This is a genomic window from Nonomuraea thailandensis (assembly GCF_024172165.1).
Lineage (GTDB): Bacteria > Actinomycetota > Actinomycetes > Streptosporangiales > Streptosporangiaceae > Nonomuraea > Nonomuraea thailandensis.
Genome location: NZ_JAMZEB010000002.1, coordinates 10,335,844 through 10,391,276, shown reverse-complemented (window position 1 = coordinate 10,391,276; position 55,433 = coordinate 10,335,844). Strand labels below are relative to the sequence as shown.

The window sequence follows — 55,433 nt, the reverse complement described above, 5'->3', positions numbered from 1 at the left end:
AACGCGCGGCTGACCAGCCTGTTCACCGCCTACGGCAACGACAACAGCCGCCTGGACGACTGGACGGGGGCCGACGGCACCTACTCGCTGAGACTTCCCAGCGGCAAGGAGCTCTGGGTGTTCTCCGACACCTTCCTCGGCCAGGTCAACCCCGACGGGTCCAGGCCGCCGGTGGTCGAGGAGGGCGGGACGACCGTCTTCCTGAACAACTCCTTCGCCGTCGAGCGCAACGGGCGGCTGTCCACGATCCACGACGGCACCGCCGGGAGGCCGACGGCCGTGATGCCGCCGCGCGACGCCGAGCACTGGTACTGGGCGGGTGACGCGACGCTGGCCGGCGGGGTGGTCGAGGTCACCTACCAGGAGTACGAGCGCTTCGGCACGGGGGCGTGGGACTGGCGCTGGCATCGCAACGTGGTGGCCAGGTTCGCGCAGGGACGGCTCGAACGGCCGATCAGCGTGCACGACCTGCCGAGCGGGCACGGCGTGGCCTGGGCCTCGGGGATCCTGAAGGACGGGGGCTACACCTACGTCTACGGGGTCGAGGATCTCGGGTCGCCCAAGTACATGCACGTCGCCAGGGTCAAGGGGCAGAGCCTGCTGGGGCGGTGGGAGTACCTCAAGGCCGACGGCACCTGGTCGGCGGACGAGGCCGACTCCGCGCGGATGATGAGCGGGGTGGCGAACGAGTACAGCGTCAGCCGGGTCGGCGACGGCTACGTGCTGATCACCCATGACACGACCGAGGTGCTGAGCCCGAACATCGTGGCCTACTCCTCCTGCTCCCCCGCCGGCCCGTTCAGCGGCAAGCAGCACGTCCACACCACGCCCGAGACGAGCGGGAACATCTTCACCTACAACGCCCACGCCCACCCCGGCATCGACGGCCCGGGGCTCGTGGTGTCGTACAACGTCAACAGCTTCGTCAACACCGACCACTACCGCGACGTCACCATCTACCGCCCCCGGTTCCTGGACGTGACCTTCGGATGAGGCGCAACTGGGCGGCCCGGCTGCGGCACGGCACGATCGACGGGCTGCGGGCGGTGACGCTGGAGAACGAGCGGCTGCGGGTGACCGTGCTGCCCGGCAAGGGCGGGGACGTGGTGGAGCTGCTGCACAAGCCCACCGACACCGACTTCGTCTGGCTGGCGCCGCAGGGCCTGCGCGACCCGCGCGACCATCTCCAGGGCGCCGCCGACGACGTCGCCCAGTTCATCGACCACTACGAGGGCGGCTGGCAGGAGGTCTTCCCCAACGGGGGCGCGCCGAGCGAGTACCGGGGCGCGCGGCTGGCGCAGCACGGGGAGGTGGCGGCGCTGCCGTGGGAGTGCGAGGTCGTGGCCGACTCCCCCGAGGAGGTCGCGGTGCGGCTGAGCGTGCGGACGCGGCGGTTGCCGTACCGGATGGAGAGGATCATCCGGCTGCGGTCCGGCACGGCGGCGCTGGAGATCGAGGGGCGGGCCACGAACGAGTCAGGCCTGCGGCTGCACGCCATGTGGGGGCAGCACCTCGTGTACGGCCCGCCGTTCCTGCGCCCCGGGGCCCGGATCAGGCTGCCGGAGGGGATCACCGTGATCCCGCACGAGAGCGCGATCAATCCCCCGGAGCGCCGGGTGGGAGCGGGCGGAGCGTGGCCGGTGGTGCCCGCCCACGGAGGCGGCGAGACGGATCTGAGCGTCGTGCCGGAGCCGGGGGCGCCGAGCGACATCGTCTACCTGACCGGCTTCGGCGAGGAGGGTTGGTACGAAATTTCTGGGGATATCGGTATGCGGGTGGAATGGGATGCGACGGTGCTGCCCTACCTGTGGATGTGGCACGAGCTCGGCGCGTCCACCGGCTACCCGTGGTGGGGACGGGCGTACACGGTCGGGCTGGAGCCGTTCGCCGGCATGCCGACCGACGGGCTGGCCGCCGCCGTGGCCAACGGCACGGCCCTCGTCCTGGACCCGCACGAGACGAAGGTGGCGAGGTTGCGCGCGGAGGTGCTGGCATGACGGAGTTCGACGGCAAGGTGGCGCTGGTCACGGGCGGGTCGACGGGCATCGGACGCGCGGTGGTGGACCGGCTGGCCGCCGGCGGGGCCTCGGTCGTGTTCTGCGGCGTGGACAAGGAGGCCGAGCAGGACGGCGAGCGCGTCACGGGCAGGATCGCCGACGTGCGCAGGGCCGGCGAGCTGCGCGGCCTGGTGGACCTGGCCGTCACCCGGTACGGCGGCCTCGACGTCGTGGTCACCTGCGCGGGCGTGCAGCGTTACGGCACCGTCGAGGACACCCCCGAGGACGTCTGGGACGAGGTGATGGACATCAACCTCAAGGGCGTCTACCTCACCTGCCAGGCCGCCGTCCCCAGGCTGCGCGAGCGCGGCGGCGGCTCGATCGTGGTGGTCTCGTCGGTGCAGGCGTTCGCCTCGCAGGCGCGGGTGGCGGCCTACAGCACGAGCAAGGCGGCGCTGAACGGCCTGGTGCGGGCCATGGCGCTCGACCACGCGGCCGACGGCGTCAGGGTGAACGCGGTCTGCCCTGGCTCGGTGGACACCCCGATGCTGCGCTGGGCGGCGGACCTGTGGCGGGGCGAGCTGTCGCAGGACGAGCAGGTCGCGCAGTGGGGCCGGTCCCATCCGCTGGGCCGGGTGGGCAGGCCGGAGGAGGTGGCCGAGCTGGTGGCGTTCCTGGCGGGGCCGCGTTCCTCGTTCATCACCGGAGCGGAGCACCGCGTGGACGGCGGGCTGCTGGCGCAGAATCCCGCGGCCCTTCCCGAATGACGATTTCGACGTAACCGCCCCTCGGCTGGGTCACGGGTTCCTCCATGGGCCCACCCGAGGTGGCAACAGTTGCGTCAATGCGACGAACACCCAGGTCACCGCACGATACGAGTGGGTCTGGCGGGCCGGGCACGCGACCCTCACCCGGGCGCGAAGCCTTGACGGGATCGGCGAGTCACAACGACTCGTGTTCGATTCTGCACGCTAAGTTACGAGGTCGAAATGACTCACCGATCGAGGAGAGACCTGTGAGGCTATTCAAGAAGGCCGCCGGCTTCGTCGCCGCGGCCGCGATGTTCGCCGTGGTCGCCCCCGCTGCCACCGCGGCGGCGAGCCCCCGCTCGACCTGCTACGGAGGTCGTGTCTGCCTGTACGCCGGGTTCGACTACAACCGCGGCCAGGTCGACCACTGGCGCGACTTCACCAAGGACGACTCGAACTTCGCCGACAACAACTGGCTGAACTGGGACTTCAGCAATTCCTGGCACAGCATGAACAACGAGACCAGCTCGATCAGGAACCGCGTCGGCTGCAGCGCCACTCTCTGGCAGCACCCTGGTTACACCGGCGCCCACAGCACGTTCACGCACAACTCGAACGACGGTTTCCTGGCGAACAACGCCGTCGGCAACAACCGCGCCAGCGCGATCGACATCTGGTGCCACTGAGCATCAAGGGGAGTGCCGGTTTCCGGGCTTGGCCGCCGGAAACCGGCTGCCGCGGACTTATCGCGAGCACACTGCTGCTGATGACGACCGCCGCGGCCTGCGGGGCCGACCAGCCCGCGCCACCGGCGCCCGTACGGGGCGTCACCTCCGTCTCGGAGCTGGTGCTGCCGTTCGACGCCTACAAGACCACTCCCCAGCAGCGGGCCGTCCTGGGCAACGCCCACAACCGTCTCGTCGTGCGATGCATGCGCCGCCAGGGCATCGCCATCTCCCCTCCCGCCGAGGACCCGTCCATGCTGGCCGCGGTGGACCCCGGCAACTCCCGCCGCTACGGCGTCACCGACCCCGAGGCGGCCAGGCGCAGCGGCTACCACCTGGCCAGGCCGCCCTCTCCCGACACCACCGGCACCTGGGCGGGCAAGCTGCCCAAACGCACCCGCCACCGCCTGTACGGCACCGCCGCCGACCGCGGCTGCCTCGACCGCGCCACGCTCAACCTGGACAGGGGGGTGCGCAAGGCGGACTGGCCGTGGCTGGCCCTGCAGGACTCGCTCACGCTGGAGCAGGCCGCCAAGCACCCGTCGGTCACCGCCGCGGTCAAGCGCTGGTCGGCGTGCATGGGCAAGGCCGGGCACACGTACCCGGCGCCCGAGGCGGCCATCGCCGACAGCCGCTGGGACCTCGACGAGCCGGCCGTGAGCGAGGAGGAGAAGCAGGTCGCGACCGCCGACACCGCGTGCAAGTGGTCGTCCGGCCTGGTCGCCGCCTGGTACGCGGCGGACGCCGAGCTCCAGCGGGCCGTCGTCCGCGACAACCCCGAGCGTTTCACCGCCCTGCGCGTCAACCTCAGGCAGCGCTTCGAGCGGGCCTCACGCCTGCTCGCCGAGCACGAAGGCCGCAAGGTCGGCTGACTGCCGGAGCCTGCTGGGCTCGTGCACGTACATCATGTGGCCCGCCTCGTAGTACCTGAACTCGACGTTGCCGGCCAGTTCGGCCGGCACGGCCAGATGGGCGAAGGTGTGCTCGGCCGCGAAGTACGGGGTCGCGCCGTCGTGGTAGCCGCAGGCCACGTGCACCCGAAGGTGCGGGTTGGCGCGCATGGCGGCCGACAGGCGGGAGGCCACCTGCACGTGCGCGCCCTCGAACTCCTTGTACGACCACGGCCACACGCGCGAGGTGAGGATCTCGTACGGCAGGTCGTTGGCGTAACCCAGCTCGGCGCGCAGGTAGTGGTTGAGCGCCGCGCTGTAGGGCCCCATGATGGCGTCCATGCTGGGGTCGGCGGTGAAGCGCTCGCGGCCGGCGTCGGGGTCCCAGCCGGTGAAGCGGCCGTCGAGGCGGCCGACGACCTGGCGGCGCGGGCGCAGCACCTCGGTGAAGAAGCGGATGTGCTCGATGCGCAGGTTCACCCGGTCCACGTAGTCCTCGCTGAGCCCGGTCAGCGCCGCGACCTTCGCGACCGCGGCCGCGCGCTCCTGTGCCGGGAGCCGGTTGCCGCGGACCAGCGCCCACAGGTAGTCGCGGTCGGCGTACGCCTCGGCCTCGCGCAGCACGTCGGCCAGCGGCCGGTCGCCGTGCAGCCCGTGGTGGTGCGCGATGGCCGCGTACGTCGGCAGGTACAGGGCGTAGGCCAGGTCGTTGCCCTCGTTGAACTCGCCGGTGATGTAGTCGAGCACCGAGGAGATGAGCATCACCCCGTTGAGGTACATGCCGTAGCGCGACTGCAGGTGCTCGGCCAGCCCGGACGCCCTGACCGTCCCGTACGACTCGCCCGCCAGGAACTTCGGCGACATCCACCGCCCGTTCCTGCTGGTCCACAGTCTGATCACCTCGCCGATGGACTCCAGGTCGCCGGAGAAGCCGTGGTACGGCTCCGCCTTCTCCCCCTCCGCCACCCGCGAGTAGCCGGTGGAGATCGGGTCGATGAAGACCAGGTCGCTCACCCGCAGCAGGCTCTCCTCGTTGTCCACCAGCCCGTACGGCGGCGGCAGCAGCGCCCCCGCGTCACCCATCACCACCCGGCGCGGACCGAGCACCCCCAGGTGCAGCCACACGCTGGACGACCCGGGCCCGCCGTTGAACGCGAACGTGATGGGCCTGGTCAACGGGTCGGCCCCGTCCATCGTGTACGCGGTGACGAACACCTCGGCCTTCGGGCGCAACCCCTCGAACCTGCCGTCCGTGGTCACCTCTTCGCGCAGCACGACGGTGCCGGTGGTCGCGGTGTACGACTGCCCGGACGGCAAGGTGTGGGAGGTGGTGACCAGGTTGTCGGCAGGGGCGGCCGGCTTCGACTCTTCAGACATGGAGAGCAATTATGGCCTGGTTTAGCCAGACATATCCGGATCCGCGAAGCGCTCGTTGGGGACCGTGGCGTACCAGCCGGGCCGTCCGGGGTCACGATCGTAGGGATAGCCTCCCGTCTCCCGGTAGAACTCGGCGTAGCGGGCGACCCGCTCGGGGTCGAGCCGGACCCCCAGCCCCGGGCCCTCCGGCACGGCGATGGCGCCCTCCGAGTACGCCATCCTGCCGCCCTCGATCACGTCGTCCCTGAGCTGGTGGTAGTGCGCGTCGGCGGCGTAGGTCAGGTTCGGCAGCACCGCGCCCAGGTGCAGCATGGTCGCGAGCTGGACGCCCAGCTCGCCCGACGAGTGCACGGCCACCCCGACCTGGAACGTCTCGCACACCCCCGCCGCCTTCACGCACGGCCTGATCCCGCCCCAGAACGTCGTGTCCAGCAGCACCACGTCGGCGCCCCTGCGCAGCACGTTCGAGGCGAGCTGCTCGAAGTTGACCACGACCGTGTTGGTCGCCAGCGGCACCCTGACCTGCTCGCGCACGGCCCGCAGCCCTTCGAGGCCCCAGACCGGGTCCTCCAGGTAGTCGTTGTTCAGGTGCTCGATCGCGCGGCCGAAGCGCAGCCCCTCGGCCACCGACAGCACGGCGTTCGGGTCGTACCTGAGCCGGTCGCCGGGGAACGCCTCGGCCAGCGCCCGGTAGCACTCCAGCTCGTAGTCCGGCGGGAAGACCCCGCCCTTGAGCTTGTGCACGGTGAACCCGTGCTCCCGCTTGAGCCTCCTGGTGTGCTCGACGAGCTGCTCGGGGGTGCGGATCTCGCCGTGGCCGTCGGCGGCGTACCGGAAGAACAGGTACGAGGCGAACGGCACCGTGTCCCGCAGCCGCCCGCCGAGCAGGTCGCAGACGGGCACCCCGAGGTGCTGCCCGACGAGGTCGAGGCAGGCGAACTCGATGGCGGCCAGGAGCTGCGTGCGGTTGTTGTAGAGCGAGGCCGTCGGGTTCGCGATCTTGAAGCGCAGCGCCTCGAGCTGGAACGGGTCGTGGCCCTCCAGGTACGGCTTGAGCGCGCGGAAGGCCGACTCCGCGCTCTCGCCCCCGCCGCCCATCTCCCCCAGGCCGACCAGCCCGTTGTCGGCCTCGACCTCGACGAGGGTGCGGACGAACCGGCCCCAGTGGGCGCCGTTGCTGTGCCGCAGCGGCGCCTCCAGCGGGACCGCGACCGTGGTGGCCCGGATGTCGACGATCTTCACTGGCGCGTCCCCCTGACCACGGCCACCCCGCAGGCGGGCAGCGTCACCTCGGCTGTCCGGTGTCCCGGCCGCGACACCCTGACCTCGACCGGCTCGGCGGCCAGCGACTGCAGCCGCACGCCGTCCCAGCCCAGGGACGTGACCAGGACGTCAGGATGGTCGACCGAGACGTAGGTCTCCTGGCTCGCGGGGCTGTCGGTGATCAGCGCGCCGACGAACGGCTCGGTCAGCCCCGAGGCCACCGCGGCGCCCAGCCTGCGCCCCTGGGCCCCGCCCTCCGAGGCCACCGCGTACCGGAAGGTGGTCTCGCCCTGCTGCTGCGCGGGGAAGTTGGTGTCCCAGATGTTGTTGAGCGCCCAGGAGTAGACGGTGCCGTCCTCCTGGTCGAGCGTGGGCGGGAACGGCGCGTACGGCATGTGGATGGTGCCGAGCTGCACCAGCGGCGCCTCCAGCGTGGCCCAGGCGACGGTCAGCTCCGGGTCCTCGAAGGCGATCCAGTGCCTGATCGGCAACATGTACTCGGCCGAGCCCGGCACCCTGGGCACGCCGGGGCCGCCGACGCCGCCGGTCAGCTCCCAGGCCGTGGCCGGGCCCGCGGCGAACGGGAAGGCCAGGAAGACGGCCTCCTTGGCGGGCGTGCCCTGCTTGGCGAGCTGGTAGGTCAGGTCGAGGCGGGGCACGCCGTAGTGCAGCTCGATCGTGGCGCGGATCCAGTCGACGCCCTTGCCGCGCAGCTCCACGACCAGCTTCTCGCCGACGGCCGTGCGCCTGGCCTCCTTGATCGTGGCGTGGGTGCCGATGGCGCGGTCGCCGAGCAGGGTGCGGTCGTGCGCGCCCACGTGCCCCGACAGGTGGTTGAAGTGGGGGGCGGTGGCGTACCGGTCGTAGACGTACTGGCCGAAGCCGGCCGCCGCGTCGCCGTTGACCAGCTCCCGGCCCGCCCGCTTGTCGAAGATCGAGGAGACGTAGCCTTCGCGCACGTCGTACGCGACCCGGTAGAACTCGTTCTCGATCACTCCGCCCAGGTCGAGCTCGACCGGCTCCGGCGCCTGGCTCTCCCCCGGGACGACGTCCACCCGCACATAGCCGAATCCGGAGATGTCCGGCACGACGGCGTGGATGTGCCGGCCGATCGGCCGGGTCGGCCAGTCGTCGGGGTCCACGAACTCCTCGTGGTGCGGCAGCCTCTGCCCGGTCCTCGCGTCCACCAGCGCGATCGGCACCTCCACGCCGACCACGTCGCGGGGCAGGAAGGTCCGCACGACGTCGGTGCGCGCCCGGGTCGCGGGGTTGAAGACGGCGAACGAGGCCAGCGCGCCGCCCTCGACGCCCGACTCCGACAGGGCCGCGGCGAACCTGCGGATCCCGGCGTGCAGCAGGTCGGCGGCGTCGTCCTGGGCGTCGTACGCGCCGGACGACTTGCGCGTCCACTGCAGGCCGCCGGAGTCGCCCGCCTCCTCGGCGTCCTCCCACGGGTTGGCCGCTCCCCAGGTGTGCTCGTTGAACAGCGCGACCTTGTCGTAGGCGGCGTCCACCTGCTCGGTGGCGTCCACCCCGGCGATCGTGTGCAACGTCTCCGCCACGCGCAGCGCCGACTGTGCCCGTCGGACGTAGCCGAGCGGGCGCGCGCCGGAGCCGAGCCCGTCGGCCCACCAGTCGGTCCAGTCGCCCTCGTGCACGGCCAGCCGGTCGTGGTAACGCTCCTCGACGTGCTCGAAGAAGTCGCTGTTCACGGCCGAGCGCAGGCGCGGGTAGGCCCACTGCTCGTTCCACCGGCGGGCGATCGTCGCGGGCACGATCGACGGGCCCGCGTTGTCGGCGTGCGCCCCCTGCACGCGCAGGTGCAGCACGTCCAGCTCGTACGGCTCCTTCGGCGCGTCGGGCCCCTGCCACCCGAACGTGCCGGGACCGTACGGGTACCCCCGCGTCGCCAGCGCGGACAGGTAGCGCGGCAGCAGGTCGTCGGCCAGCTCGTAGCAGTCGGTGAGCCCGACCGTGTTGCCCTCCATGTACGCCATCCCGTGCGGCGTGTCGGTGAACCACACGAGGATCTCGTTCCCGCTCGGCGCCCGCCACCGGAACGGCCTGGTCAGCTTGTCGCCGCCGTGCAGGTAGGGCACCGACCGGCCGGCCCAGTTGTGCGCCGCCGCGAGATACCGCACGCCCGCCGCGCTGAGCGCGTCCACCAGCCCGACCACGGCCCCCGGCACGTCGGTGTGCATGGCCGACCGGGTGGCGAAGCCGTAGCGCTGTTCGAGCCGCGAGGTGAAGCGGAGCTGCCGGTGCAGCTCCTCCGTCGAGCACGCCTCGGTGTGGAGCTGGAACGGCAGCGCGGTCACCTCGATCGAGCCCGCCCTGGCCAGCGCGGCGAACGAGTCGACCATCTCCTTCGGCCGGTGGCCGAGCCACCTGAGCGCCGGCATCGACGACTCGACCGTCCACCGGAACTTCGCGTCGTCCGGCCAGGACGCGGTCTCCTCCGCCAGCCGCAGCGCCGCGTCCAGGTAGTCGAGGTGGTGGCGCAGCACCGTGCCCTGCGGATCGGTGTAGCCGATGTCGAGATGCGAGTGGTGCACCACGAACACGTGCCACTTGCGCTGCGGCGTCACCGTGATCCGCGCGCTGCCGACCACCCCGGCGTCGTCGCGGCACTCCAGGGTCAGCACGCGCGGCTCGTCCACCTCGGGCACCAGCAGCGTCACGTCGCTGCCCGACGCGCTGTCCACGCCGACCAGCACGTGCGTCAGCGGCTCGGTGCTGGAGACCCTGACCGCCTGGCGGCCGTCGTGGGTGAACAGCGGCAGCACCGCGACCCGCACCTCCAGCCCGCGCACGCTGATCACGGGCGTCGAGGTGTCGTCGCGCAGCGCCTGCCTGATCCCGTCGTAGTCGGGGCTTCCCAGGCTGCGCTGGAGCAACCGGCTGGTCATTGAACACTCCCTAGAGAAAGGCCCCTGGCGAACAGGCGCTGGGTGGCGAGGAACAGCACGACCGTCGGCAGCGAGACCACCAGCCCCGCCGCCAGGCCGACGGGGACCGGGGTGCCGGCGTACACGTCGGTCATGAGGCCCGCGATGGCCGTCATCACCGGCCGCACCTCCTCGGACTGGGTGAGGGTGAGGCCGAAGACGAGGTCGTTCCAGATGAAGGTGAACTCCAGGATGAACACCGCCGTCAGCGCGGGCAGCGACATCGGCAGATAAATGCGCCAGAAGACGCGGAAGGTCGAGGCGCCGTCCATGCGCGCCGCCTCGAAGATCGAGAAGGCGATGCCCGAGTAGAAGTTGCGCAGCACGAACGCGGCCAGCGGCACGTTGATCGCCGTGTAGATGAGGATCAGGCCGAGGCGGCTGTCGTACAGACCGGCGTCGCTGTAGCCGACGAAGAGCGGCACGAGCAACATCTGCGAGGGGAAGACGGTGCCGCCGAAGATCAGCAGGAACCACCAGAACCCGTACCGCAGCCGCAGCACCACGATCACGTACCCGGCCAGCGCCCCGATCAGCACGCCGAGCAGCGGCGAGACGACGCTGTAGAACGCGGTGCTGGCCAGGCTGCCGCCGAGGTTCGCGCCGTCCACGGCCCGCGCGAAGTTCTCCAGCAGCGCGAAGTCGCCCGAGGGCACCCACGCCGCCGCCGGATCGTAGGAGTCCGCCGGCCGCGAGGCGTTGACCAGCAGCAGGTACGTCGGCCCGAGCCAGACCAGCCCGAGCAGGACGAGCACGGCCCGCCTGATCATGTGGCCGTCACCTGCCTGCGCAGATACAGGTACGACGCCAGCCCCGTCACGACGGTCAGCATCACCGCGACGGCCGAGCCGTAACCGTAGTCGCTGGCCACGAACGTCTCCTTGTACATGGTCACCGCCAGCGTCTCGGAGTTGCGCCCCGGCCCGCCCTGGGTCAGCACCCAGACGATGTCGAACGTCTTCAGCCCGGCCACCAGCGCCAGCCCCACCACGACCGCCGTCAGCGGCCGCATGAGCGGCCAGATCACGTGCCGGAACAGCCGCCAGCCCGACGCCCCGTCCAGCCGCGCGGCCTCGATCGGCTCCCTGGGGATGGACTGCAGCCCCACCACGAACAGCAGCGTGTTCACGCCGAGCTGCTGCCACGTCCAGACCGCGAGCATCGCGAACGTGTTCGCCGGCGCCTCCTGGAGGAACGCGGTGTCCACGCCGAGCAGCAGGTTCGCGATGCCTCCGTGCGACAGGACCGGGCTCCACACCATGGCCAGCCCGGCGCCGCTCAGCGCGTACGGCAGCATGAACGGCACCCGGTACCACGCGCCGCCCTTGAGGTCGTACGACAGCACCGCGACCAGCAGCCCGAGCCCGACAGGCAGCACCATGGTGCCGATCACCCAGATCAGGGTGTTACGGGTCGAGGTGAGCAGGGCCGCGTCGTCGAACAGCTTGGCGAAGTTGCCCAGACCCACCCAGACCGGCGACTCCAGGCCGTCGTAGCGGGTCAGGCTCAGGTACGCGGTCCACACGAACGGCGCGTACAGCAGCACCGCGACCAGCAGCGCCGCCGGCGCCACGTAGCCGTACCTGAACCGCCCGAGCATCGGCGCGCGGCTCACTGATGAGTGCTCCAGTACTCGTCCGCCGCCTTCTGGATGGTCTGCAGGACCTCCTGGTACGTGCCGGGCTCGGTCACGAACTTGCTGAACCCGTCGAGCGCGGCCGTCAGGATCGGCGGCGGCGTGGCCTCGAAGTAGCGGTTGACCAGCCGGTACTTACCGCTGCCCGCGTCCTTGGTGACCGCGCCGAGCACCTTGTCGTCGATCGTCACCTTCGGGTTGGCGCTGACGTCGCCCCGGCTCTTGGCCCACTTGTCCTGCGCCTCGGAGGTGGTCCACCACTTGAGGTACCTCATGCCGGCGTCGGGGTCGGCCGCCTTGGTGAGCGAGCACAGCGGCCCGCTCTCGAAGATCATCGACGTCTTGGGCAGCGCCGGATCGACGTTCGGGATGACGAAGAAGTCGTAGTCGGTGCCGGCCTTCATGCTGCGCGTGGTCATGCTGGTGTTGAACCAGGTGCCGAACGACACCATCGCCGCCTTGCCGGTCTTCAGCACGTCGCCGGGGTCGGTCTTGTCGCCCGGGTTGATGAAGTAGCCGGCGTCGATGAGCTGCTTCCAGCGCTCCATCACCTGGACCACGCCGGGGTCGGTGTACTTGGCCTTGCCGGTGGACAGGCGGTCGTACAGGTCGGGGTCGGTGCCTGCCATGAGCTGCTCGAACCAGACGAAGGAGAACAGCACGCTGGTGTGGTAGAACGCCTTGACGCCGTTCTTCTTGAGCGTTTCGGCGGTTTTCACCAGGTCGTCCCAGGTCTGGGGCGGCTTCAGGTCGTACTGGTCGAAGATCTTCTTGTTGTAGAACATGCCCCAGTAGGCGACGTTCATCGGCACGCAGTACTGCTTGCCGCCGATCGTGTAGTACGGGGCGAGGTCCTGCGACAGGTCGCCCGCCTTGATCGCCTCCTGCCAGACGGCCGTGGTGTCGGCCACCTGCTTCTGCTTGACGATCTCCTCCAGCATCCCCCCGGTCTGCCAGGTGAACAGGTCGGGCTTGACGTTCGTGCGGAAGGACGCCTTGATGAAGGCCTGGTACTGCGCCGAGTCCGTGTATCCCGTCGGCTTCATGCCCAGGCCGATGCTCTGCTTGGACAGGGCGCCCATCTCGTCGAAGTACTTCGTCCAGGCGCCCTTGTCGTTGTAGAGGGTCAGCTCGGTCTTCTTCTGCGGCGCCTCGGCGCCGTTGCCGCCGCAGGCGGCCAGGACGAGCGCCGCCACGCCGAGCGTGGCCACACGTGACCGGTACATGGGCCGGCCTCCTTGGTTCTCATCGGGGGGGTTGCATCCGGTGCTCGATCACCGTTTTGACGTCCACCAGGTGGGCCCGCATGCGCTGCTCGGCCTGCGCCGCGTCACGCGCCTCGATGGCCTCCAGGATGGCCAGGTGCTCCTCGTGGTCGCGGCGACGGTCGTCGAAGATCTGCAGGATCTCGCGCTGCTCCGGCCCGTGGACCGTGAGCAGCGAGTCGACGACCTCGTGCAGCACGCTGTTGCCCGCCATCCGGGCGGTGGCCCGGTGGAAGGTCATGTTCGCGTCGTGCAGCTCGGCGTCCTCGCCGCGCAGGTGCCTGCTCGCCTCGTCCAGCGCCTGCCTGAGCGCCGCCAGCTCCTCGTCGCCCGCCTGCTCGGCGGCCAGGGCGGCCAGCGGCGGCTCGATGAGGATCCGCGCGTCGAGCAGCTCCAGGAGCTGCGCGGTGCGGACCTCGCGCATGTTGGGGTTGGGCAGGACCAGCCGCTCGATGGCGGCGCCGACGTAGATGCCGGAGCCGTGCCGCAGCTCGATGGCCCCGGTGGCCTCCAGCCTGCGTAGCGCCTCGCGCAGGGTCGGGGTGGTGACCGCGAAACGCTGGGAGAGCTCCCTGGTCGAGGGCAGCCTGTCGCCCGGCCGGTGCCCTCCCGTACGGATGAGCTCCAGCATGCGCTCGGTCAGAGCGTCGGAAAGCGTGGGCCGCGCTACCTCGGACATATCAAGTGATCTAATCACTTAATGGGCACGGCGTCCATGAGTCTTTCGAGGCGTCTTCTACTTCTTGATGAGCTCCATCATCAGGTCGATCTGACCCTTGCGGGAGCTCTGCACCTGGGCCGCCCACTGCTGGACCGCCGGGTTCGCGCCGCCCGCCACCTCCGCGGCGGCCATCTGGACGGCGTCGTCCTGGTGGGCGATGAGCAGGTTGCACAGGTCGTACTCGAAGTTGCCGGACCTGCGCAGCGCCTGGATCTGCTTGACGTCCGTCTCCGGCATGCCGCCGTGGTGGTCGTGGGCGCTCGTGGCGGGCGTGATCGGCTGGTCCCAGGAGTGCAGCCAGCGCAGCATCATCTCGACCTCGGTCTGCTGGGTGCTCTCGATGGCCGCGGTCAGCGTCCTGAGCTCGGGGTCCTTGGCGCGGGACGCGCCGACCTTGGCGATCTCGATCCCCTGCCGATGATGTTGCACCATCATCTGCACGAACATCACGTCCTCGGCGTTGACCGGGGGCTCGTCCTTCGCCGCCTGGCCGCAGGCGGCGGCCACCAGGAGGCTCAGGCCCGCCAAGACACGTCCTCCGCGCACCGGCCCTCCCTCAACTGTTAGGAAACCTTCCTAAGAGTTGACCAAAATGGCCGACGGCGCAAGGGCTGGCGGCCGGTTCTCACCCTACGATGACCGCCCGCCCGATATGAGGCCTCCCGCAGCCTCTCCTCCAGCTCGGCGGCGGCCCTGCCGATCGGCTCCGCGCCGCCCAGCCGGGCCTCCAGCGTTCCGCCGCGCACGTCCTCGATCACGGCCACGTCGGCCGGGTAGAGCCCGCGGCCGCCGTCGGCGAAGTAGAGGCCGGGGACGCGCACGCCCACGGAGCTCAGCCGGGCGTGCGCCGCCTCGAAGAGCGCCAGCCCCGAGCCGTGCGCGAACGGCTCGGGGCTCTCCACGCGGACGGAGTCCCAGTAGTCCTCGTCACCGGACCAGACATGGAGCATGGCCGTCGGGCCGGCGTCCTGGAAGGAGAGGCGGTAGACGCCCCTTCTTGGAGCCGCCGGTCAGCCGCTCGACGGGGGCGAGGCGGCGATCACCGCCGAAGACCTCGCGCACCAGGGCGGCCGGCTCCTCGCGGCCCGCGAACCGCCGTCCGCTCGCAGGGGTCGCGACTCCACGGTGGTCACGGTCACGCGGTGATCATGGCCCGTGACCCGTCTCGTTCGCCACGGGTTTTCCGCCTTGACATCAACCTTGCTGGAGGTTGCACCGTTGAACTCATGGAGAGCTTCGAGATCGGCGTCATCCTGCCCGGGATCGCCGTACAGCATCGGGACGGCCTCACCCTGGCCGAGGCCGCCAGGCATGCCGAGCGGGCCGGGCTCGACGGGGTCTGGCACGGCGATCACCTGGCGGTCGGCGGGCCGGTGCTGGACGCGCCGATCGCCCTGGCCACCGCCGCCGCGGCCACCACGCGGGTCAGGATCGGCACCAGCGTGTTCATCCCCGCCATCCGGCCCCTGGCGTGGGCGGCCAAGCAGGTCGCGACCCTGCGGTACGTGTCGGGTGAGCGGCTCGTGCTGGGGGTGGGGTCCGGTGGCGGGCCCGCGCAGTGGGCGGCGGCCGGGGTGCCGTACGGGGAGCGTGGGCGGCGTACGGACATCGCCTTGGAGTTGCTTCCGCGGCTGCTGGCGGGCGAGCCTGTGATCCTGCCGGAGGCCGTCGACCCGGACGCGCGGCAGCCCGTCCGGCTGGCTCCCGCCGTCGAGATGCCGCCGGTGTGGGTCGGCAACGCCTCTGACGCGGCGATCCGGCGGGCCGCGCGGCTCGGCGACGGCTGGTTCCCGTCCCTGATCCCGCCTCAGGAGGTCGCCCGCGGCCGGGTCAGGCTGGCCGAGCTGGCGGCCGGGCACGGGCGGCCCGCGCCCGTCATCGCCGTCGGCGGGGCCGCCCACGTGGGCGGCGGGCCGGCCGCGCAGGCGGAGATCGCGGCCGGCATCAGCGGCGGGTACGGGCGCCCGCTGGAGGAGGTCGCCGGGATCCCGCTCACCGGGGAGCCGAAGCAGGTCGCCGAGAGGCTGGCCGAGTACCGCGCGGCCGGGGCGGGCCACGCGGTGATCGGGGTCTCGGGGGGTGACTGGCGGGCCCAGGTGGACCTGCTGGCCGAGGTCAGAGACCTCCTGCGGCGCTGAGCCGCGCTTGACGGCCCGGCCTCCGGCGCTGCGCTGAGCGGCACTTCGCGTCCTGGACTCCGGCGCTGCGCTGAGCGGCCTCGCCCAGCGCAGTTGCGCGGCCTCGCTCAGCGCAGCTGCGCGGCGGTCCAGCAGTCGAGCGCGCCGGGTTCACCGCATCCGGCCAGCCGGTCGAGCACGGCGGCCAGCTCGGCCGTCCTGGCGTTGCCGGGGTCGTTGGACTCCTGGTGCGGGTCGGTCACGGTGTCGTAGTACTCGGGCCGCGGATCACCCTCGTACTCGACGTACAGCTCGCCGGCCGTACGCACGGCGGCGTAGCTGGGCGGCCCCGGGTTCGCGGGCGCCCGCAGCTCGTCGGCGTCCGGGTCCGGCTCGCCGGGGGCGTCCGGATCCGGCCTGACGTGCTCGATCAGCGCCGCCTCCCGCCAGTCCCTCACCTTGTGCCCCTGGATGAGCGGCAGCAGGCTGCGCCCGTCACGCGGCTCGCTCCGGACGCCCGCCATGTCGAGGAAGGTCGCGAAGAGATCCACGTTCTGCGCGATGGCGTCCACGGCCAGCTCGCCGTGCCGGCCCGCCTCCGGCCGCTTGACCAGCAGCGGCACCCGTACATCGTGGTCGTAGGCGGTGGACTTGCCACGCAGCAGCCGGTGCTGCCCGAGGTGGAACCCGTTGTCGCTGGTGAACACCACGTACGTGGTGCGCAGCTCCTCGGGGCTCAGCGCCGCGAGCACCCGCTCCACCATGTCGTCCACCGACTGCACCATGCGGATGCGGTCGCGGAAGTCCTTGCGCAGCTCCTTGACGACGTTGGGCCCGATCGGCTCCCGCCGTACCCAGGAGGGCTTGTCGGCGGTGTCCTCGTCGAACGCCGGCAGCGCCGCCACGTCGATGCTCGCGCAGTCGGGCCCGCCGCAGTCGCCGTGCGGGAACTCCCCGGCGGGGAACTGGTTCTTCGGCCGGTCCCGCCGCGCCGGCGGGAAGCGCGGCTCCTTGTCACCGGCCTGGGCGCCGATCCTGGAGTGCGGCGAGAACGGCGAGACCTGCAGGAAGAACGGCTCCCCCGGCGCGTACCGCCGTGACCTCTCGATGAAGTCCACGGCCCGCTGCCCGAGCTCGTCCGTCAAGTATCTGCCGCCGGAGGGGTCGAGCGGCTTCTCCTGCGCCGTCTCCTCCTTGATGTACCGGGTGAGCTGATACGTGAACTCGCTGTATCCGCCCCCGGCCGCCACGTGCCATTCGTCCCACCCGACCGGCACGTGGTAACCGGCCGGCACCGGATATTCGTTGATGTACTTGCCCAGGTAACCCGTGCGATAGCCGGCCCGGTCCAGGGCGACGGCGTACGTCCGGCTCTCGTGTTTCGCGAACGCCTGATAACCGCCGCCGTCGCTGCCCTTGTTCGTGGCCACGCCCGTGTTGTGCGGGAACTGCCCGGTGAACATGGAGGCCCTGGACGGGCAGCAGAGCGAGTTGGAGACGTAGTAGTTGCTGAACGTCGTGCCGTTCTTCGCCAGGCCGCGCACGGCGTCCATGTACTGGAGCAAGTCGGCCGACAGGTCGTCGACGAGGACGAAGACGATGTTCGGCCGTTTCGGCTTGCTCGCCGTGCCGGCCCCGGCCTGCGCGGCCACGGCGGTCATGGCCAGGACGACGGCTAACGCCACCGCCACGGCCCTGCGCAGATTCCCGATCACGGACATGACCAACCCCTTTGACAGTGCTGGGAGATCGAAGTCGAGGAACGACGCTAACGCCCGTCCGGACGACCATCAAGAACCACCCTCGGGTTGCGCCGGGCGCACGATCTCCAGCAGGATCCGCACGTGGATTTCACCGTTGAGTACGAGCCCTCTCCCGGCGAGGTGGTGCGGGCGCTGGAGCAGGCCTTGAAACACCAGCTCAAGGCCCTCATCTGGTTGTTCCCCGCCTTTCTGGTGGTGTTCGGCGCCGTCTTCCTCCTGCTCGGGAATATCGGCATCGGCCTGGGCATGCTGGTCGCGGCGATCGTCGTCCCGTTCGTGATCCCCTGGTCGCTGCGCCGGGCGGCCAGGAAGCAGGTGCCCTTCATCTGCGTCCCCACCACGCTCCACGTGACCGACGAGGGGTACGAGAGCCGCTCCGAGAAACTCACCACGCAGGCGCGCTGGTCATTGTTCTCACGTGTCGTCGTCACGCCGGAGTTCTGGCTGTTCTTCGCCAACAAGCAGGCCACCGGTTTCCTGCCGAGAAAGGCGTTCACCCCGGCACAACAGGCGCAGCTCGACGCCCGGCTGGCCCCGCTGACGAACCCGTCCGCCTAACGCCCCCGCCGCAACGTCAGCGACTGGAAGCGGCTTTCACCGGCTCCCACGACGTGGAAGTCCACGATGTCGAAGGCCGCCGCGTCAGCGAATTCCCGGAGCTGCTCGTCACTGCGGAAGGAGAAGAACCGGGGAGGGTCGTGGTCGTCCTCCTCGAAGAATCCCTCCTCCTGCAGAGGGCCCCCGCCGTACACCCCGACGAAGAACAGCCCGCCGGGCCGCAGCAACGTGTGGATCGTGTTCAGGACCGCCGGGAAATCGCCGTTGGGCACGTGCAGCAGGCAATTGAGCGCATACACCGCGTCGAAGGACCCGGGCGGGAAGTCGAGCCCCAGAAAATCCATGACCTGGGCGTCGAGGCCCTTCTCGCGGCAGTGGGCCACCATGGCGGGCGACAGATCGACGGCCACGACCTCCAGGCCGTTCTCATGGAAGTAGAGGCTGTCCTGGCCGGTGCCGGCGCCGATCTCCAGCAGCCGCCCGAGCCCGTGCTCCTTGAGCCGGCCCAGGAACGCCTCGCGCTCCGCCAGCTTCCACGGGCTCTTGCCGCTGGCCTCACGCCGCTCCGCGCCTGCGTCGTAGGCCGCCCGGAGTGCACCGATCACATCGTCGTAGCGCACGCTCATCGCGCCATGATGCCCCATTTCGCCCGGCCTGGCGGCGACGCCCGTGCATCGGCGATGCTGTGACACGTGGAGTACGTGTCACGAGTGCCGCGGCCGCCGTTGGACGGGCTGATCGACGACCTCTACTACCTGGAGGGTGCGCCGCCGTACGCCCGCCTGATGCTGCCGCCGGCGCCGGCGGCGTTGCTCATCGTCAATCTCGGGGCGCCGTTCCGCATCCGCGGCGGCACCGACATCGAGACGGCCGAGTACGTCGACGGCTGCGTGGTCACCATGCCCACTCGCGCGTATGAGTTCGGCTACCCACTCCGGACCCGGTCCGTCGGCGTGCACTTCAAGGCGTGGGGGCTGGCGCCGTTCCTGCCGATGCCCGCGGCCGAGCTGTGTGACCGGCCGGTGACGATAGAGCAGGTCTGGGGCCGGCCCGCCATCGCTGAGCTGCGAGACCGGCTGGCCACGGCGGACGGACCGTACGAGATGCTGACGCTGCTCGAGGAGGAGCTGACGCGACGGCTGTACGAGACCGCCGGCCTGGGGCTGGTCCGCCATACGAGCAACGTCATCGCGGCGGCCGGCGGGGCGGTGGCGATCGGCGACCTGAGCGTGGCAGCCGGTGTCAGCAGCACCCATCTGGCACAGCGGTTCAAGGAGCTCATCGGCGTCACGCCGAAGCGGCTGGCCCGCGCCTACCGCTTCACCGCCACCGTGTTCGCGATCAACCCCGCCGGACCGATCGACTGGGGCGACCTCGCCGGTGGCGCAGGCTACTTCGACCAGGCCCACTTCGGCCACGAGTTCCGGGCGTTCACCGGGCTCACGCCGACCCGGTACGTCGAAGTCCGGCGGCGGTTCCTGCGCGAACATCCCGGCCACGCGCTGGACGGCTGGCCGCTGCCGGCCGATTGATTTCTTACAAGAACGACAGCTCACGACACGCTAATTTGGGGCACCCCACAGCAAAGGAGAGCCCCGTGGGCAAGGTGGTCATGTACAGCTCGGTGTCGGTGGACGGCTTCATCGCGGACGAGAACGACCAGCCCGGACCGCTGTTCGACTGGTTGCTCAGCGGTGACGTCCCGTTGGACGAGAGCGGCGAGCTGAAGGTGTCACAAGCGTCCTACGACTACACCCGGGCGTACTGGGACCAGATCGGGGCGACAATCGCCGGCCGCCACGTCTTCGACCTGACGGACGGCTGGGACGGGAAGCCTCCGAGCGGGATCGACCATGTCGTCGTCGTGACGCACCGGCCGATGCCCGAGGGCTGGGACCCCGAGGCGCCGTTTCACTTCGTCGACGGTGTCGAGGCAGCCGTGGCCAAGGCGCAGGAGCTCGCGGGTGACCGCCTGGTCGAGGTCGCCGCCGGCGACGTCGGTGGCCAGGCGCTTGCCGCGGGTCTGGTCGACGAGGTGCGCATGGACGTCGTACCCGTCGTGTTCGGGGCCGGCAAGCGCTTCTTCGGGTCGGTCCACGCGCAGCACCTGCTGGAGGATCCTGACGTGGTGATCCAGGGCGGGCGGGTGCTCCACCTGCGCTATCGCGTGCGCCGATGACCGCTGTCAGTCGAGCGACAGCCCCGCGACCGGGGCCACCCGGGCGGCCCGGCGCGCCGGCAGGACACTGGCCGACAGCCCCGCGAGAGCGGCGACGAGGACGGCCCCCAGTGACGGCCAGGGCACCCGCATGGTGGCGTCGCTGAGAGCCCGCTTCACGAACGTCTCGTAGCCGGCCCAGGCGAACCCGATGCCGATCACGGTGCCGAGCAGGGTCGCCACCACCGACAGCAGCACCGCCTCGGCCGCCGGCATCCGCCGCAGCTGCCCTCGGGTGAGCCGTCCAGCGACTCCCACGTCCGCAAGCCGTTCTCGATCGTCGCGCCCGCCGGATCCGCCGGCACGTCCAGATCGCTGCCCAGCCGGGCCGCATCGGCGCCGGTGGTGGCGCGGATCCATACGGCGTGCGGCTCGGGAGAGCCGGTGAGCCCGGCCAGCGTCTCGGGCGCGACCACGCCCGCCCGGCCCCAGCCAGTGCCGAGCGCGACCCGCAACCGGGCTCGCCGGTGCCGACGTGCACCGTGACCTGGTCACCGGCCCGCAGGCTCAGGTGCTTGCCGAACGCCTCGGAATCGATCCTGATCTCCCCCGGCTCGGCCCGCGCTAACGCCCCGAAGCGGTTTGTCGAGCAGAAGAAGAAACCTGTACAGCGTGCGCCTGTTCACAGGCCGACCACGGCCGTCAGAGTGCGTTTATCTACCGCACCTCCGCAGCGACGCGCGCGCCGGTCGACGACTCCAATCCGGCGGTCGCTTCATCCTTCGAGCACATCCAGGGTCCTTGGTATCGCTGGAGTGACAGCTACTAGATCGGACCAACACCCGAGGCTTAGACACTCAGAAGCCCCTCAAGATCTCTTGAGGGGCTTCTGACCTGGAGCCGCCTTGGGGATTCGAACCCCAGACCCCTTCATTACGAGTGAAGTGCTCTGGCCGACTGAGCTAAGGCGGCGTGCGCTGTGCAGCTTGGAAGAGTCTACAGGAGCCCGGGCAGTTCTCGCTCCATCGATCACCCGATGCCCGGACAGACCGCCCCATCCTCTGGTGTCACCCCGTCACCAGGTACCTCTCCACCACCTCGTCCACGCACCTCGACCCGCTGGAGCAGGCGGTGTGACCGTCGCCTCGATACCCTGAGCAGCACCCCGATCCCAGCTCGCCGGCCAGTCGGTGGCCCCAGGCGTAGGGCATGCCCGGGTCGGTGCCGATGCCCAGGGACGGGGCAGTGCGCTCGGCGGTCAGGGGGCCGAGCGCCGGAGGGTGGGGCCAGTAGGCGCACGGCAGCGACGACCACACCAGGTACGGCCCGAACCGCGGCGCCCGCTCGCGTGCCGCCACCGCGCTCCCGCCCCAGTCTCCGCCCGCCCCAGTCTCCGCCCGCCCAGTCTCCGCCCGCCCCAGTCTCCGCCCGCCCCAGTCTCCGCCCGCCCCAGTCTCCGCCCGCCTCAGTCTCCGCCCGCCTCACCCCCATACGTCGAGTCGTACGCCTGCCGCGGCCCGCACACACTCGCCTTGGAGCAAGAACACCTCCGCCCCCCATCGTTGAGCCGCACCACCACGGAGTCGGACGGCACGTTGTGGCCCACCACCGTCCCACCTCCCTGCGGCGTCTCCACGCTCGCCCCGACCCGGGGAGCCGATGCGCGGAACTCCTGGTAGAGCGGGTGCTCGTACTTCAGGCAGCACATGAGCCGCCCGCACGCCCCCGCGATCCGCAGCGGGTTGACCGGCAGGTCCTGGTCCTTGGCCATGCGGACGGAGACCGGCTCGAAGTCCTTCAGGAACGTGGCGCAGCACAGGTCGCGCCCGCAGGGGCCGATGCCGCCCTGGAGCCGCGCCTCGTCCCTCGGCCCGATCTGCCGCAGCTCCACCCTGGCCCGCAGGTTGCGGGCCAGGTCGCGCACCAGGGCGCGGAAGTCCACGCGGTGCGGCGCCGAGAAGTAGACGGTGTAGACGTTGTCCTCGTCGAGGTAGTCGATGCCGACGACCTTCATCGGCAGCGTGTGCCGCTTGATCAGCCGCTTGGACACGCTGCGCGCCTCGGCCCTGCGGCGCTTGTTCGACTCGTCCCGGGTCAGGTGTTCCTCACCCGCGATCCCGGCGCACACCGGCAGCCCGTCTATGTCCTCGCTCGTATATTGCGGCGCCCACACGCACTCCGCCACCTCCGGACCTGAGTCCGTCGGGACGAGCACCTTGTCACCCACTTTGGGGCTGTGCTCGCCGGGATCGAGGTAGTAGAGCCTCCCGTAGCGGGTGAAGCTCACGGCCATGATCATTCCCATGGGCTCGAGCTCGCCTCCTGACGGCCTAGGGGGTACGTACGGCCTTCCTTGCCAGATTACGTGTGTTCACGCTCCAGAAGTCAGGGGTGGACGGGTGGATGTCGCCCGGTCATGCACCCGGGGGACAAACCACCGCGTCGGGCAGGTGCAGTCCGAAATCGGCCATCAGAGCCGCCTGATCGGCGACGCACACGTTGCTGACGACCTGGGCCACCCCAGGCTGCCGCTTCAGCTCATCGACCACTTCCGACACAGCGGCATCCGCCTTCAGCTTGATCTGGAACGACTCGGGCATGTCTCCCACGCGGGTCGCCTTGACGAGTGCCTCGTTGTCCTTGAAGGCCTTCTTGAAGCTCTCGTACGCGCTCGCCGCGTCCTCGAAGAAGACCTCCTCCACCCCGGGCATCTTCTGGATCAGCTTCTGGATGGCCTTCGTCTGGGCGGGTGTCGCCGGCATCCCTGCCTTGGTGGTATTCGAGTCGCCCTCCTTCGCGGGCTTCGCCTGGCACGCCGGTAGCTTCGTGCCCGCCTTGCACAGGAAGGCCTTGACCTCCCACTTCTGCTGCTGGGCCATCGCCTCGGAGGCCGGGCCCAAGGCGTGGTCGACGACGGTCGACACCCCCTCCAGCTGCCCGAACGCCAGCGCCATCTGCCGGCGGTCAGCGCCCTGGCGGAGCTTGAACCGGTACGACGGCGGCAGGTCCGCCGCTTCGACCTGGTCGAGCAGCGCCTGGTTGTGGGCGTAACGGTTGCGGAAGTCGTCGTAGGCGACGGCCTGGCTCACCCACTGGCCGGCGGCGACCTGCGGCAGCTGTGCCTGCACCAGGCGCTCGATCGCCTCACGCTGGCCGGAGCTGACGGCTCCCGCACAGCGGCTGTCCTTCGGCGCCGTCGCCGTACACAGGAACACGGTCATATCCGCATCGTCGCGCGTGAACACGTCCGCGGCCGTCGCCGCCGTCACGCGGCCCCCGTCGCCGTCTCCATCGGCGCCGCCGCCGACCAGCACGGTGGTCGCCGACCCCACGACCACCACGGCCGCCGCCGCCGTCAGCATCCGGAAGTCCACCCTGAACCGCCTGCGCTCCGGCGCCCGCAACGGCCTCAGCGTGCTCGTGTCCACCGCCGCCCCCGCCTCGGCCAGGGCCTCCCGCAGTCTGTCTTCCACCGGGCTGTTCATGCATCCTCCCCAAGCGCTCGGCCGAGGGCCGCCAGCCCTCGCGCGATCGTCGACCTGGCCGTGCTCGCGCTGATCCGCATCGTCTCGGCGATCTCCTGGTCCGCGAGATCGAAGTAGTAGCGCAGGGTCAGCGCCTCGCGCTGCCTGCGTGGGAGCCGGCGCAGCGCGAGCAGGACCTCGCGCCGCTCCTCACCCATCAGCACGGCGCTCTCCGCCGACCAGACCGGCGGCTCGTACGGCACCGCCCGCCGGAACACCGTCGCCCGCCTGCGCAGCACCGACCGGCACCCGTTGAGCACCGCCGAACGCACGTAGGTGAGCGCCTTGCCGGCATCGCGCAACCTGGCCCGCCCGGCGTGCGTGCGCTCGAACGCCTCCTGCACGACGTCTTCGGCGGTGGCCTGATCACCGACCATGAAGAGAGCCAGCCGCACCAGGCCGACGTGGTGCTCGGCGAAGATCGACGCCACGTCGACCCGTTGCCTCGCGAGGTCCTCTTGCTGGGTGAGTAGTTCGACATCCACGTATCAGAGACGCCTCAGGGCCTCATCTGCTGCTCCGGTCACCGGATTATCTTCCGCTCCCCCGCGCACCGGCTCGCCCCCTTGTCCACAGCCTGTGGACAAACGCGGGACGGCGCCCCAAGGCTCCTGACGGGGCAGCGTCCGAGCGTGCGGCTCCCTGCCGCGCGCCCGGCGCACATGCATCGCTGTCGGGGAAGACCGGCCAGAAGCCGACGCCACCCTTCGCTCAGGGGCGCAGCGCCAGCATCATCGCCTCGACGGCCATCTGCGGATTGACGTTCGCCGCCAGCCGTTCCCTGCACTGCATGATCGAATCGATCCGCCGCAGCGTCTCCTCGGCCGTGGACGACTTGGCGAGCTGATCCAGGTCGAAACGCAGATCGTCGTTGGCCAGCTCGACCCCCGCCGCCCCGAACTGCATGGCCAGTACATCCCGATAGAACGACACGAGCTCCAGCAGCGCCGCGTCCAGCGAGTCGCGCTTGATCCGCGTGGCCCGCGACTTCTGCCGGTCCTCCAGCTCCTTCAGCGCCCCGGCCCCGCCGCGCACCAGCCCCCGGTTGAGCCCCTTGCCGCTGGACCCCTCGCCGTACAGCTTGCGCAGCTCCGAGGTCTCGCTCTCGTTGAGCGCGGTCGTGGCGGCGGCGGCCTCCTCCTCGGCGGTCTTCACCAGGCGCTCGGCGGCGGACACGCACTCGCCGACGCCGGTCAGCGAGCGCGGGATGCTCAGCACCGCCTCCCGCCGCGCCCTGACGCCCTCGTCCAGCGCCAGCGCGCGCGCCCGGCTGATGTGCCCCTGCGCGGCCCGCGCCGCGAACCTGGCGGTCTCCCACGGCACGCTGTCGCGGGTGGCCAGCACGTGGGCGACGGCCTCGGTGGCGGGGGTGGTGAGGTTGACCAGGCGGCAGCGCGACCTGATGGTGATCATCAGGTCGTCGGGCGCGGGCGCGCACAGCAGCCACACCGTACGCGGCGGCGGCTCCTCGATGGCCTTGAGCAGGGCGTTCGCGGCCGACTCCGTGGCCCGGTCGGCGTCTTCGAACAGGATGACCCGCCACCGCCCCTGCGTCGGCGCCCCGGCCGCCCGCAGGATCAGCTCGCGGGTCTGCTTGACGCTGTAGGACAGGCCCTCGGGGCGTACGGACTCCAGGTCGGGATGGGAGCCGATGAGCACCTGATGGCACTGGTCGCAGTGGCCGCAGCCGCCGTCGGGGCACAGCAGCGCGGCGGCGAAGGCGCGGGCGGCGGCCTCCCTGCCCGAGCCCGGCGGGCCGGTGAACAGCCAGGCGTGCGTCATGCCGGCGCCGCGACCGCCCGCGACCACCTCGCCGGCCGCCGCCGCGGCCCGCGACAGCACGGCTGTCGCCTGGTCCTGCCCAACGAGGTCATCGAAAACCGTCACGGCACAAGGCTAGTCGCGGATGGCGGGCATCGTCCCCGTGATGTCCTCTGACTCACGCGGCACCGGGTCGGGCAGGATCTCCCTGATCCGGTCCTGGATCTGCCGGGTGATCACGTCCTGTGGCAGCGTGCCGTCGACCACGACGTACCGCTCGGGGGCGGCCGCCGCCAGCGCGCGGAACTCCTTGCGCACCCGCTCGTGGAACTCCAGCGGCTCGGACTCGATCCGGTCGGCAGCCCCGCCCAGCCGGGTCAGCCCGACCTCGGGCGGCGTGTCGATGAGCACGGTCAGGTGCGGCACGAGCCCGCCCGTCGCCCAAGCGTTGATCTTGGAGACGTCCTTGGGGTCGAGGGCCCGGCCGGCGCCCTGGTAGGCCAGCGACGAGTCGACGTACCGGTCGGTGATCACCAGCGAGCCCCGGTAGAGCGCAGGCCTGATCACCTTCTCCACGTGCTCGGCCCGGTCGGCGGCGTACAGCAGGGCCTCGGAGCGCGCCGACAGCCCGCGCTCCGCCGCGTCGAGCAGGATGGCGCGCAACCTCATACCGATCTTGGTGGAGCCGGGCTCGCGGGTCTGCACCACGTCGAAGCCCTGGTCGCGCAGCCAGATGGCGATCAGCCGCGACTGGGTGGTCTTACCCGACCCCTCGCCGCCCTCGAACGCCACGAACAGGCCAGGCACGTGCTCGGCCGCCTCGGTGGGGAATTGCTCGCCGCGCACCGCCGCGATCAGGTCGGCCGCCAGAGAGATGCCCTTCCTGTCGTCCATGTGCCGCAGCGCCAGCACGCCGACGCCCACCGCGAGCGCCCCGCCGATCAGCAGCACCAGGTTGGTGCCGTCGAAGCGGTAGCTGAACTCGCCCAGCGCCAGCACGTGCAGCCCGAAGATCGCCGCCAGCGGGTTGGCCAGGGAGACCACGAGCAGCAGCGTCACCCGCGCCGTCGACTGCAGGAACGAGAACGTGCGGCCCCGGATCGCGTCGTCGACCTCCAGCCCGATCAGCGTGTAACCGATGATCCAGGCGATGCCCGCGCACGCCCCCAGCACCACGGTCAGCATGACCACGATCACCAGGTTGTGCACCAGCGCGATCGCGACCAGCACCAGCCCCGCCACGGTGATCGCCAGCCCGAACAGCCGCCGCCGCGACAGCTCGCGCAGCAGCCTGAGCCCGAAGAACATGCCCAGCGCCATGCCGACGAAGACCGCGCCGAAGACCACGCCGTAGGCCGCGTCGCCGCCGCCGAGCGCCTCCACGTAGACCTTGGCCACCCCGACCACGGCGCCGCCCGCGGCGAACGCCCCGAGCATGCCGATGACCAGGCCGCGCACCAGGCGGTCACGGCCCACGAACCGCCAGCCCTCGACGACCTGCTTGAGCACGGAGGGCGTGGAGATCGCGCCGTCGCGCTTGGGGATGTCACGCAGGGTGAAGATCAGGAAGGCCGACACGAGGTACGCGCAGGCGTTCACGATCAGGGCCAGCCCTGTCGCGTCGCGGCCCAGCGGGAACGGCACGATGCCGGCGATCAGGTCGCCCGCCACCGACAGCGCGGCGAAGAGCATGGCCGCGATGGGCGCGGTGCCGTACGTGACCAGCAGGTTGAGCTGGTTGGCCGACTCGAGCTGCGCCTTGGGCACCAGGTTGGGGACCGTGGCCTCCTTGGCCGGCACCCAGAACAGGTTCACGCACTCGACCAGGACGGTCGCGATGATGAGCCACTGGTAGCTGCCGACGAACGGGATCGACAGCACCACGGCGAACCTGGCCAGATCGGCGCAGAACATCGTCAGCCGCCGGTCGAACCGGTCGGCGAACACGCCCGCCAGCGGCCCCAGCAGCACGGCCGGCAACATCTTGGCCACGAACACGCCGCCGACGGCCAGCGACTGCACGCGGTAGTCACCCTGCGTGAGATTGCCCGCGAGGGCGGTCAGCGCCAGCAGGTTGAGCCAGTCGCCCAGGCTGCACACCGACATGGCCATCCAGAGCCGGCGGAACGGCGCGTTGGCCAGCACATGAGTCGGGCGGCTTCGGCCAAGGGCAGTCATGATTTCAGCGTATCCAGGTGTTGACCGGAAGTGGGCAGACAAGAGACGGGCGGGATATTCCCGGCTGCTCGTGGCTGAGGGTATTACGGGAACGGCCCCCAGCGCAGGTTACACACCTCGAATAGGCCCCCAAAAACATCATCAATTCATAACTCCGGACTCTTGCCGCGCCTCTTCCACCAATGGCCGCCACGCGCCCCTGATCTCGTCGGGCAGGACCAGCTCGTCCCAGAGATCGATGAGCAGCACGCCGTCGACGTGACCGAGCACCTCACCGGGCCCGCCCGCGCACAGCAACGCGGTGTAGGCCGCCCGGCGCTCGTCGCGGTCGGACAGGTCGTAGACGCGATCGCCGAGCCGCGCCTCACCCAGCGCCGCCGCCACCGGCAGCCGCCGCAGCCGGCTGGGCACATGGAACGCGCGCCCGTCGGCGCCCTCATGGGCCTCGCACTCGACCTTGGCCTCCAGCACCAGCCTGAACCCGGCCGCGTCGAGGATGCGGCCGGCGGTCTCCAGCGTCGGCGACTTCCTGCCGTGCTCGTAGGCCGACAACGTCGTGCGCGACGTGCCGCTCACGCTGGCGAGCGCCTTCTGGTTGAGGCTCGCGGCACGCCTTGCCTGCCTGAACAGCAGGCCGCCACGCCTGGCCCAGAGAGCGACCTCCTGCCCCAGCACCCGCTCCACAGGCGACGAGACCACAACCACCTCCGCAAAGTATCCGGGCGGATACTCTACGCCATCATGGCATCGCGTGACCACCGGATTACCGGAAGTCAGGCACGCAATTCCAGCATGGTGATCTCGGGCGGCGCCCCGACGCGCACCGGAGGCCCCCAGAATCCGGCGCCCCTGGTCACGTACACCTGTGTGCCGCCCACCGTGGCCAGCCCCGACACCACCGGCTGCTGCAACCCCACCACCAGGTTGAACGGCGCGATCTGCCCGCCGTGCGTGTGCCCGGACAACTGCAGGTCGACGCCGTGCCCGGCGGCCTGGTCCACCTGGATGGGCTGGTGTGCCAGCAGCACCGTCGAGCGACTGGTGTCGCGCCCGCCGAGCGCCTTGCCGAAGTCCGGGCCGTCGCCACTGGCGGCCCCGCCGACGTCGTTCACACCGGCCAGGTCGAGCACGGCGCCCTGGTGGGCGATCTCCACGCGCTCGTTCCGCAGAGAGCGTACGCCGAGCTCCTTCAGCTCCTCGATCCACTCGCCCGGGCCCTCGGCCGTGAAGTACTCGTGGTTACCGGTCACGAAATAGGCCCCGTAGCGGGACTCGAGACTCCGCAACGGCCGCGCCAGCGCTCCGAGCTGGGCCACCGACCCGTCCACGAGGTCGCCCACGATCGCCACCACGTCGGCCTCGAGCCCGTTGATCATCCGGACGATCCGCTCGGTGTGCCCGAGGCCCGTGAGCGGCCCCAGATGGATGTCACTCACCACGGCGAACCGCAGGCCGCTCAGCCGCGGGTCCAGCCTCGGCAGCGTGACGCTGACCCGTTCGATCACGGGGTCGCCCAGCGCGCTCGACATGCCGTACCCGACCGTGCCCAGCGCGCTCACCCCGGCGATGGCGGCGGTGGTCCGCCCGAGGAAGAGCCGTCTGCTCAGAGCGGGGCTCTCCGGGGAGGAGGGCGGCGCCGGGGGCGCCGCCTCGACGGGCGGCGCCGCACCCACCGGCACGGCGACCGGCTCGGGCTCGGGCTCGGGCGTCCGGTCACGCCGCTCGGCCCGGCGCAGGAACGCCGTCGCCACCGCCCGCGGCACCTCCAGCACCACGAGGATGATGACCAGGTAGAACATCAGGGCCAGCCAGATGTAGCCCGGCCAGGCCACCCAGCTCTCCAGCCCCATCCTCGTGCCCACGAAGGTCGTCACGAGCACCGCGAGCAGCGCGACCAGACTCCAGGTCAGCACCCTGCGCAGCCGCCCGGGGCGGGTCGTCCGACGCACCAGCCGATGCCACAGGTACCAGTGCGCCAGCAACACCAGGGCCACGAAGATCAGGACGAACACACCTCGATGCTACTTCCGGAAAACCCGGAAAAAGCGCATGCGCCCTGGTTCACAGCGTGATCAGGGACACCCTACGACTTCGTCGCCGGCTTCTTCGCCGGAGCCTTCTTCGCGGGCGCCTTCCTCGTGGTGCTCTTCGTGGCGGCCTTCTTGGGCGCGGGCGCCCGCTCACGCCGCTCGGCCAGCAGCTCCGCCGCCCGCTCGATCGTGATGTCCTCGACCGTGTCGCCCTTGCGCAATGACGCGTTCGTCTCGCCGTCGGTCACGTACGGCCCGAACCGCCCTTCCTTGACCACGACGGGCTTCTTGGAGTTGGGGTCGTCACCCAGCTCGCGCAGCGGCGCCGCGGCCGCGGCCCGGCCCCGCCCGCGCTGCTTGGGCTGCGCGAACAGCTCCTTGGCCTGCTCGATCGTGACCGTCAGCAGATCGTCCTCCGTGGCCAGCGACCGGGAGTCGGTGCCCTTCTTGAGGTACGGCCCGAACTTCCCGTTGTGGGCGACGACCTCCTCGCCCTCCAGCTCGCCCACCAGCCGCGGGATCGACAGTAGCCTCAGCGCGTCGTCCAGCGTGATCGTGTCCAGCGACATGGACTTGAACAGCGAGCTCGTCCGCGGCTTCGGCGCGTCGGCCTTCTTCGTCCGCCGCTTCGGAGCCTCCTCGTCGGCCGCGGGCTCCGGCAGGACCTCCGTCACGTAAGGCCCGTACCGCCCGTCCTTGGCCACGATCATGTGCCCGCTGACCGGGTCCTGCCCGAGCTGCCGGTCGCCGGTCGGCCGCGAGAACAGCTCCTCGGCCTTGTCCGCCGTCAGCTCGTCGGGCGTCATGTCCTCGGGCACGTTGACCCGCGCGCCGTCCCTGTCGAGGTACGGCCCGTACCGCCCGACCCGCAGCACGATGTCCGTGCCCTTCACCGGGAACGAGCTGATCTCCTTGGCGTCGATGTCACCCAGGTCGGTGACCATCTCCTTCAGGCCCTCGTCGCCGTCGGCCCCGTAGTAGAAGCGCTGCAGCTCCGGCACCCGCTCCGCCCGGTCGTTGGCGATGTCGTCGAGCACCTTCTCCATCTCGGCCGTGAAGTCGTAGTCGACCAGGTTCCCGAAATGTTGCTCCAGCAGGTTGACCACGGCGAACGCCAGGAACGACGGCACCAGCGCCGTGCCCTTCTTGAACACGTACCCGCGGTCGAGGATGGTCCCGATGATCGAGGCGTACGTCGACGGCCGCCCGATCTCCCGATCCTCCAGCTCCTTGACCAGCGACGCCTCGGTGTAACGCGCGGGCGGCTTGGTCGAGTGGCCGGCCACGTCGAGCCGCGTCACGCTGAGCGCGTCGCCCTCGGCCAGGTTCGGCAGCCGCTTCTCGGAGTCGTCGCGGTCGGTGGCGGGATCGTCGGCCCCCTCCACGTACGCCTTCAGGAACCCGTAGAACGTGATCGTCCGCCCGGACGCGCTGAACTCGACGTCCTCGCCGGCCGCCGACCTGCCGGCCACCTTCACCGTGATCGACTCGCCGACCGCGTCCTTCATCTGCGAGGACACGGTGCGCTGCCAGATCAGCTCGTACAGCCGGAACATGTCGCCCGACAGCCCGGTCTCGCCGGGCGTGCGGAACTCCTCGCCCGACGGCCTGATCGCCTCGTGCGCCTCCTGCGCGCTCTTCACCTTGCTGGCGTACACGCGGGGCTTGTCCGGCACGTACGAGGCGCCGTACAGCTTGATCGCCTGCGACCGCGCGGCCGCCACCGCCGTCTCCGACAGCGTGATGCTGTCGGTACGCATGTAGGTGATGAACCCGTTCTCGTAGAGCCGCTGCGCGACCTGCATCGTGTACTTGGCGGAGAACCCCAGCTTCCGGCTGGCCTCCTGCTGCAATGTGGTCGTCCGGAACGGCGCGTACGGCTTGCGCGTGTACGGCTTGCGCTCGACGGACTTGACCGCGAACGAGACTCCCTGCAGCCGCCCGGCCAGCTCACCCGCGGCGGCCTCCGACAGGTGCAGCACGTCGGCACCGCTCTTGAGCTGCCCCGTGCTGGCGAAGTCGCGCCCCTGCGCCACCCGCTTGCCGTCGACCACGGTCAGCGTGGCGGTGAAGTCGCGCGGGCGCTCCTCCGCCTTGTTCGTGTCGAACAGCGCCTGCAGGTCCCAGTAGTGGGCGGACGTGAACGCGATGCGCTCGCGCTCGCGCTCCACCACCAGTCGCGTCGCCACCGACTGCACCCGGCCCGCCGACAGCTTCGGCTTGACCTTCTTCCACAGGACGGGGCTGACCTCGTAGCCGTAGAGCCGGTCGAGGATGCGCCGCGTCTCCTGGGCGTCGACCAGGCGCAGGTTGAGGTCACGCGGGTTGGCCACGGCGTCCCTGATCGCCTGCGGGGTGATCTCGTGGAACACCATGCGGTGCACGGGCACCTTGGGCTTGAGCACCTCGCGCAGGTGCCAGGCGATGGCCTCGCCCTCGCGGTCCTCGTCAGTGGCCAGATAGAGCTCGTCGGCGTCCTTGAGCAGCTGCCGCAGCTTGGCGACCTGCGAGCGCTTGTCGTGGTTGACGACGTACAGCGGCTCGAACCCACTCTCGACGTTCACCCCGAGGCGGGCCCATGGGGCTCCCTTGAACTTCTCGGGGATGTCGTCGGCCCTCTCCGGCAGATCGCGGATGTGGCCGATGCTCGATTCGACGATGTAGCCGCGCCCGAGGTACCCGGCGATGGTCTTCGCCTTGGCCGGCGACTCGACGATCACCAGGCGTGTTCCGCCGGCGCTGCCGTTCTTGGCTGGCACGCTGCTTCCTACCTCGCTGTTCGCTTGCAAATCCCCCTGCCGGGAGTCGGCACAGACTGAAAGGTAACCCGACTCGCGGAAATTTCCTTCCCCCGGGCTACCCACTCGCTTCCGGGTCCACCCACAAGCACGCAGAATAAGGCCCATCGAGCGGCATGGCGCCCTGACTCACCCTGGAGACTAATCGTTGTGCTCGACTACTCCTACATGGATATCTTCATTCCACGTGATCTCACTCGCGAAGCAGCACGTCAACTGCTCACCGAACACGCAGAGTACGGGCAGTGGGAGCTCGCGCGCGTCCGCGTGCACGCCGACGGCAGCCGTCACGTACGGCTGCGCCGCAAGGTCATGCGCGTACGCAGCACCCTCTGAACCCGGACATGGCTTTGCCCGCCCCGGGCCGCGCCCCCGGAACGGGCAAAGCGTCTATGGCGGCCTACTCACAGGCTGTGAGCAGTAGCCGTACCGTGTTACGTATGCGCTGAATTACTTACTTACGGCCGAACCGGAACCGGCGAGCGGTGGCGAACATCGTCGCCGAGGCGGCGAGCATCGAGCCGAGCAGCAGCGCGAGCACCGAGCTCGCGTTCATGCCGGTCACGCCCGCGGGCTGCTCGGCGCTCATCAGGCCGACGTCCGGCACGGGCAGGCTGCGGGTGGCCGAGGCCACCGCGCCGCCGGCCGGGGTGGAGGCGACCAGCTGGGTGGCCGGCGCCAGCGGGGACGACGAGCGCGTGGAGCCGGCGCGGCCCTTGCCGTCGACCGGGGCGGACACCGCCGTCCGCTTCGGCTTCTCGGGGCTCACGGGCAGGCCGGGCAGCTCGGGGAGCGCCGGGAGGCCGAGCGTCCTGGAGGCGTCGGGGACGACCGGGAGCTGGCCGGTGACGTTCCCCACACCCTCGACCTGCTTGGTGACCTCGGCCACGTTGCCGTAGCCCTCCACCTGCTTGGTGACGGTGCTCACGCCCGGGACCTGCTTGGTCAGCTCTGTCGCGCTGCTGAGCCCCTGGACCTGGTGGGCGACGTCGGTCACCTTGCCGCCGACCTCCTGGGCGCCGCCCAGGACCGGCAGGGAGGGCGTGATGGGCAGCAGGCCGCCCTTGGCCGCCGCGACCTTGTTGTTGGCGCGGGCGAAGCGCTCGAACCCGTCGGGACGCTCGTTCCCGGGCCTGCCGACGTTCGAGCCGCCGAGGCAGCCGGCGGCGGCGTCGCCGAGGACGGCCGCGGCGTTGCCGCAGACGTTGATCGGCGCCGCGATCGGCGCGACCGCCTGGTTGCCGCTCAGCACCCCGCCCGCGCCCGAGGTGCGGTTGCCGCCCCCGCCGATGCCGTGGTGCGCCCAGACGCCCGCCCCGCCCCTGCAGCGGGCCTCGGACAGGCCGAGCACCGCGGCCGCGTTGCCGCAGACGTTGATCGGCGCCGCGATCGGCGCGACCGCCTGGTTGCCGCTCAGCACGCCACCGGCGCCCGAGGTGCGGTTGCCGCCCGCGTTCCTGCCGGACTTGCGCACGGTGGCGCCGCCCTTGCAGCCGGCGAACGCGTGGCCGAGCACCGCCGCGGCGTTGCCGCACACGTCGATCGGTGCGCTGACCGGGGCGACCGCCTGGTTGCCGCTCAGCACCCCGCCCGCGCCCGAGGTGCGGTTGCCGCCGGAGCCCGACTGCTCGACCTTCGAGCCGCCCTTGCACCCGGCGGAGGCGTTCCCCACGGCGTTGCCGCAGACGTCGACCGGCAGGCTGATCGGAGCGACCACCTGGTTGCCGCTGCCGGCCCCGAAGCGCCCGTCGGTGTCGTTGCCCGTCGAGCCGGCGGCCAGGTGCCGGGTCTGGTAGCGGTGGCCGGGACCGCCGTTGTTGGTGACGGTCGAGCCGCCGCGGCACCCGGAGAAGGCGCGCCCGACGACCGCGACGGAGTTGCCGCAGATGTTGATCGGCGCGGAGATGGGCGCGACGATCTGGTTGCCGCCGAGCACGCTGCCGTTGCCCGATGTGCGGTTGCCGCCGGCGCCCCGCCCGGTGTTGTTGACCGTCGCGCCGCCGGTGCAGCCGGCCGTCGCGTCACCGAAGATCGCCAGCGCGTTGCCGCAGGCGTTGATCGGGGCCGAGATGGGTGCGGAGATCTGGTTGCCGCCGAGCACGCTGCCGTTGCCCGACGTACGGTTGCCGCCCGCGCCGCCCCTGCCCTGGGTGCGGACCGTGGCCCCGCCCTTGCAGCCCGCGTCGGACTTGCCGATCAGGGAGACGGCGTTGCCGCAGGCGTTGACCGGGACGCTGATCGGCGCGTTCACCTGGTTGCCGCCGCCGACGGAGCCGTTGCCCGAGGTGTCGTTGGGGATGCCGGGACGGCTCTGGCCGATGACCTCGGCGCCGCCCTGGGAGGTGGCCTCCGACTTGCCGACGGCGGCGGCGGAGTTGCCGCTGATGTCGATCGGCACGGAGATCGGCAGGTCGACCTGGTTGCCGCCGCCGACGGAGCCGTTGCCCGAGGTGTCGGCCAGCGCGGTGCCGCCGGCGCCGAACGACATGACCGCCACGGCCAGCAGGGCCGCGGGGCTCGATGCCTTTGCCCACGTACGCATGAGAATGCTCCTAGTGGTTCTTGGGGGGATTACCTGAACGGGCTCGCGGGCAGCCCGAGGGCACGCGTCGAGCGCGTGCACAGCGGGTCTCGGGATGCGCGAACCGGTGGAACGTGAACTGACGTGTTCACCCGCGGGCGGAGGGGTTCATGCCGCACTCCGCCGCTCTACCGTGAGATTTCCGGACTTCCGGCGCCTTGACTCTCGGGCTCCGTGAGGCGTCGCCTTCAGCGACCGCTCTGAACCGTCGTCGCCCCGGCCGGCTGCTTGACTCGAGCCGGCGTCCGGGTGCGGGGATCAGTCAGGTGAGAAGGAGGGGTCGTCCGCCGCTGTGCGGACGACGGGGGGGAGCAGGCGTGCCAGGGGGGCACGGCCGGCCTGGAGCCGTGGGTCGAAACCGGACCTCACGGACTCCCCGGTCGCAGGGCCGAAGGGACCACTGCTGCCGCCGTTGGGCACCAGACCATCGGTGTCCAGGATCTTCCCGGCGGAGGAAGGTGCGGGCAGACCAGGGTCCCGCTGGCTGTTGAGACCGTCGACCGTACGCCCGGCCATGGCCTCGGCGTTGTCCGACGCCGAGACACGAACGGGAGCGGTGAGCCCGTGCTGCGCGGCCACACTGCCGGCCGCCAGGGTGGCGTCCGAGCTCTCGGCCGCCCCTGTCGCCGCGGTGGAGTCCGCGGCCGCCGGAGCGGCGGTGAGCATGCCGAACACGAGAGCAAGCAGCCACCCGGCGGCCACCAGGGCGCCAATCGCGACTACCCGCACGACGACCCGCCGGGCACCGGCCGCGAACCGCGCCATCCGGTCACCCAGCTCGGTGGTCGGGCCCGGAGCCGGGACAGCCTGGACAGTCACGCGCGGGCGGCGCGCAGCACGGGCCATCGCCCTCAGCTGCTGCACCGCCACGCGCGTCACATGCCCTCCCGAGCTCCAGAACCGGCCTCACGTCGTGAGGCCGGTCCGTGGACTCACCCCTCAACGGTCCGTAACCGTAGCAGTACTCAAGGTTGTCGCAAGGCATTTTCACCTGAGTCCCAGGAATTCGCCAACCGCCCGGCTGACATACCAACCACAACCCCCACATCCCCCCGCCCCGGCCCCCATAAGACCCCCATCCGAGACCCTGGACCGCCTCATGCGCAGGCGATGAGACATCTCTCTGGCGGCGTACGGATACTTGGTATGACGCACTCCTCAGAGTTTGCTAACCTTACTGAGCCGACGCGGGATGACGGTCTCGCGTGCAGGCACCAAGTCCGGGTGGCGGAATAGGCAGACGCGCTAGCTTGAGGTGCTAGTGCCCAGTGATGGGCATGGGGGTTCAAGTCCCCCCTCGGACACACACCGCACACATGTGGAGGCTCCGGTTCGATCCGGGCCTCCACATTCTGCTTTCCGGGGTAGTAGGAGGGCGCCAGGTCAAGCTGGGTGCGGACGACGGAAGCAGGCGGTTTCGTCCTTCCCGGCCACCACGAGGAACATGACCCATGATCGGGTCATGCGCACCTGTCCAGCTCGAAGGCGTTGGGCTTGTGCTCGTCGGGGTCGAGCTCGGGGAAGCGCAACTTGAAGAACTGCGCCCAGTACCCCTTGTTCATGAAGTTCTGGAGCTCCTCCGTGAGGATCTTGCAGTCTTCGACGTCCCCCAGCGGAAGCCCCAGGCCGTACCTCTCCTGGCCGCCGAAGGTGAGATCCGGAATGACGTGCAGCCGCTCGGGGGCCGTCTGCGCCATTCCGGCGAGGATGAGCTGGTCTGTCGATACCGCGTCGATCGTCTCCCCGTCCAGCAGGCGCTGAGCGCACGCGTTCAGGCCGGGCTCGTCGATGATGGTCATGTCGACGCCCGAACTCTTGAGTTGTTCGAGCGACGTGGTGCCCGTACCGGTGCACACGGTCTTCCCCTTCAGGTCGCTCACGGTTTTGATGCGCGAGTCACCTTCACGGACCATGATGCCCTGTCTCGTGATCATGTACGGGCCGACGAACGTGACGTTCTTGCGACGGCTGTCGGTCATGGAGTACGCGGCAGCGACAATGTGCACTCGGCGCTCCTCCGGCCCTCCCGCCAGCGCCGTCTCCCGCTCGGACAGAGTGACGTCCACGTAGTTCGGCTTGAAGCCGACCTGGCTCGCCAGCCAGTTCATCATCTCGATGTCGAATCCGGACCTGGAGTTGTCTCCGACGTCCAACTGCCCCCAGCCGGGCAGGTCCGTGGTCACGCCGACAGCGACGGTCCCGCCTCGTGCGAGCCGGCCGTTGTCCACAGGCGAGATGGCGGGACGGGCTGCGACGGCGGGGTCCGTTCCCGATCCCGCCGCACACGCTGAGAGGGCGCAGGCGTACGCGAAGCAGAGACCAGCGAGACACAGTCTGGAAAGTGTGAACATGTCGCCGCCTTTCCTGAGCAGACGGATTCAGTTGAAGAGAATCGCCTCGACGAGCTCGACGTCGACCACGCATTCCTGGTCCGGCTCGATGAGGGTCACGTCGACCTCGACCCGACCGGTGGCCTCACCTATGTCCAGGCGGAGTTCTTCCGAGGCGCGTATCGTCGGTATGTCATCGATCGGGGCCTTGCCCTTACGGTAGAAGTCGGGGGATACGTAGAAATGCGCCGGGACGACGCAGTCGCCGACCGGCGAATGATTCGTGAGCGCGAAACGTAACGCGAGGTAGCGGCGCTCGGGCGGGTTCCCCGGGATTTTTACCGATATCGTGGCGTTGGCCTTGGTGTTCGGCCAGGCCCGAGGCTCGATCTGGTCGATGATGTCAGTGTCGGGCCGATGGACGACGCCCCACCAGAAAGTGGCGACGCCCATTCCTAGAGCAATCGCAAGAGTGGCGATGAGTAGCTTTTTGGTCCAAGGAGGCCATTTTGTGGCCGATCCTGCCGCGCTCGAGTCCCGTCCGGTCTTGGCGTAGGTGAGGATGGTGAAGATCGCGCTCACGACGCCGGCGGGCAGGGATATGACCGTGGAGATCTCCGCGCCCTTGGCCCCGAGCGAGAACAGCAGGGTGAGGCCAGAACCCGCCAGGATGCAGAGCGGACCCACCCAGAGCCAGGGCATTAGTGCGTTGCGTCGCGCCATCGACGTTCCCGATCTATGTCGTCCAGATCTGCTCGTTGGCCCTCGCTCGATCCGCTCGGTCCGGGTGACATCATCGACAACGCACATGTTGCCGGACGGAGTTCCCCAGATAACCCGCATATGAGAAAAAAGTGATTCGGCGGACGCAGTCACATTTGTGCTCGGATTAGACGTTACCTATCCTGCGCGAAGGTCGTCCTAGGGAGAGGTGACTCTACCCGTCTGGGGTTTCGAGGCCCTCTCGTCCCGTTGTTGCGACTCCGCGCCTCTTCCACGTGCAGGTTCGCCGGGAAACGATTCGTGAAGTTGTTTATCGTAAAGGCGTCACGGAGGGTCAGCGGCGGGCGGGGTGGGGCGTGGGCTGGCGCGAGGAGATCGTCACTGCGTTGGACGAGTGGATCGCCGTGGAGGGAGGGGCAGGAGGCAAGCCGCGCTGGCGGCGGCTCGGCCGCGCCATCCGTACCGGCGACGGGTTGTATGTCGTGGACGTCCGAGGCGCGGAGTTGAGCCCTGATCGGTTTGACGGGCTGCGGCTGGCGGGCGCGGAGCCGGACAGCCTCGACGAGGGTTTCGCGGTGATGGACGTCTCACAGAGCGAATCCACCCTCACCGTACGGGTGGCCGAGTTCGCCGACCCTGCCGATTCTCATCTGTGGTCTCTGCTGCGGCACCTCGGCGAGCTGGAGGTGGCGCTTGCGGGGTTCGACGTCGCCGGGTGTGCCCGGGACCAGGTCTTTCTGCGAGCTCCCCAGCACCACGCCAAGGGCTCATCGACCAGGTACGTGCTGTGGTCCACACCGTCGTGGCCGTGAACCACATGCATCAGAAGATCGCGGTCATCGACGAGCGAACCGTCATGCTCGGCAGTCAGAACATCCTCTCCCAGAGCAGAACCCGCGAGGTCATGCTGACCGTGCACGGCGCTCACTTCGCCAGGAAGCTTCTCGAGCATGAGCACGCCGCCGACTTCGCCTCCCCCGCCGTGCGGCAGGTGCGGCCCGCAATGCCTGGCAGCAGCCCGTCACCTTCGGGGCTCGCAGACGACCGTCCCGTGGGTCCCGACGGTAACCTTCGTCGCCCATGCCCCATGGAAGGGAAGGCGCTACTTGAAGCAGTCCTGCTTCTTGAGGTAGATCGCCACACCCAGGACCTTCGTCTTGGAGATGTGGAAGACGTAGGTCGCCTTCCGGTTACCGGGCACGCCGGCGATGGGCCCGTCCGCGTCGAGCCTGAAATCGGGATAGGCCCGACGGAGCTGCGCCACGGTCGAGCCTCTGCCGATGCCCTGAGGGGTGCGTACGCTGCCCGGCGCCGCGATCGCGACGACACCGTGCTTCTTCGAGATGAAGACGCCCGCCCGGTTGTCGCCGTAGCGCTGCTCCTTCAGGTCCCACGTGGTGCAGGTCGGCAGGGAGCCGCGGACGGACTTGCGCACGAGCTTCCCGGTCGCCCTGGCCTGGGCGGCGGTCATGCCGAGTTTCACCGAGCCGTAGCCCGTGGGGCCTAAGAGGGGCTTGCGTTCGGCGAGGGCAGGAGTGCCGGTGGCGAGCATGATTCCGCCGGCGAGCACGGCGGCCAGGGCCGGACGACCGAGGCGCAGAGTGTGATTTTTCATGATCGCAGACCATACAGTTCTTGACCGGAGCATGTCGGCGAATCACACCTGAAGATGGGCGGCGCACGCCGAAAGGCCGACGGCTGCGCCCTGGCCTGGGCCCGACCGTCTGACCTTCGGCACCGTCAGCGAAGGTCAGGCGGTCCGCGTGACGGCGGAGGGTCAGCTCAGGACGATCCGGTCGACCTTGTTGTTCCAGTTGCCGCCGTAGACGTAGCTCTCCTTGCCGAGGTCGCTGTGGTGGCCGCCGGCGGGAAAGTACAGGTTCGGGTCGGGGAGCGCGCTGCGGATGTCGACCAGGCGGCCGCCGGCCGCGCGGCGGTTGTAGTAGCTGGTCCCCCGGTCGCGCCAGTAGGAGTAGAGGTCCTTGGTCCCGGCGACCCGGTACTGCACGCGGTCGCCGCCGTACCCGGTCCACTCCCACAGGCAGAAGTAGCCGGACGGGCACTCGGACATGCTCAGGGTGCCGACCTCGGCGCCGGAGAGCCCCTCGGCGGCACGGTAGTCGGCCTCGGTGGTGTAGCAGCGCATCTGCGCGTCGGCACCCTCGGTGCAGACAGCGGCGTCGGCGGAGTCGAGCAGGCGCGTGATGTCGGTGTCCGACATCGCGGGGGCGGGGTCGGTGCGGGCACTGCCGGCCGCCGCCGCCGGGCTCCCTGCGACGGTCAGGAGCACGAGGGAGGCGGTGGCGGCCGCGGCGAGAGCGGCTGCGCCGCGTGCGAGGCGGTGAGTCGGAACGTGATGCATGAGCAGTCCTTTCTGGGTGAAGTGCCCGGACCCTGATCGAGCCCGGGAAAGGAGAAGGTGCGTGACAGGCTGAGGGAACCGACGGAGGACGACGGTGTCAGCGGTCGGCGCGGAAGACCTCGGGGAACTCCCCCGTGGCGATCAGTTCGTCCAGCACCCGCCGCATCGCCCCCGACTCGTTCAGGTGCGGGAACGGCTCGTCGGGGGCCTCGGTCCCGAGGAAGCGGCACAGCGGCTCCCAGCCGTCGCGGACGTCGAAGACCAGCAGCCGGTCGGCCGGGATGGCGTCCTGGACGACCTCGGTGTGGCGGTGGAAGGCGGCGTGCGCGACGGCTTCGTCGGGCATGCCGCGACCGGGGTCCCATGCAGCGCCGAAGGTGGCGCGGCCGATGTGGTCGAGCAGCGGGCGGAAGCGGGCCATGGCGCCGAAGAAGTCGGCGGCCTTACCAGGCAGTTCGGCCGGAAGGTCGCGGCCGGGGCCCTCGGTGAGGAGGGCCTGCATGCTGGCGTACCAGCGGTGCGGGTCGCGTACGGTCAAAACAACCTTCGCCTGCGGGTAGGCCGAGGCCTGCTCGCGCCAGAAGTGGCTGGCGGGCCAGTCCTGGGTAGAGCGGTAGCCGCGCAGGACGTCGGGCCAGTGAAGGGGCCTGCCGTCTGCCGCCGGCAGCCATCGGTCCACGTGACCGGGCTTGGTCAGGATGTCGAGCATGTGATGGGTGGGGCCGAAGCCCAGGCGTTCCAGGGCGGTCTTCATCGAGGACGTACCCGTGCGTGGGAAGCCCGCGCCGATCACCTGCACCATCTCCGTCTCCTTCGTCGATCAGTCGTGTCTTCATCCGGGGTCCGGCCGGGAGAGCGCCGTCAGCTTGTCGGGGTTGCTGACCACGTACACGTCGCGTACCTGCTCGTCGGCGGCGTCGAGATCGAGCACCATCACCGCGAACGGCGCGTCCCGCGCGAAGATCACCACTGAGGGGTCGCCGTTGACCTGCCGGTACCGGAGGTCCACGTCGGCGGTGACGCGGGCGGTGGACACGAGGGTCCTGGCGACCCTGTCGCGGCCGTGGACGGGCCGGGGGCCGCCCGCCGCGGACTTGCCGCCGCCGTCGGACCACAGGGTGACGTCGGGCGCGAGCATCTCCAGCAGCCTGGCCAGGTCGCCGCCGAACGCGGCGGCGATGAAGCGCTCGGTCACCTCCTGGTGGGTGCGCCGGTCGATGCGGACGCGGGGGCGCCGGGCCCGGACGTGCTCGCGCGCCCGGTGCGCGAGTTGCCGGATCGCGGCAGGGCTGCGGTCGAGCATGGCGGCGATCTCCGTGTGCTGGTAGGCGAAGACCTCGTGCAGGACGAAGACCGCCCGCTCCAACGGTGTGAGCGTCTCCAGCACGACCAGCATGGCGATCGAGACCGACTCCGCCCGGACGGCGGGCCCGGTGGCGTCCGGCCCGGTGGCGTCCGGCCCGGTGATCAGCGGCTCGGGCAGCCAGGGGCCGAGGTAGCTCTCCTTGCGCCGGCGCAACGCGCTCTGGTGGGCCAGGGCCTGGTTGACCGCGACGCGCACCAGGTAGGCGCGCACGTTGCGGATCGTGCTCAGGTCGCGTCCGGCCCACGACAGCCAGGTCTCCTGCAGCACGTCCTCGGTGTCGCTGACGGTGCCGAGCATGTTGTAGACGATCGAGAACAACAACTCGCGGTGGTCGGCGAACACCGTGGCGGGGTCGGCCGCGGGGATGTCGTCCATCTCGCGTTCAGCGCCTCAGGTCCAGGACGAGGGCGGGGTCGAGGGCCAGGGTGGCCACCGCCAGGCCGAGGAACACGGTCCCCAGGTAGAACTGCGGGGAGAAGTCGCTGACGCGCAGGTGGGTGTAGAGGGCGCAGACGAAGTACAGGACCAGGCCGGCGGCCGCCGCGGTGCCGATGAGCGGCACGCCCAGCAATCCGAGCGCTAGCCCGAGCGCGCCGAGGGCCTTGAGCGCGCCGATCGGCCAGACCAGCCAGGTCTCCGGCACGCCGGCCCGGTGCAGCGCCGGGCCGAGGGTGCGCATGATGGGTTTGAGCCTGGTCATGGCCGCGAACCCGGAGAAGGTGTTGGCGGCGATCGTGACGAGCGCCGTGATGACGTACGCGGTGGACATCGGACGGCTCACACGGTCCTGAACGCGTCGAGGTGGTCGGCGACCCAGTCGGCGTAGGTCCGCGCCGGGCGGCCGAGGACCTTGTCCACCTCGCCGGTCACGGGAGGCCGGTGGTCGAGGTAGTGCGCGTAGCGCGCCATCAGGGCACGCACCCAGGGCTCGGGCAGGCCGTTCTGGACGAGGTGCGCGGCGACGGCCTGCGGCGGGAGCTCCTCGAAGCGCAGCGGCCGGCCGAGCGCGGCGGCGATCACGGCCACCGCCTCCTCGTGCGACAGCGGCTGCGGGCCCGTGAGCTCCAGCCTGCGGCCGGCGAACTCGTCGGTGAGCAGCGCGCGGGCGGCGACCTCGGCCAGGTCCCGCTCGTCCAGCAGGGTCTCCCGGAAGCCGGCGTGCACGTAGCGGACGACGTCGCCGCCGCCGCGGAGCTGGCCTCCCCACGCCTGTGCGGTGTTGCCGGCGAAGCTGCTCGCCCGCAGGCTGGTCCAGGTCAGGCCGCTGGCCACGGCCGCCTCCTCCGCCTCCTTGTTGCGGTCGCCGCGCCAGCGGGAGGGTTGCAGCTCGTACGGGTCGTCGATGTTGATCGCCGACAGCGCCACCACCTTGCGGACCCCGTGCTCGGCGGCGACCGACAGCAGCTCGCCGGCGGAGTCGCCGAAGGTGCGCGGATGCAGGAAGAGGGCCTCGGCGCGGTCGAGGCAGGCGGGCATCGTGCCGGGCAGGGACGGGTCTCCCGTGACGAGTTCCGCCCCCTCCGGCAGGCCGGAGCGTTGCGGGGAGCGGCTCACCGCGCGGACGCGGGCGCCTTCGGCGAGCAGTTGTGCGATGAGGAGGCGCCCGACGGGGCCGGTGGCACCGGTTACGACGATCATGGTGGTTCTCTTTCGTGTCGGTTCAGCGCAGCAGTTCGATGACGGGGGCCATGGCGTCGAGGCCGCCGTCCAGGACGGTGACGTAGGTGAAGCCGAACTTCTCCCGGTTGCGGCGGATCTGCTCGGCGATCTGTGCGGGGGTGCCGACCAGGAAGCCGGGCACCTGGCCGCGTTCCTCCGCGGTCAGCGAGGGGGCGAGGGCGCTCAGCCGGTCCAGGGCCTGGCGCCGGGCGTTGGTGACCACGACGGCGGGCGCCTCGTGGTTGAGCTCGACCTCGGTGATCCGCTCCCCCAGCTCGGCGCGTACGAAGGCCGCCCGCCGCTCGATGGCGTCCGCGCCGGCGAACGCGGGCAGGCCCACCTGCCCGCCGGGACCGGCGGCGGTGCCGTTGACGGCGACGATGTCGGCCTCGCGCGCGGCCAGCCGCAACGCTCGCTCGCCGCGGCCGGCCACCAGCAGCGGCGGCAGCGGGCGGCCGGGCCCGGGGCGGAAGCGCTGGTCGGCGTGGAGCCGGCGGAGCGCGGCCACCGCGCCTTCCAGCGCGTCGGCCCGTTCGGCGGGGGTCGGGCACGGCATGCCGGCCCGGCGGAGGTCGTCGGGGGCGGCCGACGGCCGTCCGGCGGCCAGCCCGAGCTCCAGGCGCCCGTCGGTCAGCAGGTCGAGGGTGGCCACGTCGCGGACCAGCAGCGCCGGGTGGTGGAAGGTGGCGTCCAGCACGTACGTCCCCAGGCGGACCCGCTCGGTGGCCTCGGCGGCGAGCATGAGCGCGGGGAACGGCGCGGCCTGGCCGAGGTGGTCGATGACCGCGATGGTGTCGAACCCGGCCTGCTCGGCCCGGCGGCACGTCTCACGCCATTCGCGCCGGTTCGTGACCGTGTGCAGCACGATCCCGAAGCGGAAGGGGCGCTCGGTGGGCGAAGGCACGCGTGCTCCTTTCTGCCGGAGCCCGCGGTCAGGCGGACGTCACGTCGGCGGACGGGAGCGTCGACCGGATGAACCCGTCGACGACCGCCGCGAGCGCCGGCCCCGCGTCCTCCTGGAGGAAGTGGCCCGCGCCGGTGATGGTGGGATGGGCCAGGCGGCGGGCGCCGGGGATGCGGCCGCTGAGCGCGCTGTGATCGCCGCGGGTGACGTTGTCCTGGTCGCTGAACGCGCACAGGAACGGCAGCTCCAGCGTCTCCAGCACGTCCCAGGCGGCCCGCAGCGTCGGCGTGTACGCGTCCTGCGGCGAGATCGGGATGAGCAGCGGGAACTGCCGGACGCCCGTCACGTACGACTCGTCCGGATACGGCGCGTCGTAGGCGGCCAGCACCTCCGGCCCCAGCTCGGTGACGGTCATCGCCTGCACGATGGCCGACGGCAGGAACGGATGGGTGCGCTGGCTGGACTGCAGCCAGGCGGCCATCATCGGCCAGCCCGGCCCGAGGTCCTCGTCCCCGGTGCTCAGGCCGGTGTTGGTGGCCACCACGCGGCGGAACCGCTCCGGATGGGCGGCCAGCAGGGGCAGGCCCAGCGCGCCTCCCCAGTCGTGGCAGACCAGGGTCACCTCGCGCAGGTCCAGCAGGTCCAGCACGGCCTCGCGCAGCCAGCTCAGATGCCGGTCGTAGGAGTAGACGTGACGGTCGGCGAGCTTGTCGGACCGGCCGAACCCGATCAGGTCCAGGGCCACGCACCGGTGCCCGGCCTGGACGAGCGGCGGGATGACGTGCCGGTACAGGTAGCTCCACGACGGGTTGCCGTGCAGCAGCAGTACGGTCTCCCCCGTCGGGTGCTCGGGCCGCTCGTCCAGGTAGTGCATCCGCAGCCGGCCGCCGTCGACGGCCACGTAGTGCGGCTGGAAGGGGTAGTCCGGCAGGTTCGCGAAGCGTGCGTCAGGGGTGCGCAGCACCCGCAGGTCCTCTGTCGTGGTCATGCCTCATGAGAGGGGACCACGGCAACGAAGTGTGACGTCCCGGCGGCCTTCCTGTGACAAGGGTCTCAGGAAGGCCGCGGGCGCCCAGAAGATCGGCCGTCAAGCCGCGGGCCGGTACGTGGCGATGAGCACGCCGGTGCCCGTCGTCGCCGAGTCCACCAGCTCGAACGAGGCCGGCACGCCGCCTGAGCCGGGGAACAGCCGACGCCCCGTCCCGAGCGTCAGCGGGTGGATCAGCAGCAGGAGCTCGTCCACGAGGCCGTCCGCCAGCAGGGATCGGACCAGGACCCCGCTGCCGAACACCACCAGGTTCTCCGCCGCCTCCTTCTTCAGCGCGGCCACGGCGTCGCCCTTCACGAGGGCAGAGCCTCGCCAGGAGAGCGGGCCGGTGAGCGTCGTGGAGACCACGTATTTGCGGACCCGGTCGAGGGCGTCGGTGAACGGGTTCGGAGCCTGGCGGGGCCAGTAGTCGGCGAAGCGTTCGTACGTGGTGCGGCCCGCCAGCAGGGACCAGGCGCTCGACATGCGGGCGCCCATGGCCTCCTGCATGGCGGGGTGCTGGGCCCGGGTGGCCCAGCCGCCGTGGGGGAAGCCGTCGCGCGGGTCCTCGTCGGGGTGTCCCGGGGCCTGCATCACGCCGTCGAGCGTCAGGTGCTCGATCACGATGATCTTTCCCATGTCATGCCTCCGTCAGGTCGTTGTCTCACCTCCTGTACGAGCGGGAGGGGCCGGGATCGACATGGGACAGGGCGGAACGAGGGCCCTCATCGGGCGAGGCGCAGGGCGAGCAGGGCGACGTCGTCGGTGAAGTGCGCGTCCCGGCGGCCCAGGAGCTGGTCGCACATCTCCTCCAGCGGGAGCCGGCGCAGGCGGGAGGCCTGGCGGGCCAGGTCGTCCAGGCCCTCGTCGATGCCGTGCGCGGGGCTCTCGACGAGCCCGTCGGTATACAGCAGCAGGGTCGAACCGGCGGAGATCAGCTGGTCGTGGTCGGGACGGGCCAGAGCCGGGGTGACGCCCAGGGGGTGGCCGCTGTCGGCCGGCAGGTAGCGGGCGGGGCCGTCGGCGGGGACGAGGAGCGGGGGCGGGTGGCCGGCGCTGCTCCAGCACAGCCGCCAGGTGGAGGCGGAGCGCTCCTCCAGGCGGGCCAGCAGCACCGTGGCCATCGGGCCGCCGTGCAGGCCGTGCAGCACCTCGTCCAGCCGGCGCAGGATGTACGAGGGCGGCTCGCAGTGCTCGTAGGCGAGGACCCGCAACATGTTGCTGATCTGGCTCATGATGGTGGCCGACTTCAGGTCGTGCCCCATCACGTCGCCGACCATGAGGCAGGGGACGCCGTCGGGCAGGATGATCGCGTCGTACCAGTCTCCGCCGATCTTGGGCAGTGAGCTGGAGGGGCGGTAGCGGGCACAGGCGCGCAGTCCGCGCACGTCGGGCAGCTCCGGGAGGTCGGGAAGCAGGCTGCGCTGGAAGTCCTCGGTGCTGCGGCGGAGGCGCTCGTACAGGCGGGCGTTCTCGATGGCGACGCTCGCCGCGCTCGCCAGGGCCGCGATGATCCGCTCGTCGTCGCCGGTGAACGGCCCTCCCGAGCGCTTGTCCGCGAAGTACATGTTGCCGTAGACGGTGCCGCGGACCAGCAGTGGAGTGCCCAGCAGGCTGCGCATCACCGGATGGCCGGCGGGGTAGTCACGGAAGTGCGGATGGGCCTGCACGTCGTCCACGCGCATCGGCCTGGGGTGGGCCACCAGCTCCCCCAGCAGGCCGTGGGTGGTCGGCATGCGGCCGATGGCCTCGTACACCTCCTCGGAGACCCCGCACGTGAACAGGTCGGCGAACTCGCCCTCCTCGTTCAGCACGCCGAGAGCGCCGTAGCGGGCGTCCACGAGATCGGCGGAGACCTCCACGATGGTGCGCAGCGCCGCGTTCAGCTCCAGCTCGGAGCTGATCGCCAGCACGGCCTCCAGCAGGCGTTTCATCCGGTCGTGCAGGTCGCGGATCTGCGCGAGGCTGTCCTGCGGCCCCTGCAGGTCCTCGGCTCCCAGCCGCCCCAGAAAACCGTCGAACGCGCCGTCCTCCGGATCCCCTCCCACCTGACCCCCCGAGCTCTCTCGCCTGCCTCATGCCCCACGGCCGTCTGCATGACACCTGCCGCCCGAGGCACTGGACATGGCGCCCATGACGTGATCTGACGGAGGTAGAGCGCCGACGATCACGAACAGGAGCACCTGGACATGAGCGACACGCCGCGACTGCACAGAGCCGGCCGGACCCTGCTGGAGCGGGCCCGCGACCTGCGGACGTTGATCGAGAGCGAGGCCGGCAGGGCCGAGGCCGAGGGCAGGCTGACCACGCCCGTCGTGGACGCCCTGCACGAGGCGGGCCTCTTCGGCGGCTGGGTGCCGGTGCCGCTCGGGGGCGCCGAGCTGTCACCCGGAGAGCTGCTCGACGTCTTCGAGGAGCTGACCTACGCCGACCCCTCGACGGGCTGGGTCGTCATGGCCACCACCCTGGAGAACGGCACGGCAGGCGCCTACCTGGGCGACGACGCGGTGGAACGGCTCTTCAAGGGGCCGCGGATGCCGCTGATCGCGGGCCAGGGCACCCGGCCGGGCGTCGCCGTCCCCGAGAACGGCGGCTTCCGCCTCACCGGGCAGTGGAGCTTCGCCTCGGGCATGTACCACGCGCAGTACGCCCACAGCGCCGCCGTCGTCGAGGGCACCGACGAGGTCCGGATCTTCATCAGCCCGATGGAGGACGTCAAGATACTCGGCAACTGGGACGTCCTGGGCCTGCGCGCCACCGGCAGCGTCGACTACACCATCGACGGTGCCTTCGTGCCGCAATCGCAGTCCCACGACTTCGCCACGACCGAGCCGCTGCGCGGCGGCGCGATCTTCCGGCTCGGGCTGCTCGACCAGGCGCTGATCTGCCACTCGGGCTGGGCGCTCGGCATCGGGCGGCGGCTGCTGGACGAGCTGGCCCGGTACGCGGCCGCGCGCAGCGGGCGGCCCGGCCAGCTCGCCGGCAGCGACGCCTTCCACGCCGGCTTCGCCCGCACGGAGGCGAGGTTCCGCGCGGCATCGGCGCTGATCCGGGAGACCTGGGACGACGTGGAGCGCACGCTGGACGCGGGCGGGAAGCTCGGCGTGCGTCAGGAGACGATGGTGCGGCTCGCGCTCAACCACATCACCTCGACGATCGCCGAGGTGGCGGGATTCGTCTACGCGTCCGGCGGCACCACGTCGCTGCGCGACGGGCTCGTCCAGCGGCTGTTCAGGGACGCCCAGGCGGGCACCGCGCACATCCTCTCCGGGCCGCAGGCGCTCCAGGAGTGCGGCAGGGAGCTGGCGGGGCTCGCCGAGGGCCAGTCGTGGGTGGTGCTCGCCCTGGAGGGGTGAGTCGTCCCTCCGGCAGCGTGCTCGACGACCCGGCGGAGGACGCCACGCCTGAGCTGCGGGCCGACGACCTCGCGGCCATCCTCGACGACCTCGGGGCCGAGTCGGCCGACGTGTTCGGCAGCAGCGGCGGCGCGGTGACGGGGCCGGCGCTGGTCGCGCGGCGCCCCGGGCGGGTGCGTACGCTCGTGGCCGGGCCGCCCCGTCGGAGCAGGTCGTCGCCGACGGCTCCCGGTTCTTCGCGCACGAGCTGCGCGGCACCACCCGCTACGTGCCCGACGTCGCCGCGTTGCGGAACGGCCGGGTCGTCGTGGGGGTCGGGGCGGAGTCGGGGCAGCTCGTGACATACCGGACCTCGGTGGCGCTGGCCGGGCGGATCGGCACCACGCCGGTGGAGTTCCCCGGCGACCACGGGGGGTTCATGGCTCACCCGGCGGAGTTCGCGGACGTGCTGCGCAAGGTCCTGTAGGTCGTTCGTAGCGCACGGCTTCGTACCTGGTCGTCACGTGCAGGAGCGGCAGCGCCGCCGCGTGACGGTCATCGCCGCCAGCGTGCTGCCGGCCAGCCCCGCGAGCAGGCCGGGGCCGGGCGGCGACCACGGCTCCCCTCCCACCGTGCCACGACGTACGAGACCACCGCGCCCAGCCCGGCGCCGATCAGCACGCTGAGCGCCAGCGGGACCGCGGCCTCGACCAGCAGGATCCGGCGCAGCTCGCCGAGCCGGGCGCCCGCCGCCCGCAGCAGCGCGAACGACCGGCGCCGCTCGATCAGCCCCGCCACGACGCCGACCGTCAGGCTGCAGCCGGCGACCAGCACGACGAACCAGGTCGCCAGCCGGGCGTAGGTGCCCGGCTCGTCCTGGAGCCTGGTCTCCTGCAACACGGTGTCGCGGCGGCTGTTGACGATGGCGCGCGGCAGCACGAGCGCGGCTCTGGTCCGGACGCGCTCCTCGGCGGCGAGGGTGCCGTCGGTCCTGACGTACAGGGCCCGTACTTGGCCAGCCCGGCCGGGAACACCGCCGTGAACACCGCCAGCACCACCCCGCTGGCCGCGCGGAAGGCACCGCGGGCGTCGCCCGCCAGGCGCCGGGCGGCCGTCAGCGTGGTGGCGCGCCGGCCGTGGCGGATCAGCGCGCGAGCCGCCACCAGGCAGAGCCACGGCCCGGCCGCCACCGCTCCGACCACGGCGTCGCCGAAGCGCACCTGGCCGCTGTCCGGCCGCAGGACGCCGCCCAGGCAGTGCAGCAGCGTGGACTTCCCCGAGCCGCTCGGCCCCATGACGGCCAGGATCTCGCCGTCCTCGACCGCGACGCCGGCGCCGCGCAGCGCCCGCGTACGGCCGAAGCTCTTGTTCAGGTCACGACCCTCCAGCATCACCGGCCTCCTCAGCCAGGGCCTCCTCGGCCAGTGCGGGCAGGCGGCCCGCCGCGTGCTCGATCCAGCGCAGATCCGCCTCGACGTGGAAGAGCTGGTAGTCGGCGAGCAGGGCGTCCTGCGCCGAGGCCGCCTCCCGCCGCGCGGCGGTCAGCGCGCGCATCGCCGCCAGGTGCCGCGCCCGCTGGGCGTCGAGGAACTCGGCGGCCGGCCTGCCGGACATCAGCGCCGGTAGACCTGCCCGAACCTGATCGGCTTGGCCCCGCCGAAGCGGCGGTCGTAGGCCTGCTTCAGGTCGTAGCCGTGCCGGTCGCTCTCTTCCAGGAGGCCCAGCAGCGTGTACGAGACGGTCATGCCGCGGACTGTACACACCGGGTATACACACCGTGCAGACCCAGCCGGGGATCTGTTTCCTGTGGGTCCCAAGTGACTTCCAAGCCCCGGTTCCTAGGTTTCCCGATATGAGGCTGAGCTACCGGGAGGAGGCGCTGCGCGAGCGGGCGCGGGGGCGTGCCCCCGCGCGGATGCCGCTGGTCGTCAGCGGGCCGTCGTTCCTCGTCCTGTGGATCGCGGTGGCGATCGTCGTGACGGCCGGGATCGGCGTGACCGCGCTGGCCCTCGGAGCAGTGGGCTGATGCGCCCGCTGATGCGCCCGCTGATGCGCCCGCTGATGCGCAGGGTCCCCGTCGTGCTGCAGAACACCGAGACCGAGTGCGGCGCGGCGTGCCTGACCATGGTGCTGGGGCACCACGGCCACCGCACCACCCTGCACCAGGTCTCCGACCGGCTCCAGATCGGCAGGGACGGGCTGAGCGCGAAGGCGATCGTGGACGGCGCGCGCGAGCACGGGCTCCAGGCGCGGGCGTTCTCGCTGGCGCCGGAGGACCTGGCGCGGGTGCCGCTGCCGGCCGTGGCGCACTGGGAGTTCAGCCACTTCGTGGTGGTCGAGCGCTGGTCGCCCGATCGGGTGGACGTGGTGGACCCCGGGCAGGGGCGGCGCCGGCTGACCCCCGAGGAGTTCGGGGCAGGGTTCACCGGCGTGCTGCTGGTGTTCCAGCCGGGTGAGGGGTTCCGGCGGGGCTCGTCGTCGATGGCGGGAGCGTGGCGGCGGGAGTTCGCGCGCACGCTGTTCAGGCGGCGCAGGGGGCTGCTGGCGCAGATCGTGGCCGCCTCGCTGCTGCTGCAGCTGCTCGGGCTGGCGCTGCCGTTCTTCTCCGAGCTGCTGGTGGACACGATCGTCCCGACGCGGGCCACTGAGGTGCTGTCGCTGCTCGGGGCGGCGATCGTGCTGGCCGGGGCCGCGCAGTTCGTGATCGGGTACCTGCGGGCGGCGCTGCTGGTCGCGGTGCGGGCCAGGGCCGACCAGGAGCTCACCGAGAGCGTGGTGGGGCATCTGGTGGCGCTGCCGTACGGGTATTTCACCCGGCGGGCCAAGGGCGACCTGGTGACGCGGGCGGCGGGCGTGTCCACGCTGGGCGACATCCTGACCGGGCAGGTCGTCGCGGCGCTGCTGGACGGGCCGCTGGCCGTGGGCTACCTGGTGCTCGTCTACTTCTGGGACCCGGTCTTCGGGCTGGCGCTGAGCGGCGTGGCCGTCCTGCAGACGGTGCTGCTGCTGGCCACCACGAGCCGGATCGCCACGCTCACCCATCAGGAGCTGGCCGCGCTGTCGGCGTCGCAGAACAGCCTGATCCAGACGATCACCGGGATCGAGACGCTGAAGGCGTCGGGGGCCGAGCGGCGGGCCGTGGACCAGTGGGCGGGTCACTTCGGCAGGCAGCTCGACGCCGACGTGCGCGCCGGGCTGACCAGGGGGCTGCTGGAGGCGGCGCTGTCGGCGATCCGCGTGACGGCGCCGCTGGGCCTGCTGTGGCTGGGCGCCTGGCGGGTGCTGGACGGGCAGCTCACGCTCGGCACGCTGATCGCGCTGAACGCGGTCGCGCTCGGCGCGCTCACCCCGCTCGGCTCGCTGCTGACGGGCCTGCAGAGCCTGCAGCAGGCCGGCGCACACTTCGACCGGCTGTCGGACATCCTCGCCTCCGAGCCGGAGCCGAGCGACGGCATCGAGGTGCTGCGGCTGCGCGGCGCGGTCGAGCTGCGCGAGGTGAGCTTCCGCCACGACCCCCGCGGCCCGTGGACGGTGCGGGGCGTCTCCGTCGCCGTCCGGCCCGGCCAGAAGGTCGCGCTGGTGGGCGCGTCGGGGTCGGGCAAGAGCACGCTGGCCAGGCTGCTGCTGGCGCTGCACACCCCGGTCGAGGGCGAGATCAGGTACGACGGCGTCCCCGCCGCCGAGCTGAACCTGCGTACGCTGCGCCGCCAGTTCGGCGTGGTCATCCAGGACCCGTCGCTGTTCAGCGGCTCGATCAGGGAGAACATCGCCCTGAACGACCCCGGCGCCGCCATGGACCGGGTGGTCGCGGCGGCCCGGCTGGCGGCGCTGCACGACGAGATCGCGGCCATGCCCATGGGGTACGAGACCATGCTGACCGACGGCGACGGCCTGTCGGGCGGGCAGCGGCAACGGCTGGCCCTGGCCCGCGCCGTGTTGTCACGCCCCAAGATCCTGCTGCTCGACGAGGCCACCAGCAACCTGGACAGCGCCACCGAGGCCGTCATCGAGGCCAACCTCGGCACGCTGGCGCAGACCAGGATCGTGATCGCGCACCGGCTGAGCACGGTCAGGGACGCGGACCTGATCCTGGTGATCGACGGCGGCCGGGTCGTGCAGCGCGGCACCCACGACGAACTGATCGCCTCGGGCGGGAAGTACGCCGAGCTGGTGGCCGCGCAGGCGGCGCTGACCTGACGACGCCGCGCCCCGGGGGGTTCCGGGACGCGGCGGTCGGTGTCAGTCCTCGATGGCCTGGTAGACGGTGGTCCAGAAGTCGTTCATGAGGTGGGCGGGGTTGGGGACGGTGTAGCCGAGCTGGCAGAGCAGGATGCCGGTGACGCCGTTGGCGGGGTCGGCGTAGGCGGAGGTGCCGCTGCCGCCGTCCCAGCCGAACTGGCCGATGGGGGCGTAGTCGCCGCGGTAGGTGCGTACCGCCATGCCGATGCCCCAGCCGCCTTGCTGGCCCTGGCCGAAGGAGATGTGCACGTTGTTGCGGGCCAGTTCGGTGCGGGGGGCGTTCTGCTCGGGGGTGAGCCGGTTGGTGGTCATCAGCTCCACGGCCGGGCGGGACAGGATGCGGCGGCCGTTGTGCACGCCGCCGTTGAGCAGCATCTGGAAGTAGGCGTGGTAGTCGTCGGCGGTGGAGACCAGGCCACCGCCGCCGCCCTGGAAGGCCGGTGGCTTGCTCCAGCGGCCGTTGCCGGGCTCGTCCCAGGCCAGGAACTCGCCGGTGGCGGGGTCGGGGGCGTACAGGGTGGGCAGCCGGTCGAGCTGGTCGGCGGGCACGTGGAAGCCGGTGTCGGTCATGCCGAGCGGCTCGAAGACGCGCTCGCGCAGGAACTCCTCGAAGCTCTGCCCGCTGACCCGGGAGACCAGGACGCCGGCCAGGTCGCTGCTGATCTGGTACTGCCACTGCTGGCCGGGGTGGTACATCAGCGGCAGCTCGCCCAGGCGGCGCATCCACTCGTCCTGCTCGGGCACCTCGGTGGGCAGGTTGGGGGTCAGGCCCGCGGCGAACACCGCGTTCATGATCGGCTTGCCGAGGGCGGTGAAGTCCATGCCGAGGCCGAAGGTGGAGGTGAGGACGTCGCGGACGGTGATCGGGCGGCGGGCCGGCACGGTGTCGTCCAGCTCGGCGTCCGGGCTCGTCAGCACCTGGCGGCCGGCCAGCTCGGGCAGCCACGGGTCGACCACGTCGTCCAGCCGCAGCCGGCACTCGTCCAGCAGGACCATCGCGGCGGCGATCGAGACCGGCTTGGAGGTGGAGGCCATCCGGAAGATCGTGTCCCGCCGCATCGGCGCGCCGCCGTCGTGCCGCATCGTGCCGAGCGTCTCGACGTGGGTCTGGCCGCCGCGGCTGACCAGGGCCACCAAGCCGGGGATCTTGCCGGAGTCGACATGCCGTGCCAGCACCTCACGCAGCCTGCGCAGACCCGTCGTGGTGAAGCCGTTGTTGCTCATGATCAATCTCCTTGGGAGGCAGTGTCCGCGTCGCGGTGTGGTGCCCACCATGTCCGGCCGCGCTGACACCGGACCGTCGCCGCCCTGACACCGCCGCCTCAGCCGGTCCGCACGGTGACAGTCACCGAGGCGCCCTCCCGGCCGGACAGCCGCCCGAACCTGAGCCCGCCCCCGGTGGTCAGGGAGGCCTCGCCGTCCAGGAGCTCCGCGACCGGCCTGGCCCAGGTCAGGGTCAGCTCGTCCAGGTCGCACCGGGGGTCGGCGACGGTCACGGTCGCGGTGCCGCCTGGCCGCTCGCGCACCAGGACCGCGCACGGGGCGGAGGCGGTGAGGTCGCCCAGCGTCCCGGCGTTCCAGAAGCAGGCGGCCGTCAGCCCGAGCCCGGGCACGTGCACGGCCTGGAGGCGGGCCGTGTTGGCGAGCACGCGCACCGCCCCCGCGGCCCCGGATCCGCTTCCGCCCGGCAGGATCAGGGCGCGGGCGCGGGTGGCCTCCTCGCCGGCGCCCGGCAGCAGCAGGTACGCGTAGGAGGCGGAGCTTGGATCGACGCCGTGGTCCAGCCAGAGCGTCACGTAGTCGCGGCCCACCCCGCCGCCGTCGCGGCGTTCCCGCAGCGTGCGCGGGGTCTGGCCGGGCAGCACGTAACCCCCGTGGCCCTCCAGGTGCGCCCACCCCTCCCCCACTGTGAGGGGCGCGGCGGTCCTGCGGTTGTCCACGACGGTCTCGACGGCCACGCCGTCCGCGCTGGTGATCCCGGCTCCCAGGCAGACGATCGCGTCGTCGAGGAAGAACCACGACTTGAACGCCTCCATCGTGCTCTCCAGCCCGGACAGGTGCTGCCCCACGGCCGCGTACGTGCCGTCGCTCGCCCCGCCCACCCACCGCCACGGCGTCCGGGTGTCACCCCACCCCGCGCCCGCCCCGTCGGGCAGCCGCCGCGTGGACACGGTGGTGCCCGGCAGCCGGTACGGGTCCACGGTCGGCCAGAAGGAGTCGGAGTACTGGTCACCGTGCCCGCCGGCCCACCAGTAGAGCATCCCGGAGCCGGTGTGCCAGCCGCGCGGGTTCTCGCCGTTGCCGTGCTCGTAGTGGCCGATCCGGTGCGAGGCCATGCTGAGCGCCGCGCACCAGCCGGGCCGCCGGTGCACGGCCCTGGCGCTCATCGGCAGCAGCCGGTGCCCGGTGGGTTCGGCCGCCGCCGGCACCGCGCCGTCCTCCATGACCG

At 71.0% G+C, this 55,433-nt stretch carries 56 protein-coding genes, 2 tRNA genes and 1 pseudogene (2 of these 59 only partly in view); 17 read left to right on the top strand and 42 right to left on the bottom strand.

What is annotated here, in order from left to right:
- The 5 genes from HD597_RS52260 to HD597_RS52240 all read left to right on the top strand — a co-directional run.
- Positions 1–993 carry the 3' portion of a DUF5005 domain-containing protein gene (locus tag HD597_RS52260; RefSeq protein ID WP_253755132.1) on the top strand. The gene continues 171 nt to the left of window position 1, outside the view, so only the last 993 of its 1,164 coding nucleotides appear in the window; the start codon falls outside the window, past its left edge; the stop codon is at positions 991–993.
- Positions 990–1,997 (top strand): DUF4432 family protein, encoded by a 1,008-nt coding sequence (locus HD597_RS52255; protein ID WP_253755130.1) that lies wholly within the window; start codon positions 990–992, stop codon positions 1,995–1,997. The genes HD597_RS52260 and HD597_RS52255 overlap by 4 nt, the downstream gene beginning before the upstream one ends.
- The gene (locus HD597_RS52250) at positions 1,994–2,764 is read left to right on the top strand and encodes an SDR family NAD(P)-dependent oxidoreductase (RefSeq protein ID WP_253755129.1); all 771 of its coding nucleotides are present in this window, start codon (positions 1,994–1,996) and stop codon (positions 2,762–2,764) included. Before HD597_RS52255 ends, HD597_RS52250 begins: the two co-directional genes overlap by 4 nt.
- 248 nt (positions 2,765–3,012) lie before the next feature.
- Complete coding sequence (locus HD597_RS52245) at positions 3,013–3,432, top strand: peptidase inhibitor family I36 protein (protein WP_253755127.1); 420 nt, start codon at positions 3,013–3,015, stop codon at positions 3,430–3,432.
- Between the two features lie 80 nt (positions 3,433–3,512).
- Positions 3,513–4,343 carry a hypothetical protein gene (locus HD597_RS52240; protein WP_253755124.1) on the top strand — a complete coding sequence of 277 codons (831 nt, stop codon included), beginning with the start codon at positions 3,513–3,515 and terminating at the stop codon, positions 4,341–4,343.
- On the opposite strand, the gene HD597_RS52235 is transcribed toward HD597_RS52240, so the two are convergent.
- From HD597_RS52235 to HD597_RS52195, 9 genes are read right to left on the bottom strand one after another with little or no spacing between them, the layout of a single operon-like run.
- Positions 4,302–5,738, bottom strand: coding sequence for a S10 family peptidase (locus HD597_RS52235; protein WP_253755123.1), 1,437 nt, complete (start codon positions 5,736–5,738; stop codon positions 4,302–4,304). The genes HD597_RS52240 and HD597_RS52235 overlap by 42 nt on opposite strands.
- A 21-nt stretch (positions 5,739–5,759) precedes the next feature.
- On the bottom strand, positions 5,760–6,980 hold the full coding sequence (locus HD597_RS52230) for an enolase C-terminal domain-like protein (RefSeq protein WP_253755121.1): 1,221 nt from the start codon (positions 6,978–6,980) through the stop codon (positions 5,760–5,762).
- Complete coding sequence (locus tag HD597_RS52225) at positions 6,977–9,910, bottom strand: glycoside hydrolase family 38 N-terminal domain-containing protein (RefSeq protein WP_253755119.1); 2,934 nt, start codon at positions 9,908–9,910, stop codon at positions 6,977–6,979. Before HD597_RS52225 ends, HD597_RS52230 begins: the two co-directional genes overlap by 4 nt.
- Positions 9,907–10,719 (bottom strand): carbohydrate ABC transporter permease, encoded by an 813-nt coding sequence (locus HD597_RS52220; RefSeq protein WP_253755117.1) that lies wholly within the window; start codon positions 10,717–10,719, stop codon positions 9,907–9,909. The genes HD597_RS52225 and HD597_RS52220 overlap by 4 nt, the downstream gene beginning before the upstream one ends.
- On the bottom strand, positions 10,716–11,564 hold the full coding sequence (locus HD597_RS52215; protein WP_253755115.1) for a carbohydrate ABC transporter permease: 849 nt from the start codon (positions 11,562–11,564) through the stop codon (positions 10,716–10,718). The genes HD597_RS52220 and HD597_RS52215 overlap by 4 nt, the downstream gene beginning before the upstream one ends.
- Positions 11,561–12,811, bottom strand: coding sequence for an ABC transporter substrate-binding protein (locus tag HD597_RS52210; RefSeq protein WP_253755113.1), 1,251 nt, complete (start codon positions 12,809–12,811; stop codon positions 11,561–11,563). Before HD597_RS52210 ends, HD597_RS52215 begins: the two co-directional genes overlap by 4 nt.
- Before the next feature lie 19 nt (positions 12,812–12,830).
- The gene (locus HD597_RS52205; protein ID WP_253755111.1) at positions 12,831–13,529 is read right to left on the bottom strand and encodes a FadR/GntR family transcriptional regulator; all 699 of its coding nucleotides are present in this window, start codon (positions 13,527–13,529) and stop codon (positions 12,831–12,833) included.
- A 57-nt stretch (positions 13,530–13,586) separates the two neighbouring features.
- Positions 13,587–14,117 (bottom strand): DUF305 domain-containing protein, encoded by a 531-nt coding sequence (locus tag HD597_RS52200; RefSeq protein ID WP_253755109.1) that lies wholly within the window; start codon positions 14,115–14,117, stop codon positions 13,587–13,589.
- Between the two features lie 17 nt (positions 14,118–14,134).
- Positions 14,135–14,521, bottom strand: coding sequence for a hypothetical protein (locus HD597_RS52195; RefSeq protein ID WP_253755107.1), 387 nt, complete (start codon positions 14,519–14,521; stop codon positions 14,135–14,137).
- Between the two features lie 276 nt (positions 14,522–14,797).
- Here HD597_RS52195 and HD597_RS52190 point away from each other — a divergent pair, with 276 nt between their 5' ends.
- On the top strand, positions 14,798–15,709 hold the full coding sequence (locus HD597_RS52190) for an LLM class flavin-dependent oxidoreductase (RefSeq protein ID WP_253755105.1): 912 nt from the start codon (positions 14,798–14,800) through the stop codon (positions 15,707–15,709).
- A 107-nt stretch (positions 15,710–15,816) separates the two neighbouring features.
- Here the strand turns inward: HD597_RS52190 and HD597_RS52185 are convergent, their stop codons facing one another.
- Positions 15,817–17,409, bottom strand: a complete 1,593-nt coding sequence (locus HD597_RS52185) for a sulfatase family protein (RefSeq protein ID WP_253755103.1) — start codon at positions 17,407–17,409, stop codon at positions 15,817–15,819.
- Positions 17,410–17,532: 123 nt separating this feature from the next.
- Between HD597_RS52185 and HD597_RS52180 the strand changes: the two genes are divergently transcribed.
- Positions 17,533–18,009: a YcxB family protein gene (locus tag HD597_RS52180; protein ID WP_253755101.1), complete on the top strand. Its 477-nt coding sequence runs from the start codon at positions 17,533–17,535 to the stop codon at positions 18,007–18,009.
- Here the strand turns inward: HD597_RS52180 and HD597_RS52175 are convergent.
- Positions 18,006–18,635, bottom strand: coding sequence for a class I SAM-dependent methyltransferase (locus HD597_RS52175; RefSeq protein WP_253755100.1), 630 nt, complete (start codon positions 18,633–18,635; stop codon positions 18,006–18,008). The two genes, HD597_RS52180 and HD597_RS52175, sit on opposite strands and share 4 nt — an antisense overlap.
- 66 nt (positions 18,636–18,701) lie before the next feature.
- On the opposite strand from HD597_RS52175, the gene HD597_RS66250 reads away from it, so the two are divergent.
- Both HD597_RS66250 and HD597_RS52165 read left to right on the top strand, forming a co-directional pair.
- Complete coding sequence (locus HD597_RS66250) at positions 18,702–19,541, top strand: helix-turn-helix domain-containing protein (protein ID WP_253755098.1); 840 nt, start codon at positions 18,702–18,704, stop codon at positions 19,539–19,541.
- Positions 19,542–19,606: 65 nt separating this feature from the next.
- On the top strand, positions 19,607–20,188 hold the full coding sequence (locus HD597_RS52165) for a dihydrofolate reductase family protein (RefSeq protein ID WP_253755096.1): 582 nt from the start codon (positions 19,607–19,609) through the stop codon (positions 20,186–20,188).
- 6 nt (positions 20,189–20,194) lie between these two features.
- Here the strand turns inward: HD597_RS52165 and HD597_RS52160 are convergent, their stop codons facing one another.
- The 11 genes from HD597_RS52160 to topA all read right to left on the bottom strand — a co-directional run bounded on the left by HD597_RS52160 (position 20,195) and on the right by topA (position 32,419).
- On the bottom strand, positions 20,195–20,485 hold the full coding sequence (locus tag HD597_RS52160) for an FtsX-like permease family protein (protein ID WP_253755094.1): 291 nt from the start codon (positions 20,483–20,485) through the stop codon (positions 20,195–20,197).
- A gap of 577 nt (positions 20,486–21,062) precedes the next feature.
- Positions 21,063–21,139: transfer RNA gene (locus HD597_RS52155), tRNA-Thr, on the bottom strand.
- A 95-nt stretch (positions 21,140–21,234) separates the two neighbouring features.
- Positions 21,235–21,525: an alpha/beta hydrolase gene (locus tag HD597_RS52150; RefSeq protein ID WP_253755092.1), complete on the bottom strand. Its 291-nt coding sequence runs from the start codon at positions 21,523–21,525 to the stop codon at positions 21,235–21,237.
- Between the two features lie 107 nt (positions 21,526–21,632).
- Positions 21,633–22,472, bottom strand: coding sequence for a PSP1 domain-containing protein (locus HD597_RS52145; protein WP_372513595.1), 840 nt, complete (start codon positions 22,470–22,472; stop codon positions 21,633–21,635).
- Positions 22,473–22,581: 109 nt separating this feature from the next.
- Entirely contained in the window at positions 22,582–23,652 is a 1,071-nt protein-coding gene (locus HD597_RS52140; RefSeq protein ID WP_253755090.1) for a permease-like cell division protein FtsX, read from the bottom strand.
- Positions 23,649–24,176, bottom strand: a complete 528-nt coding sequence (locus tag HD597_RS52135; RefSeq protein ID WP_253755088.1) for a sigma-70 family RNA polymerase sigma factor — start codon at positions 24,174–24,176, stop codon at positions 23,649–23,651. The genes HD597_RS52140 and HD597_RS52135 overlap by 4 nt, the downstream gene beginning before the upstream one ends.
- 226 nt (positions 24,177–24,402) lie before the next feature.
- A complete protein-coding gene (locus tag HD597_RS52130; RefSeq protein ID WP_253755086.1) occupies positions 24,403–25,578 on the bottom strand; it encodes a DNA polymerase III subunit delta' in 1,176 nt (391 codons plus the stop codon).
- A 9-nt stretch (positions 25,579–25,587) separates the two neighbouring features.
- The gene (gene tmk, locus HD597_RS52125; protein ID WP_253755084.1) at positions 25,588–27,630 is read right to left on the bottom strand and encodes a dTMP kinase; all 2,043 of its coding nucleotides are present in this window, start codon (positions 27,628–27,630) and stop codon (positions 25,588–25,590) included.
- A gap of 141 nt (positions 27,631–27,771) precedes the next feature.
- Positions 27,772–28,335, bottom strand: a complete 564-nt coding sequence (locus HD597_RS52120; protein WP_253755082.1) for a helix-turn-helix transcriptional regulator — start codon at positions 28,333–28,335, stop codon at positions 27,772–27,774.
- Between the two features lie 68 nt (positions 28,336–28,403).
- A complete protein-coding gene (locus HD597_RS52115; protein WP_253755080.1) occupies positions 28,404–29,642 on the bottom strand; it encodes a metallophosphoesterase in 1,239 nt (412 codons plus the stop codon).
- Between the two features lie 71 nt (positions 29,643–29,713).
- Positions 29,714–32,419 (bottom strand): type I DNA topoisomerase, encoded by a 2,706-nt coding sequence (gene topA / locus HD597_RS52110; RefSeq protein ID WP_253755078.1) that lies wholly within the window; start codon positions 32,417–32,419, stop codon positions 29,714–29,716.
- 189 nt (positions 32,420–32,608) lie between these two features.
- On the opposite strand from topA, the gene HD597_RS52105 reads away from it, so the two are divergent.
- A complete protein-coding gene (locus HD597_RS52105; RefSeq protein ID WP_253755076.1) occupies positions 32,609–32,794 on the top strand; it encodes a DUF5703 family protein in 186 nt (61 codons plus the stop codon).
- Positions 32,795–32,912: 118 nt separating this feature from the next.
- On the opposite strand, the gene HD597_RS52100 is transcribed toward HD597_RS52105, so the two are convergent.
- Both HD597_RS52100 and HD597_RS52095 read right to left on the bottom strand, forming a co-directional pair.
- Complete coding sequence (locus tag HD597_RS52100; protein WP_253755074.1) at positions 32,913–35,000, bottom strand: chaplin family protein; 2,088 nt, start codon at positions 34,998–35,000, stop codon at positions 32,913–32,915.
- 297 nt (positions 35,001–35,297) lie between these two features.
- On the bottom strand, positions 35,298–35,858 hold the full coding sequence (locus HD597_RS52095; protein ID WP_253755072.1) for a hypothetical protein: 561 nt from the start codon (positions 35,856–35,858) through the stop codon (positions 35,298–35,300).
- A 399-nt stretch (positions 35,859–36,257) separates the two neighbouring features.
- Here HD597_RS52095 and HD597_RS52090 point away from each other — a divergent pair.
- Positions 36,258–36,343 (top strand) — tRNA-Leu (locus HD597_RS52090).
- A gap of 156 nt (positions 36,344–36,499) precedes the next feature.
- On the opposite strand, the gene HD597_RS52085 is transcribed toward HD597_RS52090, so the two are convergent.
- Both HD597_RS52085 and HD597_RS52080 read right to left on the bottom strand, forming a co-directional pair.
- Positions 36,500–37,222, bottom strand: a complete 723-nt coding sequence (locus tag HD597_RS52085) for a transporter substrate-binding domain-containing protein (protein WP_253755070.1) — start codon at positions 37,220–37,222, stop codon at positions 36,500–36,502.
- 195 nt (positions 37,223–37,417) lie between these two features.
- Positions 37,418–38,092, bottom strand: a complete 675-nt coding sequence (locus tag HD597_RS52080; RefSeq protein WP_253755068.1) for a hypothetical protein — start codon at positions 38,090–38,092, stop codon at positions 37,418–37,420.
- 386 nt (positions 38,093–38,478) lie between these two features.
- Here HD597_RS52080 and HD597_RS52075 point away from each other — a divergent pair, with 386 nt between their 5' ends.
- Positions 38,479–38,904: a hypothetical protein gene (locus tag HD597_RS52075; protein ID WP_253755066.1), complete on the top strand. Its 426-nt coding sequence runs from the start codon at positions 38,479–38,481 to the stop codon at positions 38,902–38,904.
- Positions 38,905–38,909: 5 nt separating this feature from the next.
- Positions 38,910–38,981, top strand: a pseudogene (locus tag HD597_RS67125) (hypothetical protein); the annotation flags it as partial.
- Positions 38,982–39,194: 213 nt separating this feature from the next.
- Here HD597_RS67125 and HD597_RS52070 read toward each other — a convergent pair.
- The 10 genes from HD597_RS52070 to HD597_RS52025 form a co-directional block, all read right to left on the bottom strand.
- Positions 39,195–39,707, bottom strand: a complete 513-nt coding sequence (locus HD597_RS52070; RefSeq protein WP_253755064.1) for a hypothetical protein — start codon at positions 39,705–39,707, stop codon at positions 39,195–39,197.
- A gap of 162 nt (positions 39,708–39,869) precedes the next feature.
- Positions 39,870–40,454 carry a peptidase inhibitor family I36 protein gene (locus HD597_RS52065; RefSeq protein WP_253755062.1) on the bottom strand — a complete coding sequence of 195 codons (585 nt, stop codon included), beginning with the start codon at positions 40,452–40,454 and terminating at the stop codon, positions 39,870–39,872.
- A gap of 97 nt (positions 40,455–40,551) precedes the next feature.
- Positions 40,552–41,256: a sulfotransferase family protein gene (locus HD597_RS52060; protein ID WP_253755060.1), complete on the bottom strand. Its 705-nt coding sequence runs from the start codon at positions 41,254–41,256 to the stop codon at positions 40,552–40,554.
- Between the two features lie 30 nt (positions 41,257–41,286).
- Positions 41,287–42,195 carry an RNA polymerase sigma factor SigJ gene (gene sigJ, locus HD597_RS52055; protein WP_253755058.1) on the bottom strand — a complete coding sequence of 303 codons (909 nt, stop codon included), beginning with the start codon at positions 42,193–42,195 and terminating at the stop codon, positions 41,287–41,289.
- 7 nt (positions 42,196–42,202) lie between these two features.
- Positions 42,203–42,589, bottom strand: a complete 387-nt coding sequence (locus HD597_RS52050; RefSeq protein ID WP_253755056.1) for a DoxX family protein — start codon at positions 42,587–42,589, stop codon at positions 42,203–42,205.
- 8 nt (positions 42,590–42,597) lie between these two features.
- Positions 42,598–43,458 carry an SDR family oxidoreductase gene (locus tag HD597_RS52045; protein WP_253755054.1) on the bottom strand — a complete coding sequence of 287 codons (861 nt, stop codon included), beginning with the start codon at positions 43,456–43,458 and terminating at the stop codon, positions 42,598–42,600.
- 22 nt (positions 43,459–43,480) lie between these two features.
- Positions 43,481–44,383 carry a TIGR03621 family F420-dependent LLM class oxidoreductase gene (locus HD597_RS52040; RefSeq protein WP_253755052.1) on the bottom strand — a complete coding sequence of 301 codons (903 nt, stop codon included), beginning with the start codon at positions 44,381–44,383 and terminating at the stop codon, positions 43,481–43,483.
- A 28-nt stretch (positions 44,384–44,411) separates the two neighbouring features.
- Positions 44,412–45,371 carry a haloalkane dehalogenase gene (locus tag HD597_RS52035; protein ID WP_253755050.1) on the bottom strand — a complete coding sequence of 320 codons (960 nt, stop codon included), beginning with the start codon at positions 45,369–45,371 and terminating at the stop codon, positions 44,412–44,414.
- Between the two features lie 99 nt (positions 45,372–45,470).
- Positions 45,471–46,049: a dihydrofolate reductase family protein gene (locus HD597_RS52030; RefSeq protein ID WP_253755048.1), complete on the bottom strand. Its 579-nt coding sequence runs from the start codon at positions 46,047–46,049 to the stop codon at positions 45,471–45,473.
- Between the two features lie 86 nt (positions 46,050–46,135).
- Complete coding sequence (locus tag HD597_RS52025; RefSeq protein ID WP_253755046.1) at positions 46,136–47,458, bottom strand: PP2C family protein-serine/threonine phosphatase; 1,323 nt, start codon at positions 47,456–47,458, stop codon at positions 46,136–46,138.
- 141 nt (positions 47,459–47,599) lie between these two features.
- Here HD597_RS52025 and HD597_RS52020 point away from each other — a divergent pair, with 141 nt between their 5' ends.
- Both HD597_RS52020 and HD597_RS52015 read left to right on the top strand, forming a co-directional pair.
- Entirely contained in the window at positions 47,600–48,766 is a 1,167-nt protein-coding gene (locus HD597_RS52020) for an acyl-CoA dehydrogenase family protein (protein WP_253755044.1), read from the top strand.
- A 268-nt stretch (positions 48,767–49,034) separates the two neighbouring features.
- Positions 49,035–49,232 (top strand): hypothetical protein, encoded by a 198-nt coding sequence (locus HD597_RS52015; protein WP_253755042.1) that lies wholly within the window; start codon positions 49,035–49,037, stop codon positions 49,230–49,232.
- Between the two features lie 68 nt (positions 49,233–49,300).
- Here HD597_RS52015 and HD597_RS52010 read toward each other — a convergent pair whose 3' ends face one another.
- The 4 genes from HD597_RS52010 to HD597_RS66240 are packed head-to-tail and all read right to left on the bottom strand — an operon-like array spanning position 49,301 to position 50,490.
- Positions 49,301–49,579, bottom strand: coding sequence for an FtsX-like permease family protein (locus HD597_RS52010; protein ID WP_253755041.1), 279 nt, complete (start codon positions 49,577–49,579; stop codon positions 49,301–49,303).
- Entirely contained in the window at positions 49,555–50,136 is a 582-nt protein-coding gene (locus tag HD597_RS52005) for an ATP-binding cassette domain-containing protein (protein ID WP_253755039.1), read from the bottom strand. The genes HD597_RS52010 and HD597_RS52005 overlap by 25 nt, the downstream gene beginning before the upstream one ends.
- Positions 50,120–50,359 carry a hypothetical protein gene (locus HD597_RS66245; protein WP_308210872.1) on the bottom strand — a complete coding sequence of 80 codons (240 nt, stop codon included), beginning with the start codon at positions 50,357–50,359 and terminating at the stop codon, positions 50,120–50,122. The genes HD597_RS52005 and HD597_RS66245 overlap by 17 nt, the downstream gene beginning before the upstream one ends.
- On the bottom strand, positions 50,359–50,490 hold the full coding sequence (locus HD597_RS66240) for a hypothetical protein (RefSeq protein WP_308210871.1): 132 nt from the start codon (positions 50,488–50,490) through the stop codon (positions 50,359–50,361). The genes HD597_RS66245 and HD597_RS66240 overlap by 1 nt, the downstream gene beginning before the upstream one ends.
- Before the next feature lie 107 nt (positions 50,491–50,597).
- Between HD597_RS66240 and HD597_RS51995 the strand changes: the two genes are divergently transcribed.
- Entirely contained in the window at positions 50,598–50,771 is a 174-nt protein-coding gene (locus HD597_RS51995) for a hypothetical protein (protein WP_253755037.1), read from the top strand.
- On the top strand, positions 50,771–52,942 hold the full coding sequence (locus HD597_RS51990; RefSeq protein ID WP_253755035.1) for a peptidase domain-containing ABC transporter: 2,172 nt from the start codon (positions 50,771–50,773) through the stop codon (positions 52,940–52,942). The genes HD597_RS51995 and HD597_RS51990 overlap by 1 nt, the downstream gene beginning before the upstream one ends.
- Before the next feature lie 42 nt (positions 52,943–52,984).
- On the opposite strand, the gene HD597_RS51985 is transcribed toward HD597_RS51990, so the two are convergent.
- Together HD597_RS51985 and HD597_RS51980 are read right to left on the bottom strand one after the other, a co-directional pair.
- Positions 52,985–54,208 (bottom strand): serine hydrolase domain-containing protein, encoded by a 1,224-nt coding sequence (locus HD597_RS51985; protein ID WP_253755033.1) that lies wholly within the window; start codon positions 54,206–54,208, stop codon positions 52,985–52,987.
- A gap of 98 nt (positions 54,209–54,306) precedes the next feature.
- Positions 54,307–55,433 carry the 3' portion of a polysaccharide lyase 8 family protein gene (locus HD597_RS51980; RefSeq protein WP_253755031.1) on the bottom strand. Its footprint extends 1,096 nt past the window's final position, so 1,127 of the gene's 2,223 nt are visible here — the last part of the coding sequence; its start codon lies off the right edge, out of view; its stop codon occupies positions 54,307–54,309.

Bases quoted from the DNA above. Each gene is read 5' to 3' on its own strand.
- HD597_RS52020 (WP_253755044.1), top strand. From the start codon at position 47,600: ATGAGCGACACGCCGCGACTGCACAGAGCCGGCCGGACCCTGCTGGAG.
- HD597_RS52060 (WP_253755060.1), bottom strand. From the start codon at position 41,256: ATGGTGCAGGTGATCGGCGCGGGCTTCCCACGCACGGGTACGTCCTCG.
- HD597_RS52005 (WP_253755039.1), bottom strand. From the start codon at position 50,136: ATGCTGGAGGGTCGTGACCTGAACAAGAGCTTCGGCCGTACGCGGGCG.
- HD597_RS52255 (WP_253755130.1), top strand. From the start codon at position 990: ATGAGGCGCAACTGGGCGGCCCGGCTGCGGCACGGCACGATCGACGGG.
- HD597_RS66245 (WP_308210872.1), bottom strand. From the start codon at position 50,359: ATGTCCGGCAGGCCGGCCGCCGAGTTCCTCGACGCCCAGCGGGCGCGG.
- HD597_RS52195 (WP_253755107.1), bottom strand. From the start codon at position 14,521: ATGCTCCATGTCTGGTCCGGTGACGAGGACTACTGGGACTCCGTCCGC.
- HD597_RS66240 (WP_308210871.1), bottom strand. From the start codon at position 50,490: ATGACCGTCTCGTACACGCTGCTGGGCCTCCTGGAAGAGAGCGACCGG.
- HD597_RS52035 (WP_253755050.1), bottom strand. From the start codon at position 45,371: ATGACCACGACAGAGGACCTGCGGGTGCTGCGCACCCCTGACGCACGC.
- HD597_RS52220 (WP_253755117.1), bottom strand. From the start codon at position 10,719: ATGATCAGGCGGGCCGTGCTCGTCCTGCTCGGGCTGGTCTGGCTCGGG.
- HD597_RS52235 (WP_253755123.1), bottom strand. From the start codon at position 5,738: ATGTCTGAAGAGTCGAAGCCGGCCGCCCCTGCCGACAACCTGGTCACC.
- HD597_RS52045 (WP_253755054.1), bottom strand. From the start codon at position 43,458: ATGATCGTCGTAACCGGTGCCACCGGCCCCGTCGGGCGCCTCCTCATC.
- HD597_RS51995 (WP_253755037.1), top strand. From the start codon at position 50,598: ATGAGGCTGAGCTACCGGGAGGAGGCGCTGCGCGAGCGGGCGCGGGGG.
- tmk (WP_253755084.1), bottom strand. From the start codon at position 27,630: ATGACTGCCCTTGGCCGAAGCCGCCCGACTCATGTGCTGGCCAACGCG.
- HD597_RS52065 (WP_253755062.1), bottom strand. From the start codon at position 40,454: ATGCATCACGTTCCGACTCACCGCCTCGCACGCGGCGCAGCCGCTCTC.
- HD597_RS52240 (WP_253755124.1), top strand. From the start codon at position 3,513: ATGACGACCGCCGCGGCCTGCGGGGCCGACCAGCCCGCGCCACCGGCG.
- HD597_RS52070 (WP_253755064.1), bottom strand. From the start codon at position 39,707: ATGAAAAATCACACTCTGCGCCTCGGTCGTCCGGCCCTGGCCGCCGTG.
- HD597_RS51985 (WP_253755033.1), bottom strand. From the start codon at position 54,208: ATGAGCAACAACGGCTTCACCACGACGGGTCTGCGCAGGCTGCGTGAG.
- HD597_RS52080 (WP_253755068.1), bottom strand. From the start codon at position 38,092: ATGGCGCGACGCAACGCACTAATGCCCTGGCTCTGGGTGGGTCCGCTC.
- HD597_RS52175 (WP_253755100.1), bottom strand. From the start codon at position 18,635: ATGAGCGTGCGCTACGACGATGTGATCGGTGCACTCCGGGCGGCCTAC.
- HD597_RS52050 (WP_253755056.1), bottom strand. From the start codon at position 42,589: ATGTCCACCGCGTACGTCATCACGGCGCTCGTCACGATCGCCGCCAAC.
- sigJ (WP_253755058.1), bottom strand. From the start codon at position 42,195: ATGGACGACATCCCCGCGGCCGACCCCGCCACGGTGTTCGCCGACCAC.
- HD597_RS52030 (WP_253755048.1), bottom strand. From the start codon at position 46,049: ATGGGAAAGATCATCGTGATCGAGCACCTGACGCTCGACGGCGTGATG.
- HD597_RS52145 (WP_372513595.1), bottom strand. From the start codon at position 22,472: ATGGGAATGATCATGGCCGTGAGCTTCACCCGCTACGGGAGGCTCTAC.
- HD597_RS52140 (WP_253755090.1), bottom strand. From the start codon at position 23,652: ATGAACAGCCCGGTGGAAGACAGACTGCGGGAGGCCCTGGCCGAGGCG.
- HD597_RS52250 (WP_253755129.1), top strand. From the start codon at position 1,994: ATGACGGAGTTCGACGGCAAGGTGGCGCTGGTCACGGGCGGGTCGACG.
- HD597_RS51990 (WP_253755035.1), top strand. From the start codon at position 50,771: ATGCGCCCGCTGATGCGCCCGCTGATGCGCCCGCTGATGCGCAGGGTC.
- HD597_RS52210 (WP_253755113.1), bottom strand. From the start codon at position 12,811: ATGTACCGGTCACGTGTGGCCACGCTCGGCGTGGCGGCGCTCGTCCTG.
- HD597_RS52190 (WP_253755105.1), top strand. From the start codon at position 14,798: ATGGAGAGCTTCGAGATCGGCGTCATCCTGCCCGGGATCGCCGTACAG.
- HD597_RS52185 (WP_253755103.1), bottom strand. From the start codon at position 17,409: ATGTCCGTGATCGGGAATCTGCGCAGGGCCGTGGCGGTGGCGTTAGCC.
- HD597_RS52225 (WP_253755119.1), bottom strand. From the start codon at position 9,910: ATGACCAGCCGGTTGCTCCAGCGCAGCCTGGGAAGCCCCGACTACGAC.
- HD597_RS52205 (WP_253755111.1), bottom strand. From the start codon at position 13,529: ATGTCCGAGGTAGCGCGGCCCACGCTTTCCGACGCTCTGACCGAGCGC.
- HD597_RS52100 (WP_253755074.1), bottom strand. From the start codon at position 35,000: ATGCGTACGTGGGCAAAGGCATCGAGCCCCGCGGCCCTGCTGGCCGTG.